This window comes from Clostridium sp. ATCC 25772 (genome assembly GCF_001573875.1).
GTDB lineage: Bacteria > Bacillota > Clostridia > Clostridiales > Clostridiaceae > Clostridium_J > Clostridium_J senegalense.
Window position 1 is genome coordinate 1 of the sequence record NZ_LFRG01000007.1, and the last position, 57,671, is coordinate 57,671.

General features: G+C 26.8%; 51 protein-coding genes (1 of these 51 running past the window's edge). 14 read left to right on the plus strand and 37 right to left on the minus strand.

The window, feature by feature from the left end; all coding sequences use genetic code 11:
- Window positions 1-79: 79 nt before the first annotated feature.
- Window positions 80-637 carry an MEDS domain-containing protein gene (locus tag AZI32_RS03360; protein WP_061994492.1) on the minus strand — a complete coding sequence of 186 codons (558 nt, stop codon included), beginning with the start codon at window positions 635-637 and terminating at the stop codon, window positions 80-82.
- Between the two features lie 755 nt (window positions 638-1,392).
- Between AZI32_RS03360 and asnB the strand changes: the two genes are divergently transcribed.
- Together asnB and AZI32_RS03370 are read left to right on the plus strand one after the other, a co-directional pair.
- The gene (asnB, locus tag AZI32_RS03365; RefSeq protein ID WP_061994493.1) at window positions 1,393-3,291 is read left to right on the plus strand and encodes an asparagine synthase (glutamine-hydrolyzing); all 1,899 of its coding nucleotides are present in this window, start codon (window positions 1,393-1,395) and stop codon (window positions 3,289-3,291) included.
- Between the two features lie 341 nt (window positions 3,292-3,632).
- Window positions 3,633-4,241 carry an ECF transporter S component gene (locus AZI32_RS03370; RefSeq protein ID WP_061994494.1) on the plus strand — a complete coding sequence of 203 codons (609 nt, stop codon included), beginning with the start codon at window positions 3,633-3,635 and terminating at the stop codon, window positions 4,239-4,241.
- Window positions 4,242-4,289: 48 nt separating this feature from the next.
- Here the strand turns inward: AZI32_RS03370 and AZI32_RS03375 are convergent, their stop codons facing one another.
- From AZI32_RS03375 to AZI32_RS03385, 3 genes are all read right to left on the minus strand, one after another.
- A complete protein-coding gene (locus AZI32_RS03375; RefSeq protein ID WP_061994561.1) occupies window positions 4,290-5,270 on the minus strand; it encodes a P1 family peptidase in 981 nt (326 codons plus the stop codon).
- 164 nt (window positions 5,271-5,434) lie between these two features.
- Entirely contained in the window at window positions 5,435-6,388 is a 954-nt protein-coding gene (locus tag AZI32_RS03380) for an SPFH domain-containing protein (RefSeq protein WP_061994495.1), read from the minus strand.
- Between the two features lie 3 nt (window positions 6,389-6,391).
- The gene (locus AZI32_RS03385; RefSeq protein WP_061994496.1) at window positions 6,392-6,817 is read right to left on the minus strand and encodes an NfeD family protein; all 426 of its coding nucleotides are present in this window, start codon (window positions 6,815-6,817) and stop codon (window positions 6,392-6,394) included.
- Window positions 6,818-7,160: 343 nt separating this feature from the next.
- Between AZI32_RS03385 and AZI32_RS03390 the strand changes: the two genes are divergently transcribed.
- The 3 genes from AZI32_RS03390 (at window position 7,161) to AZI32_RS03400 (ending at window position 12,336) form a co-directional block, all read left to right on the plus strand.
- On the plus strand, window positions 7,161-7,775 hold the full coding sequence (locus tag AZI32_RS03390) for a 3'-5' exonuclease (RefSeq protein WP_061994497.1): 615 nt from the start codon (window positions 7,161-7,163) through the stop codon (window positions 7,773-7,775).
- Window positions 7,776-7,802: 27 nt separating this feature from the next.
- A complete protein-coding gene (locus AZI32_RS03395; RefSeq protein ID WP_061994498.1) occupies window positions 7,803-8,966 on the plus strand; it encodes an amidohydrolase in 1,164 nt (387 codons plus the stop codon).
- Window positions 8,967-9,996: 1,030 nt separating this feature from the next.
- The gene (locus AZI32_RS03400; RefSeq protein ID WP_061994499.1) at window positions 9,997-12,336 is read left to right on the plus strand and encodes a transglycosylase domain-containing protein; all 2,340 of its coding nucleotides are present in this window, start codon (window positions 9,997-9,999) and stop codon (window positions 12,334-12,336) included.
- A gap of 689 nt (window positions 12,337-13,025) precedes the next feature.
- Here the strand turns inward: AZI32_RS03400 and AZI32_RS03405 are convergent.
- Window positions 13,026-14,357 (minus strand): amino acid permease, encoded by a 1,332-nt coding sequence (locus AZI32_RS03405; protein WP_061994500.1) that lies wholly within the window; start codon window positions 14,355-14,357, stop codon window positions 13,026-13,028.
- A gap of 893 nt (window positions 14,358-15,250) precedes the next feature.
- Between AZI32_RS03405 and AZI32_RS18735 the strand changes: the two genes are divergently transcribed.
- Entirely contained in the window at window positions 15,251-15,394 is a 144-nt protein-coding gene (locus AZI32_RS18735; protein ID WP_164474736.1) for a hypothetical protein, read from the plus strand.
- 234 nt (window positions 15,395-15,628) lie between these two features.
- A complete protein-coding gene (locus AZI32_RS03410; RefSeq protein WP_061994501.1) occupies window positions 15,629-16,495 on the plus strand; it encodes a DMT family transporter in 867 nt (288 codons plus the stop codon).
- Between the two features lie 62 nt (window positions 16,496-16,557).
- Here AZI32_RS03410 and AZI32_RS03415 read toward each other — a convergent pair whose 3' ends face one another.
- From AZI32_RS03415 to AZI32_RS03425, 3 genes are all read right to left on the minus strand, one after another.
- Complete coding sequence (locus AZI32_RS03415) at window positions 16,558-16,914, minus strand: NifB/NifX family molybdenum-iron cluster-binding protein (protein WP_061994502.1); 357 nt, start codon at window positions 16,912-16,914, stop codon at window positions 16,558-16,560.
- Window positions 16,915-17,122: 208 nt separating this feature from the next.
- Window positions 17,123-17,707 (minus strand): HutD family protein, encoded by a 585-nt coding sequence (locus AZI32_RS03420; RefSeq protein WP_061994503.1) that lies wholly within the window; start codon window positions 17,705-17,707, stop codon window positions 17,123-17,125.
- 158 nt (window positions 17,708-17,865) lie between these two features.
- A complete protein-coding gene (locus tag AZI32_RS03425; RefSeq protein ID WP_061994504.1) occupies window positions 17,866-19,560 on the minus strand; it encodes a M3 family oligoendopeptidase in 1,695 nt (564 codons plus the stop codon).
- A 334-nt stretch (window positions 19,561-19,894) separates the two neighbouring features.
- On the opposite strand from AZI32_RS03425, the gene AZI32_RS03430 reads away from it, so the two are divergent.
- Entirely contained in the window at window positions 19,895-20,443 is a 549-nt protein-coding gene (locus AZI32_RS03430) for a pyruvate kinase alpha/beta domain-containing protein (RefSeq protein ID WP_061994505.1), read from the plus strand.
- Between the two features lie 109 nt (window positions 20,444-20,552).
- Here AZI32_RS03430 and AZI32_RS03435 read toward each other — a convergent pair whose 3' ends face one another.
- Window positions 20,553-20,921 (minus strand): hypothetical protein, encoded by a 369-nt coding sequence (locus AZI32_RS03435; protein WP_061994506.1) that lies wholly within the window; start codon window positions 20,919-20,921, stop codon window positions 20,553-20,555.
- Window positions 20,922-21,186: 265 nt separating this feature from the next.
- On the opposite strand from AZI32_RS03435, the gene AZI32_RS18265 reads away from it, so the two are divergent.
- The gene (locus AZI32_RS18265) at window positions 21,187-21,354 is read left to right on the plus strand and encodes a hypothetical protein (protein ID WP_157450834.1); all 168 of its coding nucleotides are present in this window, start codon (window positions 21,187-21,189) and stop codon (window positions 21,352-21,354) included.
- Window positions 21,355-21,374: 20 nt separating this feature from the next.
- On the opposite strand, the gene AZI32_RS18270 is transcribed toward AZI32_RS18265, so the two are convergent.
- The 7 genes from AZI32_RS18270 to AZI32_RS03465 all read right to left on the minus strand — a co-directional run bounded on the left by AZI32_RS18270 (window position 21,375) and on the right by AZI32_RS03465 (window position 30,748).
- Complete coding sequence (locus AZI32_RS18270) at window positions 21,375-21,536, minus strand: hypothetical protein (protein WP_157450835.1); 162 nt, start codon at window positions 21,534-21,536, stop codon at window positions 21,375-21,377.
- A 143-nt stretch (window positions 21,537-21,679) separates the two neighbouring features.
- Complete coding sequence (locus AZI32_RS03440; RefSeq protein ID WP_061994507.1) at window positions 21,680-21,970, minus strand: CXXX repeat peptide modification system protein; 291 nt, start codon at window positions 21,968-21,970, stop codon at window positions 21,680-21,682.
- 4 nt (window positions 21,971-21,974) lie between these two features.
- The gene (locus AZI32_RS03445) at window positions 21,975-24,098 is read right to left on the minus strand and encodes a radical SAM peptide maturase, CXXX-repeat target family (RefSeq protein WP_061994508.1); all 2,124 of its coding nucleotides are present in this window, start codon (window positions 24,096-24,098) and stop codon (window positions 21,975-21,977) included.
- Window positions 24,099-24,172: 74 nt separating this feature from the next.
- Entirely contained in the window at window positions 24,173-25,936 is a 1,764-nt protein-coding gene (locus AZI32_RS03450) for an ABC transporter ATP-binding protein (RefSeq protein ID WP_061994509.1), read from the minus strand.
- Window positions 25,937-26,190: 254 nt separating this feature from the next.
- Window positions 26,191-27,849: an acyl-CoA dehydratase activase gene (locus tag AZI32_RS03455; protein ID WP_061994510.1), complete on the minus strand. Its 1,659-nt coding sequence runs from the start codon at window positions 27,847-27,849 to the stop codon at window positions 26,191-26,193.
- A gap of 1 nt (window position 27,850) precedes the next feature.
- Entirely contained in the window at window positions 27,851-29,122 is a 1,272-nt protein-coding gene (locus AZI32_RS03460; protein ID WP_061994511.1) for a 2-hydroxyacyl-CoA dehydratase family protein, read from the minus strand.
- A gap of 174 nt (window positions 29,123-29,296) precedes the next feature.
- Window positions 29,297-30,748 (minus strand): amino acid carrier protein, encoded by a 1,452-nt coding sequence (locus tag AZI32_RS03465; protein ID WP_061994512.1) that lies wholly within the window; start codon window positions 30,746-30,748, stop codon window positions 29,297-29,299.
- 725 nt (window positions 30,749-31,473) lie between these two features.
- On the opposite strand from AZI32_RS03465, the gene AZI32_RS03470 reads away from it, so the two are divergent.
- Window positions 31,474-33,363, plus strand: a complete 1,890-nt coding sequence (locus tag AZI32_RS03470) for a glutamine synthetase (RefSeq protein WP_061994513.1) — start codon at window positions 31,474-31,476, stop codon at window positions 33,361-33,363.
- Window positions 33,364-33,428: 65 nt separating this feature from the next.
- Here AZI32_RS03470 and ptsP read toward each other — a convergent pair whose 3' ends face one another.
- From ptsP to AZI32_RS03520, 10 genes are all read right to left on the minus strand, one after another.
- Entirely contained in the window at window positions 33,429-35,141 is a 1,713-nt protein-coding gene (gene ptsP, locus AZI32_RS03475) for a phosphoenolpyruvate--protein phosphotransferase (RefSeq protein ID WP_061994514.1), read from the minus strand.
- Between the two features lie 29 nt (window positions 35,142-35,170).
- Complete coding sequence (gene nagB / locus AZI32_RS03480; RefSeq protein WP_061994515.1) at window positions 35,171-35,896, minus strand: glucosamine-6-phosphate deaminase; 726 nt, start codon at window positions 35,894-35,896, stop codon at window positions 35,171-35,173.
- Window positions 35,897-35,974: 78 nt separating this feature from the next.
- Entirely contained in the window at window positions 35,975-37,051 is a 1,077-nt protein-coding gene (locus tag AZI32_RS03485) for a MupG family TIM beta-alpha barrel fold protein (protein ID WP_061994516.1), read from the minus strand.
- A 16-nt stretch (window positions 37,052-37,067) separates the two neighbouring features.
- Entirely contained in the window at window positions 37,068-37,373 is a 306-nt protein-coding gene (locus AZI32_RS03490; RefSeq protein ID WP_061994517.1) for a PTS lactose/cellobiose transporter subunit IIA, read from the minus strand.
- A 26-nt stretch (window positions 37,374-37,399) separates the two neighbouring features.
- On the minus strand, window positions 37,400-38,710 hold the full coding sequence (locus AZI32_RS03495; protein ID WP_061994518.1) for a 6-phospho-beta-glucosidase: 1,311 nt from the start codon (window positions 38,708-38,710) through the stop codon (window positions 37,400-37,402).
- A gap of 211 nt (window positions 38,711-38,921) precedes the next feature.
- Window positions 38,922-40,253: a PTS sugar transporter subunit IIC gene (locus AZI32_RS03500; RefSeq protein WP_061994519.1), complete on the minus strand. Its 1,332-nt coding sequence runs from the start codon at window positions 40,251-40,253 to the stop codon at window positions 38,922-38,924.
- Between the two features lie 20 nt (window positions 40,254-40,273).
- Window positions 40,274-40,585, minus strand: a complete 312-nt coding sequence (locus AZI32_RS03505; protein WP_061994520.1) for a PTS sugar transporter subunit IIB — start codon at window positions 40,583-40,585, stop codon at window positions 40,274-40,276.
- 18 nt (window positions 40,586-40,603) lie between these two features.
- A complete protein-coding gene (locus AZI32_RS03510) occupies window positions 40,604-41,512 on the minus strand; it encodes a BadF/BadG/BcrA/BcrD ATPase family protein (protein WP_061994521.1) in 909 nt (302 codons plus the stop codon).
- A gap of 121 nt (window positions 41,513-41,633) precedes the next feature.
- Window positions 41,634-41,885 (minus strand): HPr family phosphocarrier protein, encoded by a 252-nt coding sequence (locus AZI32_RS03515; protein ID WP_061994522.1) that lies wholly within the window; start codon window positions 41,883-41,885, stop codon window positions 41,634-41,636.
- Window positions 41,886-42,163: 278 nt separating this feature from the next.
- On the minus strand, window positions 42,164-44,800 hold the full coding sequence (locus AZI32_RS03520) for a sigma-54-dependent transcriptional regulator (RefSeq protein WP_061994523.1): 2,637 nt from the start codon (window positions 44,798-44,800) through the stop codon (window positions 42,164-42,166).
- A 343-nt stretch (window positions 44,801-45,143) separates the two neighbouring features.
- Between AZI32_RS03520 and AZI32_RS03525 the strand changes: the two genes are divergently transcribed.
- The 4 genes from AZI32_RS03525 (at window position 45,144) to brnQ (AZI32_RS03540) (ending at window position 49,488) form a co-directional block, all read left to right on the plus strand.
- On the plus strand, window positions 45,144-45,476 hold the full coding sequence (locus tag AZI32_RS03525) for a hypothetical protein (RefSeq protein WP_061994524.1): 333 nt from the start codon (window positions 45,144-45,146) through the stop codon (window positions 45,474-45,476).
- A gap of 37 nt (window positions 45,477-45,513) precedes the next feature.
- Complete coding sequence (locus AZI32_RS03530; protein ID WP_061994525.1) at window positions 45,514-45,804, plus strand: hypothetical protein; 291 nt, start codon at window positions 45,514-45,516, stop codon at window positions 45,802-45,804.
- A 554-nt stretch (window positions 45,805-46,358) separates the two neighbouring features.
- Window positions 46,359-47,678: a branched-chain amino acid transport system II carrier protein gene (brnQ, locus tag AZI32_RS03535; RefSeq protein ID WP_061994526.1), complete on the plus strand. Its 1,320-nt coding sequence runs from the start codon at window positions 46,359-46,361 to the stop codon at window positions 47,676-47,678.
- 505 nt (window positions 47,679-48,183) lie between these two features.
- Window positions 48,184-49,488 (plus strand): branched-chain amino acid transport system II carrier protein, encoded by a 1,305-nt coding sequence (gene brnQ, locus AZI32_RS03540; RefSeq protein ID WP_061994527.1) that lies wholly within the window; start codon window positions 48,184-48,186, stop codon window positions 49,486-49,488.
- A gap of 102 nt (window positions 49,489-49,590) precedes the next feature.
- On the opposite strand, the gene AZI32_RS03545 is transcribed toward brnQ (AZI32_RS03540), so the two are convergent.
- From AZI32_RS03545 to AZI32_RS03595, 11 genes are all read right to left on the minus strand, one after another.
- Window positions 49,591-50,361, minus strand: coding sequence for a sirohydrochlorin cobaltochelatase (locus tag AZI32_RS03545; RefSeq protein WP_061994528.1), 771 nt, complete (start codon window positions 50,359-50,361; stop codon window positions 49,591-49,593).
- Between the two features lie 23 nt (window positions 50,362-50,384).
- Entirely contained in the window at window positions 50,385-50,873 is a 489-nt protein-coding gene (locus AZI32_RS03550) for an ECF transporter S component (RefSeq protein WP_061994529.1), read from the minus strand.
- The gene (locus AZI32_RS03555; protein WP_061994530.1) at window positions 50,866-51,645 is read right to left on the minus strand and encodes a cobalt-precorrin-6A reductase; all 780 of its coding nucleotides are present in this window, start codon (window positions 51,643-51,645) and stop codon (window positions 50,866-50,868) included. Before AZI32_RS03555 ends, AZI32_RS03550 begins: the two co-directional genes overlap by 8 nt.
- Before the next feature lie 133 nt (window positions 51,646-51,778).
- Window positions 51,779-52,495, minus strand: coding sequence for a precorrin-3B C(17)-methyltransferase (gene cobJ, locus AZI32_RS03560; RefSeq protein WP_061994531.1), 717 nt, complete (start codon window positions 52,493-52,495; stop codon window positions 51,779-51,781).
- Complete coding sequence (gene cbiG, locus AZI32_RS03565; protein ID WP_061994532.1) at window positions 52,495-53,535, minus strand: cobalt-precorrin 5A hydrolase; 1,041 nt, start codon at window positions 53,533-53,535, stop codon at window positions 52,495-52,497. Before cbiG ends, cobJ begins: the two co-directional genes overlap by 1 nt.
- The gene (gene cobM, locus AZI32_RS03570) at window positions 53,477-54,253 is read right to left on the minus strand and encodes a precorrin-4 C(11)-methyltransferase (protein WP_061994533.1); all 777 of its coding nucleotides are present in this window, start codon (window positions 54,251-54,253) and stop codon (window positions 53,477-53,479) included. The genes cbiG and cobM overlap by 59 nt, the downstream gene beginning before the upstream one ends.
- A 41-nt stretch (window positions 54,254-54,294) precedes the next feature.
- Window positions 54,295-54,978, minus strand: coding sequence for a cobalt-factor II C(20)-methyltransferase (locus AZI32_RS03575; protein WP_157450836.1), 684 nt, complete (start codon window positions 54,976-54,978; stop codon window positions 54,295-54,297).
- Window positions 54,979-55,076: 98 nt separating this feature from the next.
- Entirely contained in the window at window positions 55,077-55,640 is a 564-nt protein-coding gene (cbiT, locus tag AZI32_RS03580) for a precorrin-6Y C5,15-methyltransferase (decarboxylating) subunit CbiT (protein WP_010296454.1), read from the minus strand.
- A 33-nt stretch (window positions 55,641-55,673) separates the two neighbouring features.
- On the minus strand, window positions 55,674-56,276 hold the full coding sequence (gene cbiE / locus AZI32_RS03585; protein WP_061994534.1) for a precorrin-6y C5,15-methyltransferase (decarboxylating) subunit CbiE: 603 nt from the start codon (window positions 56,274-56,276) through the stop codon (window positions 55,674-55,676).
- Window positions 56,277-56,279: 3 nt separating this feature from the next.
- Entirely contained in the window at window positions 56,280-57,377 is a 1,098-nt protein-coding gene (gene cbiD, locus AZI32_RS03590; protein WP_061994535.1) for a cobalt-precorrin-5B (C(1))-methyltransferase CbiD, read from the minus strand.
- 10 nt (window positions 57,378-57,387) lie between these two features.
- Window positions 57,388-57,671, minus strand: partial view of a precorrin-8X methylmutase gene (locus AZI32_RS03595; RefSeq protein WP_010296461.1) — the final stretch only. It continues 343 nt past the right edge of the window; only the last 284 of its 627 coding nucleotides appear in the window; its start codon lies off the right edge, out of view; its stop codon occupies window positions 57,388-57,390.

Below are 57,671 nucleotides of genomic sequence, written 5' to 3' on the forward strand. Positions count from 1 at the left end.
AGTTATTGATAAAACATTAATTTGAATTTTCTCATTTGATAAATGAATAAGTTTAAGATTTAATTTGGAACCCTATAAGTTAAGCCAAGCTTTTTTTAGTTATAAATTCTTTCATAGGTATTATGTCATTTACAAACATTCTATGTGAATGTTTTTCATAAGATACTTTTATAATTTCTTTATCTATAATCTTTCTTTCTTGTATATAATCTTCAAAATCATATAATACTAAAACTGTAATTGGCATATATTGTATCACATCATACAAATTTTCTATAAATTTAATGAATAAATTTTTACTACTATTTTCTATTATATACTTTGCATCTATTATTAATATAACGTCAGAGAATCCACAGTTTATTTTTTCATCTTTATATCTTTTCAAAAAATCTTCTAAAACATTTTTTTCCCCTTCAAAAACTATGTTTTTCATATTATCATTTTTAACCATAGTTTTTTCTGTGTCATTTAGAAATTCATTTAAAAGCTTAAATGTCTTATCTTCAACATTTAAATATACAAATACATTTTTTTCCATATTGTTTTTTATGTATTTATACATATTTATAAGCATGTGATCATTTCCACAATAATAGAAGGTTATGCTTTTTCCTATACCTTTTGATATATCCATATTATATTCCTCCTAAATGTATTTTTACATTCTCTACAATATATATATTCTCATATTTTTCCTTGTTTTTCCAATATTTTATTCCTTTATTTTTCTTATTTTTTAGACATTATAATAATAATAACAACAATTTTATAAAATTTCTGTATAAAACATAATTTTTTTTTACATTTTTAAACACATTCCAACTAACTTATACATTATTTCATCAGTCTAAAATTATATTTATAATATATTTTAGACTTTAACATCCTTTTATAACTTATGTTTATATTAATTATTAAATTTATAAAATAAATCTTATTCTTATTTGAGATTTTATGGTATACTTTAATAGGATAAAATTTATAAAATAAGATTTGGATTTAATAACTATAAAAATTGCTATATTTTTACAGCAATTAACCTATTTACCTATTTAATTTTTATTTACATAAATTTAATAATGAAATGGGCAAGCTAAATTTAAAACTATTTGTTAATATAAGACTTTCTATTTATTAAAGTTAAAAATTATAGCTTATAAAGCTTGTTATTTTTATGAAGGTAATTATTAGCTTACGCTTTATAATATTAAATAAGCTAACCTTTAACTAATTTACATTTTGAACTTAAGATTATATTTTGCAATATAACTTTTAGTATGTTGTTAATCTTTTAATTGGTTATATATTGACCAACTTTTTTTCTTAATATAAAATGTAAAAATAAGAATTAAGAATTTTTATAAAATTTTCCACTAAGGAGGACTTAACATGTGTGGATTTGTAACATTTTTTAGTAATAATCCTATGACTCTTGACAACAAGGCTAAACTTAGTCCAATGTCTGAAGCAATTATTCATAGGGGACCAACTCAAGATGGAGAATATTTTGATGAACATGTATACTTAGGATTTAGAAGACTTAGTATACTAGATTTAGAAAACGGAAAACAACCTTATAGCTATGGAAACGATGAGTATGAATTAATTTTTAATGGCGAGGTTTATAACTATAGAGAACTAAGAGAAGATTTAATAAAAGAAGGCTATAACTTTACAACTGATTCAGAAATCGAAGTAATAGCTACTTTATATAAACACGAAGGCGAAAGTTTTGTAAAAAAACTTAGAGGTATGTTTTCTATAATAATTTGGGATAAAGTAAAACAGGTATTTTTCGGAATTAGAGATCCATTTGGTATAAAACCTTTTTACTATATTGAAAATGAAAATGGACTATATGTTGCATCCGAACTAAAAAGCTTTTTTGCCAATCCTGAAACAACTTATAAGGATTTAGATACTAAGGCTATTCATGACTATTTAACATTTCAATTTGTACCTGAACCAAATACTATGCTTAAAGATGTAAAACTGTTAAAACCAGGTCATACAATAAAAAAAGAACTAGGCAAAAAATGTGAAATAAATCAATATTATAGCTTGCAATTCAATCCTATTTCTATGCCTAAAGATGACCGAATGAAAGAAATACGAAATGTTGTTGAAAAATCAGTAGAGCTTCATATGAATGCAGATGTTCCTGTTGCTACATTTTTATCTGGTGGTATAGACTCTACAGTTGTTACTGCACTTGCTAGCAAAATAGATCCAAACATTAAATCTTTTACTATTGGATTTGATAGAGAAGGCTACACAGAAATAGACTTAGCTAAAGAAACTGCTGATAAATTAGGAGTAGAAAATATAAGTAGAATTATTTCTGCTGAAGAATTTGCAAATGAAATTCCTAAAATCATTTGGCATATGGATGAACCTGTAGCTGACCCTGCAGCAATTCCTCTTTATTTTATTTCACAAGAAGCTCGTAAACATGTAACTGTTGTTTTATCTGGAGAAGGGGCAGACGAGGTGTTTGGTGGATACACTATATATCATGAGCCATTATCACTTCAAGGTTTTAAAAATGTTCCAAAGCCAGTAAAATCTATGTTAAAAGCTATTTCAAACAAAATGCCTGAAGGAATGAAAGGAAAAAGCTTCTTAGATAGAGGTTGTACTCCACTTTCTGAACGTTATGTTGGAAATGCTAAAATCTTTTTAGACGAAGAAAAAGCTTCAATTTTAAAAAATTATAATAGTGATTTTACTTATGCTAAAACTATGAAACCAATATATGATAAAATAAAGAATTATGATGAAGTTACACAAATGCAATATGTTGATTTCAATACTTGGCTTACAGGTGATATATTAGTTAAAGCTGATAGAATGAGTATGGCTCACTCTTTAGAATTAAGAGTTCCATTCTTAGATACAGAGGTTTTAAAAGTTGCTTCTAAATTAAATCTTGAAGAAAAAATTAATGGCAACGTAACTAAATATATGCTAAGAGAAGCTTATAAATCACAACTTCCAATGCTTGGAGCTATAGATAGAAAAAAACTTGGATATCCGGTACCAATTCGTGTATGGCTTAAAAAAGAGCTTTATGATTGGGCTGTAAATATAGTAAAACAAAGTAATGCTGAATTTATAAACAAAAAAGCTGTACTTGACTTAATCGAAGACCATAGAAAAGGACCTTTCGATAGAAGCAGAAAAATATGGACTATTCTTGTATTCTTAATATGGCACAGAATTTACATAGAAAACACAGCTTCATATGACTTTGCAAAAGAAATAGCTTTAGATAAGATAAACAAATAAATATATACTAGATTTTTAAAGACATTCAAGTGATTATGCTTTAATGTCTTTTTTATATTTATAAAACTTAATATGAATTTAAGTAATAAATATATAATTAATCTATACCTATATACTATAGAAAATATTATTTCAAATACGTTTAAATTTAACAAAATGTCTAAAGAAAATTCTTAATTCTCCATTTTATATTGATTTTTTATTGTGAAATGTTATAAAATACAATTGTCAGTATTCAAATTGAAACTGAACAATGTAGTAATATTTACTTTCATTGTGGCACATATATGTGCATAACACCAAATTATATCCTAAAAGGAATAAGAATGGGAGGATTTGTAATGGAGTCAACTTTTAAAAACACAAAGTCAAAGAAGTCTAAACTTACAGTTAGACAAATGGCTATTGTAGGAATGCTGTCTGGAGTTTCTATATTCTTAGGAGTAACAAAACTAGGATTTATACCACTTCCAGCTATGAATGCTACAATACTACATTTACCAGTAATAATCGGTGGAATTTTAGAGGGACCTTTAGTTGGTGGACTTATAGGGTTAATCTTTGGACTTTTTAGTATGTTCCAAGCAATAACAGCACCAACATTAACTTCTTTTATGTTTTTAAACCCTATAATAGCATTAATTCCAAGAATACTAATTGGCGTTGGAAGTTATTACATCTATAAAGTATTTAAAACTAAAAAAGATACTTTTAAACTTACAATAACTGCTTTTTTAGCTTCTATGATTAATACTATCGGTGTCTTAGGTCTTGGATACTTAATTTATGCAGATAAACTATCTAGCATTTGGGGACTTACAAGCAATAAAGCTGTAGGACTTGCTTGCTTAACAATAGGTGCAACTAATGGTATACCTGAAGCTATTGTAGCAGCGGTGATTGTAACACCTATAATAATATCAATGAAAAAAATAAAAAAATCAAGATAAATCTGAAAGAGCACTAAAATTTTAGTGCTCTTTATTAATATAATATATTTATAAATTTTTCTTTTTCAAAAATTCATTTCTGCTTAGTAATCCATAACTACTTTCTGCATTTTCTATGGCATTAATCACTGCCTTTTCCATAACTTTAGATGCTAACATTCCAACGGTGCTTACATCTGCTTTTACTATATTAGTAGCCATTGCAAATATTGTATCTCCATCATACATTGTATGAACAGGATATATGGTTTTTGCAAAACCATTATGTGCAATTGATGCAATTTTGTTAGTTTCACTTTTACTTAATATAGCATTTGTTACAATTAAACCTATAGTTGTATTACCATTAAACCTATTATTTTTATTTTCATATTCTTTTATTAATACATCCTCTGTATTTAAAAAGTTTAATTTTTTATAATCTAATACTCCTGCTAATATTTCTCCTGTTGACGGATCTATAACATCTCCAAAAGCATTTACAGCAACCATTGCCCCTATTTTCAAATCTCCAATTTGTATAGCATAAGATCCAAGACCGCTTTTCATTGAAAAATTCGGACCTAACACCTTCCCTATTGTAGCTCCACATCCAGCTCCTACATTTCCATTTAAGTCTCTTGTATTAGTTTCACTAAATACACATGCCTCATAACCCATTTTTTTATCTGGCCTAATTTTACTATCACCTATTGTTAAATCAAAAAGTACAGCACTACATACTATTGGTACTTTAGTAACACCAACGTCAAATCCTATATTTTTACTTTCTAAATATTCCATCACTCCACAGGATGCATCTAAACCGAAAGCACTTCCACCAGATAACACTACAGCATGTATTTTTTCGATCATCTCCGTAGGATTTAAAAGATCTGTTTCCCTAGTTCCTGGAGCTCCTCCTCTTACAGCAACACCACCAGTAGCTCCTTCTTCACATAAAACCACAGTACAACCAGTTCCACCTTTATGATTTTCACAATGGCCTACCTTAATTTTTTCTATATCTAAAAATTTAATTTCCTTCATAAAAACACCTCTCATAATTTTTTTAATTATAGTATAATTAAAAAGATATTCTACCATCAATTTTTTTATAATTTTAGTTATCATCTTTTAGAATTCCAAATCATACTATATTTATATAAAAAAGGCATGTGAACTCAATCACATACCTCTTTATATTTTAGTCTTTAATGATTTTTCATATCTTTTGACATATTTAATGTTTCTGCTATTGCAGCAATGCTTCCTAAAGAATTTAAAGAATCAACTGGTAATATCATTTTATTTGCTGGATTCTTTGATAATTCCTTAAGAGCTTCAACTTGTTTTAAGGCTATAACAGCTTCATTTGTGCCAGATTCAATTATTGCCTTATTTACTCTTTGAATAGCCTCTGCTTCCGCCTTAGCTATAATCTCTATTGCACTGGATTTACCCTCTGCTTCTAAGAGTTGAGATTCTCTAAGTCCTTCTGCATGTCTTATATTCGCTTCCTTCTCTGCTTCTGCTTGAAGTATTTTTGAACGCTTATCTCCTTCTGCCTTAGCTATAGAACTTTCTCTTTGTCCTTCTGCTGTAAGTATAGCTGCTCTTTTATCTCTTTCTGCTTTCATTTGTTTTTCCATTGCATTTTGTATTTCCTGAGGTGGAACTATGTTTTTTATTTCTACAGAAAGTACTTTTATACCATATGCATCTGTTATAGTGTCAACTATTGTTAAAAGCTTTGAGTTTATAGTATCTCTTCCTGCTAAAACTTCATCTAAACTCATATCACCTATAATATTTCTCATATTAGTAATTGTTGAGTACATAATTCCTGATGTGAAATCTTCAATATTATAAACAGCATCCTTAGCATTTAAAACATGATAAAATATTACATTATCTACAGAAATTTTTACATTATCCTTTGTTATAACATTTTGTGGTGGTATGTCTAATATTTGTTGTTTCATTGAAATTTTCTTTCTTACAAAGTCAGCAAATGGTATAGTAATATGCCATCCCGGTTCTAAAATCTTATAAAACTGTCCAAACCTTTCTAAAACATAAACATAACCTGTGTTTACTACTTTTATTGTTGAAAGTATTATACCTACAATCAATAAAAGTACAACTATTACTCCTATAATAGCCATAAATTATTCATCTCCCTTTTTTATAATTAATTTATTTCCATCTACAGATATAACTTTAAAAATTTCTCCTTTTAATATATGAGTTCCTACATTCTTCACATTCCAATATATTCCATTAACTTTCACTTGTTTTTCTTTAAATATATCTTCTTCCGCTACAAAAACTTTTCCAATATATTTACCCATCGTCAAAGACTCTTTTTTAAAGGTCTTTTTTATATATTTTCGAGAAATTTTAAGACCTATTACTATTGAAATTCCACCTAATATTATGGCTATTAGAAGTTGAATTTCAAAATCTACTATAAATCCTATTAAAAATGCTGGTATAAAGCCTAAAATTAACCATGAATAAGTGAAGTCACTACTTAAATAGTCAATAGCTATTACAACGATTGTTAACCCAATCCAAATCCAATTCAAATTCATATTTTTTTACACTCCCCCCTAAAATAATACAAATTAAATTTATTGCACAATTTAACAATAGTATTATTTATACTATATAATACACTATTTTCTACAATTTGCAATATAAATAACTATCTGAATATGTGTGATTGTATAAATTTTAACATAACCCCCTTAAAAATATTACATACAAACCCCATATTAAATATATATTTAAAAATCTTAAGATAATTACTAGTCATTTTTTCTAATATACATTATTATATAATATAGTATCTTTAGTTTAAACTTTATTTATAAAATATGAAATTAACTAATGATTACACTTAAACAAATCTTATTTTAGGAGGATTTTTTTTTAATGAAAATGATTTTTTTTGATACAGAAACTACAGGGATATCGCCTGGAAACATATGTGAACTTTCTTATATAATTGTAGATACTGATGTAAAACCACAAAAAACTTACGGTAAAAATTTTTTCTTTGCTGTGGAATATGTGGAACCATCAGCTAAAGAAATACATGGATTTTCTGAAGAAGATTTATATAAATTAAGTAATGGCTTATATTTTGAAGATCAATTTGAAGAAATTTCAGATGACTTTTTAAATGCAGATATATTAATAGGTCACAATGTAAACTTTGATATTAAGTTTATAACTCATGAATTAGAGTTTTGTGAAATAAATTATAAACCTAAAAATACATTCTGTACTATGAACTATTATAAAAACATATGTAAATGTTCTAATGGTAAAGGTGGAATTAAAAATCCAAAACTTGAGGAAGTTGTTAATTTTTTAGGTCTTAATTCGACAATAATAAAAAATAAAGCTAATGAATTATTTGATGGTAGTGGAAATTACCATGATGCTAGATTTGACACAGCTGCAACATATTTAGTTGTAACTGAAGGAATAAGAAAAGGTTTAATCCCTAAAGGTTATTTCACAAAAATGGTTAAAAATAATTAATATAATTTTATTGGGGGTATTGTTAATATGATAGTTATTATAAATGCTAGTATTCATACTATGACTGACTTAATTTTAGAAAATGGAATGATTATTATTAAAGATTATAAGATACAGGATTTAGGTTATAATTTACCAATTCCTGAAAATTCATTGGTAATTGATGCTAAAGGTGGTTTTTTAATGCCAGGGTTAATTGATGCACATTGTCATGTAGGTATGTGGGAAAATGGCATTGGATTTGAAGGTGCTGACGGTAATGAAGCTACTGATCCAGTAACACCTCAACTTAGAGCAATAGATGGTATAAATCCTTTAGATAAATGTTTTGAGGAAGCTTTATGCTCAGGTATTACTACCGTTTCAACTGGTCCTGGTAGTGCTAATGTTATAGGGGGACAATTTACAATAATGAAAACCTACGGAAAAACAATAGATGATATGGTTATTAAAGAGTGTTCTGCTATGAAAATTGCTTTTGGTGAAAATCCAAAAAGAGTCTATGGAAATCAAAAGAAATCCCCTTCAACGAGAATGGGTACTGCATCAATTCTTAGAGAAAATTTTAAAAAAGCTGAAATTTATGTTGAAAAACAAAAAAAAGCTATAGAAGGCATTGAAAAAGCTCCCGAATTTGATATGAAAATGGAAGCATTGGCCAAGGTAATAAAAGGCGAACTTCCTCTTAAAGCTCATGCCCATAGAGCAGATGATATATTATCAGCAATTAGAATTGCAAAAGAATTTGATTTAGATTTATCTTTAGAACATTGCACTGAAGGTCATTTGATTGTGGATTATTTAAAAAATGAGAATTTAAAAGGTATAATAGTTGGTCCAACTTTATCTGATAGATCAAAAGTAGAACTTCAAAATTTAACATTTAAAACTCCAACTTTATTAAACCATGCTGGAATAAAGATATCAATTATGACAGATCATCCAGTTATACCTCTTCAATATCTACCTATTTGTGCCGCTTTAGCTGCTAGAGAAGGTATGGACGATGAGGAAGCCTTACGCTCTATAACTATAAATCCAGCAAAAACTTTAGATATATCTCATAGGGTTGGTTCTATAGAAAAAAATAAAGATGCCGATATAGTTATTTATAATGGTCATCCTTTTGATTTAAGAAATAAAGTTAAATTTGTAATGATAAATGGTGAAATTATTAGAAACGAACTTTAATATATATTTCTTAATATTAATATAACTATAATTTTCATGTTAAAGTTATGAATTTAGAATATTTTTTCTATATTTCATAACTTTTTATTAACCCTATATATAATTATACAATGGATATTAATCAAAATATTGTTGTATTTTTTTCAATATCCATTGTATAATATTAAAGGTTTGTTGTATATGTTATTATTTGTATAAATTTTAATATAAATAATAAAAAAATTTTATTATGTTTTTATTATTTAATTAATTTCGTTACAATAATATAGGGAAACAAGCTCCAATTTAAATTTATTCAATAACCTTAAAATATTTTCGTACAAAATTCAGCATTGAATTCTAAATGATTCGGAGCATGTCTCACTATTTTAGGTATCCAAGTTTTGGAATGGATAATTTTAAAAGTCAACTTGGAACCCTATATAGTAAAATAAGCTCGAATTTAAATTTATTCAAAAACTTAAAAATATCTTCATTCTAAATTTAGTCTTAGGTTTAGATGCTTGCGAGCTTACATCACTGTTTTGTTATCTAAGTTTTAGAATTAATAATTTTTTAAGTTAAATTATAACCTAGACCATATGTTAATAATTCTGTTACAATAAATAAATTTTGAAGTTATTGTACATTTTTTGTAGCTTTGAGTGTTAAATAAATATAATTATTAACAGATGCAATTTTATAGTAATAATTAAGTAAAAGTGTTCAATTTACAATTTTATATGGATTAGCCTTATAATTTATAAACTTGAAATTATACAATTAAATAATATGTTAATAACTACTTTGCATATTAATAAAAATTGAAGTATAATCCATTTAAGGGTTTTCCACTATGCACTTTTAAATTAATTAAAAAATTTATTAAAATATAACTTATCTTTGTTTTATTGCTCATAAATAAAATATTTGTTAAATTTTAGTAATATTTTTTAATAATATTTATTATTATTATATTATCTTGATTACTTTTTATGGAAATATGTTATATTAAGATAATATTAAAACTTCTTTATGAAAGGAGCCCAATATGAAAGAAAAAACAACAGATAAACAAAAAAAGAAAACTCGTCGCAAAAAATCCAAAAGTAAGGGGATTTTAAAGGGTTTTTTTATATTTTTATTAGTTATTACTCTTGTAGGAATGCTTGTTTTAGCTTTTAATTATAAAAATCTAAAAAACTTTTATAATGATTCTGTAGAAAAAGCTAACTCTGTATCATATCAAACATTTTTAAGCAAAATGCCTACGGTAATTTATGATAAAGACGGACAAGTAATCCGAGAATTAGCTCAATATGATTACTCATATTTAGATTACAAAAACATACAGCCAAATATCGTTAACGCCTTTATTTCTATAGAAGATCCTAGATTTTGGAAACATAATGGTGTTGACTTTAAAGCATTATTTCGTGCTGGATTAGAACTTGTAAAAAACAAAGGAGAAATAACACAAGGTGGATCTACTATAACTCAACAACTTGTTAAAACTACAGTTCTCTCTCACGAGCAAACTTTTAAAAGAAAGTTTCAAGAGATAATAATTTCTCGTAAACTTGAAGAGAAATATAGCAAAGAACAAATTATTGAGTTCTATATCAATAATATATATTTTGGTAATGGGAATTATGGTATCGAATCCGCATCTAATTATTATTTTAACAAACCATCTAAAGATTTAGATTTAAGTGAACTTTGTTTTTTAGCAGCTATACCTAATAACCCTACTATGTTTGATCCTTTATCAAATATAGAAAACACTCTTGAGAGAAGAAACCTTATACTTGATAAAATGTTAAAAGCAAAAACAATTAATCAAGACGAACATGATAGTGCTAAATCCGAAGAGATTAATCTTAATGTTAAAGAACATGAGAATTATGAACCAGAGGGTTATACGATAACTTATGCACTAAATTGTACTATCGAACAACTTATGGCTAAATCAGGTTTTAAATTTAGGACAAGTTTTAAGGATGATAATGATAGAACATCTTATTTTGATAATTATGATAAGTTATATATGGAGCTTAATGCTTCAATAAGAAAAGGTGGATATAAAATTTACACTTCATTAGACCCTGGAAAACAAGAACTATTACAAAATAGTTTAGATAATAACTTATCTGGTTATTATGGCATTGATCCAGATACAGGACTTTATTCAATGCAAGGATCTGCTGTTACAATAGATAATACAACTGGAAATGTAGTTGCAATTGTAGGTGGTAGAAGTCAGGATGGAGTTGATAATACATTTAATAGAGCTTACTTAGCTCCTAGACAGCCCGGTTCAACAATTAAGCCACTTGTGGCATACACTCCTGCTTTTGAACGTGGATATACTGCTAATAGTACTTTAGAAGATAAGGCAATATCAAATGGTCCTGCTAATGCTTACAGTGGTTATAAAGGATATGTAAATCTTAGATATGCAACTGAAATTTCCATAAATACTATACCTTTTAATCTAGTTAATGAAATAGGTGTAGATACAGCATTATCTTATCTTCATAATATGAAATTTAAGTATATAATGCCGTCAGATACAACACCTATAGTTTCTATAGGAGGTTTTACTAAAGGTACAACAGCTGTAGAAATGGCTGGAGCATACTCAACACTAGCTAGAAATGGTCAATATATTGAGACTACATGTCTTGAAAAAATAGAGAACTATGAAAATGAAGTTTTGTATAAAAATTCTCATTCACAAATAGAGATATACTCAGAAGACGCTACCAAAGAAATGACCAGTATATTAAAAGGTGTTATATCTAAACCTCACGGTACAGGTTATGGAGCATCTTTAAAAAATGGTATGCCATCAGCTGGTAAAACAGGAACTACAGATGATGATAAAGATGCTTGGTTTTGTGGTTATACTCCTTACTACACTACTGTTGTTTATGTCGGAGCTGATATTCCTCAAACTATATATAAAGGTGGACAAGTATCGAAATCCATTTGGAAAGATTATATGGATGAGATCCATTCTGGCTTACCTTTAAAAGATTTTGATGGAAGTACACTTTCTGGTCCAGATTTAAATATTATACCAGATGATACACCTAAACCTGATGCAGAAAAAGAAACTGACAAAACTACAGATAAAGACAAGGACAAGGATAAAGATAAAGATAAAGATAAGGACAAGGACAAGGAAAATAAACCTGAGACTAACAACCCAGGAAACAATAATGGCAATAATAATGGAAATGGAAATACGAACCCCGGTGAGGGTGGTGGCGAAACAAAACCACCAGTGGATCCTGTAGATCCACCTGTAGATCCAGTAGACCCACCTGTAGATCCAGTGGATCCACCAGTAAATCCACCAGTGGATCCACCTAAAAACCCTACTTAATAGGAGAATATAATAAAAAGTGCTTAAATTTTAATAAATTTAAGCACTTTTTATTTTGAAACACATTATATATTTTATCATATACACTAAGCCTCTATATGCCATTCTTTCAAAGAAAAATATTTTTTAACGTCTTTAACCCTAGCAACTGGTTTTATTTTATATATGCATACATATAGCCTTTGTAGCATATACCAATTTTTTATTTTAACAAAATTTGTTCAAGTAAGCTAAACATAACATTTATTTTTATAAGACTTTTTAATTAAATATATTTTGCATTCCCTATACAAATAACTCTAAAATTAAATTTTATGTTTAAAACCCTATATTTAATGCCCTTAATATTATAATAATACTTGCTTGTTCTATAGGGAAACAAGCTCCAACTTAACTTTATTCAATAACCTTAAAATATTTTCATACAAGATGCAGTGTTAAATTCTAAGTGATTCTGAGCATGTCTCACTATTTTAGGTATCCAAGTTTTGGAATGGATAATTTTAAAAGTCAACTTGGAACCCTATATAACAATATATCTTTCTCTAACTAATTATTTATTATAAACTAAGTGATTTAATATATACTTTATATTAAATCACTTAAAGATTTTACAGAACTGTTTAAATAAAAAAAGGTTGTCTCAACCTTTTTAAGTTAAAAACAACCTTGTTATTTACAATCTATAATTAAGCAACATTCTTTCCAGAACCTGTTTCTTTTGTATTCTTTTTCTTTAAGTATAAGAATACTGGTAATCCTACTAATGTTAAAACTGTTCCTACAACAGCGTTAGTAAAGCTTGATGTTAAACAGCTTATTACTATATATATACCTCCAATTATACCTACTAATGGTATTATTGGGAATAAAGGCACTTTGTAACTTGCATTCATTTTTCTCTTTCTTACTAAGAATACTCCAAATACTCCCATTACGAAGAATACCCATAATACGAATACTATCATATCAGTTAATGCTTGGAATGATCCACTTGCAACATATACTAATGCTATTACACTTAGTAATATTATTGAATTTATTGGAGTACCAAATTTAGGATTAATTTGTTCTAAAACAGCACTAGCTGGTAATTTTCTTTCTTTAGCCATAGCTACTGGCATTCTTGATCCAGCCATCATGTTTCCATTTAGAGCTCCAAAAACAGAAATCAACATACCAAGTGAAATAATAACTCCACCAATTGAACCAAATAACACTGATGCTGTATCAGCTGCAACTGCACTTGAACCTATAACCTGATCCATCGGTAATGTTTTTATTATACCAACACTAAATAGTACGTACACAGCCATAACTATTGTCAATCCGCCAATTATAGCTTTTGGTAAGTTCTTTTCTGGCTCTTTTATTTCACCAGCTAAAGTACCAACACTTATCCAACCATCATAAGCCCATAAACATCCTATTAACGCAGCTCCAAATCCGCCTGCTGTAAATCCGTTAAATGAAATTGTAGAAAGTTCTCCACTTTTACCGTTGATAATACCAAATATTATAATAGCTGCTAATGGTAAAAGTTTTCCAACTGTTGCTATAACTTGAACTTTACCTACTAACTTAGTTGACACCATATGTACTAATGCCATAAAAATTATTAAACCAACTGCTAATAATTTTTGTTGTGTTGCGCTTAATCCACCTAATAATGGTGATGCAGTTTCTGCTAAAACAATTGCGCTAGCTGCAATTACTGCTGGGAAATATATAACAACTTGAACCCATCCATACAAGAATCCAACAACGTCGCCATATAATTCTGTTAAATAAGCGTAAAGCCCACCTTCTTTTGGTATTGCTGATGCTATTTCTGCAACAGTTAATCCTGCACAAATAGTTATAAGACCAGCAATTAACCATGCTAAGATACCTAACAATGGTGATCCAGCTTCTTTAAAAACTACAGATGCTTTAAAGAACACACCTGAACCGATAACTACCCCTACAACAATTGAGATAGCTTCTTTTAAGCCCATACTTCTTTTGTTTTCTTGTGACATTAATTTCTCTCCATTTCTGTAAAAGATTTTTGAATAATTTTTTGACTAATTTGATTAATTAGTTATTTTGAATTGCAATGTTATTGTACTCGAAAATTGTCGATGATGCAACACATTTTTCAAAAAAATAATGATTTTTTGTTATTTTTTTATCTAACTTTTTAATGAAATTATCAAAATATTTATTCTTTATCTGTAGCGTTCTTAACCCCATATTCTATTTTATAAATAACATCTTTCTTTAGTAATAAATTTCTTAATAATGAAAATTTTAAATTAAATTTAAATGTTTATTATATTTTTTTTACATATTTTTATTATTTTGAAATTTTAAAGTGAATATAAAAAAAATTTTAATTTTGTTTTTAGAACTTTATTCTATTTATTTTTTGTTTTTTCTTAGTTATTACTATTTTATATTGTTTCCATAAAAAATATAGCAAGGTATTTACCCCATTAAAGTAAATAAATTTTTAACATACATATTTTTGACGTTTTTTGAAATTATTACACTATTATTGTCTTTTATTATTCTTACATAATTACTATTAAAAATTTATTTTAATAGTAATTATGTATTTTTTATACTTTTATAATCAACTCAAAATACTTCCAATATACAATTGCAATGATATTATCTTTTCATATTATTTTTCTGAATATTTCTTTTCAAAATTTAAATTTTTAATTTTTATCTTCACATATAAATCTATATAATAATTTTATTATTTTTGTAAACAATAAGAGTACAAAATTAAACTATACATTTTTAAACTGAACTTCAATCACTATATAAAGATTATTAAAATATAATACAGAAAGGAGATTGTTAGTACTCTAAGATAAAAATTATAACTTTAATTTTATTTTAAAGCATTAACATGTGTTTTATTATGGATAATAATAAAAATAGAATGAAAGAGGATTGGAAAACTCAATCTGAACTTAGAAAAATGTATCCTAAAGATGGTGCTGATGTTGGTATAATAAATGGTCATAAAATATCAAATCCTAAAGGCAAAAAAACAAATCAATAAAATTAAATTAAAAAAGAATATCTTAACTAGTTAAGATATTCTTTTTTAATTTAATTCCTACATTTATATAACACTTAAATAACAAGCTTTTTACACCTATTGAAAATTTAAAATAATATATTTAAACTCTAATTCTATTAAATAGTTTTATACATTTTCACTTGAAATTTAATGATAAATTGTACATAATAGTATTGATTATTATTTTCATCTACAAAGAAAGGACATTTTAATATGTGTAATAGAAATAAAGGAATACTATTCATAATTTTATCTGCATTTGGTTTTGCAATGATGTCAGCTTTTGTTAAACTATCAGGCGACCTACCATCTTTTCAAAAAACTTTTTTCAGAAATTTAATTTCTTGTATAATATCTTTTTTTATAATCATAAAAAATAAGGAAAGTTTTTTTGGAAAAAAGGAAAACCAAAAAACTCTTTTATTAAGATCTGCATTTGGAACTATTGGAATAGTTTTAAACTTTTATGCAATTGATCATCTAATACTTTCAGATGCAAACATGCTTAACAAACTTAGTCCATTTTTTGTTATAATTTTTTCTGCTATATTTTTAAAGGAAAAAATTAAAACTAATCAAATACTAGCAGTTATTATTGCATTTTTAGGTGCACTATTTATTATAAGACCTGCATTAAGCATAGATTTGATTCCATATATTATAGGTATATTTTCAGCTATATCTGCTGCAGCCGCCTATACCTGTGTAAGATTCCTTGGTGGAAAAGAAAAATACTATACTGTAGTATTTTATTTTTCCTTCTTTTCTTTAATAGTACTTTTCCCCTTTTTAGTCTTAAGTTATAAACCTATGACAGTTATTCAACTTTTTTATTTATTGATGGCTGGTACTTTTGCAACTATAGGTCAATTCGGAATAACTCTTGCTTATAAATATGCACCTGCCAAAGAAATTTCTATATTTGATTATTCAAATATAGTATTTTCAGCTATAATTAGCATGATTGTATTTAATCAAACTCCAGATAAGTTCAGTTTGTTTGGTTATATAATAATATTTATATCATCATTTTATATGTTTCTATATAGTAAGAAGCTAGACAAATTAAATATTAAATAAAAAAACAGAGGTATACCTCTGTTTTTTCCCTTAAAAATAGCTACTATTCATATAATTTTATTTTAATGACTATGATTTTCACCATGATGATTGCATATAACTTTTTTATCTTTAAGGTTTCCTAATATAAAAGATGCTATAACATCATTTACATTGCCATTAACTCCTCTTATAACTTCTAATCCCTTTTCTTTTAAAGCATTATAGGCACCTTGTCCAATTCCACCTGTTATAACAACTGAAACTCCTTCATTTACAAGTAGTTCAGATAAGCCACCATGATTATGTTGCAAGTCTTTTGAAGATATTTCTTTACATTCTTTAATATTAGAACCATCTAAATCTGCTATAAAAAAACTTTCACTTTTACCAAAATGCTGATTTATATATTCTCCATTCTTAGGCATAGCAATTTTCATAAATTCTTCCCCCTAACTAAAATCGTATACATAATCTAATTTATAATACACACAATTTATATAATATCATGTTACTTTACTCTAACTCCAACTTCATTACACACTTTTTCAGTTTGTATTTTAATATATCCTACCAATTAACCGTATTATATATATTAACCGTATATTATCTAAACTTTTCTAAGAAATTCTTTTATATCTATCATCTCTACACTTCTATACTACAAACTAAAACTTTAACATTCTTTTTATTCTCTAGTAAAATTGTCAAATTCTCAGTTTTATCATTTTTTATTACTATGGCATTATATTTTTCTAATATTATGGAACTCTCATTGATTTTTATAACAACGTTATCATCTATGGTATAAAGTACAAATACTTGTGCTGTATTAGGTTTACTTATTAGAATATTCTCTTCATTTCCTTTTAAAACACTTATATCTCCACTAGCATCACCCATTAACATCAAATTAAAATCTGTGACTTTACCAAAACTTTTAATTTTTAATTCTCCTGAAAACCTATAAATCTCATATGGTTTTAAATTTATAGTAGCCCCATCTTCATGAAGTAATTTTAAATCATTATCTAATGTTGTTATTAATCTTTTTACATTTTTTAATTTCGTAAATGTAGATGTTTCTAGCTCGATAGTAGCTGAGCTTACCCTAAATTTAAAATTTCTTTCTTTATAATCCCCATTTTCAGGATAAATATATATTTCTTTAGTTTTACCACCGCTCCAATTAGATATGTTTTGTTTATGTGGTTTTATAATTTTAATATCCACTTCTATACCTCGCTTCTTAACTAAGCTATATTTATGATAGAACTAATTATATAATTAGTTCTATCTTTTTTAATAAAATTCTATATTTTTAAAATTTAAAAAAATTTATATAAAAACAAAATTCTTTCATATATAACTTAAGAAGTAATTTTTACTCCTTATAATTTAATATCATCTACTTTTTCTAGCCAATCTCCTATTTCTTCTATTATAGAACTTACGCAACCCTCTTCAAATGGAGATTTTAAATTAGCATACTTTACAAGATTTAAAAATGATTTAGTCCCCCCTATGTTACAAAGTCTTACATAATCTTTCCATGCGCTTTTTCTATCTTCTATCATTTTTTTCCAAAATTGAAGAGCACATATTTGTGCTAAAGTATAATCTATATAATAAAATGGCGTTTGGAATATATGACCCTGTTGCATCCACCAGCCACCTCTCTCTAAAAAATCACATTTTTCATAGTTTTTGTGTGGCAAATATTTTTTCTCTATATTTCGCCAAGCTTCTTTTCTTTCCCTTGGTGTTGCATTTGGATTTTCATATACATAATGTTGAAATTCATCTACTGTTATTCCATATGGTATAAATTTAATTGCTCCACCTAAATGAATAAATTTATATTTTTCTGTATCTTCTTTAAAAAACAATTCCATCCAAGGCCAAGTAAAAAACTCCATACTCATAGAATGTATTTCACAACTTTCATAAGTTGGAAAAGTACACTCTGGCATTTCAATCCATCTTGATTGATAAACTTGGAAAGCGTGACCTGCTTCATGTGTTAAAACATCTACATCACCAGAAGTACCATTAAAATTCGAAAAAATAAACGGTGCCTTATAATCTGGTATATAAGTACAGTATCCACCACTTTTTTTATGTTTTTTTGTAACAAGATTTAAAAGATTACCCTCTACCATAAAATCAAAAAATTCTTTTGTTTCATCTGAAAGCTCTGAGTACATTTTCATTCCATTGTGTATTATCCATTGTGGGTCCCCTTTTGGTGTTGCATTTCCACTTAAAAACTCAAATTTTTCATCAAAATATTCAAGTTTATTAATACCTAATCTCTTTCTTTGCCTTTCATAAAGCTTATTGGCAACAGGAACTATATAATCTAGTACTTGTTTTCTAAAAACTTTAACCATTTCTGGATTATAATCACTTCTCATCATTCTAATATATCCAAGTTCTACAAAATTTTTAAATCCCAATTTTTGGGCAATTTTATTTCTAACTTTAACTAACTTATCATATATGGCATCAAATTCTTCCTCGTGCTCTACAAAAAAATTATATTTTGATTTTCCAGCTCTTTCTCTAATATCTCTATCTTTTGAAATTAAGAATGGCCCCATAGATGACAAGTTTCTTTCTTCACCCTCAAAATTTATTTTACAAGATGCAATAAGCTTTGCATATTTTGAGCTTAATTTATTTTCAAGTTGTAAGTCTTCTATAATTTCACTCGAAAAAGCTTTTAATGAAAACTCTGCTAAATTTAAAAATTGAGTTCCAAATTCCTTTTCTAATTCTACTCTAAACTTAGAATTAACTATAGCTTCATAGAAACTTGAATTTATTTCTTCATATAACGGACCATAACTATCCCAATAATCTCGCTCTTCATCATAAAATTTATCCTTAGTATTAACATCATGTCTTATAGATGCTATAGTACTCATACTTTCCAAATTATTTCTCATTTTATTTATTTTTCTTACTATATTTAACTGATTGTCACTATTTTTTTCAATTTTAAATTTTTCTATTAAATTCAAAATATTATTTTTATACATTTCGTAATTAGGTCGTTCATATTTGTATTGTTCAAATTTCATAAAATTACCTCCAAACTTTACTTTTGATATAAACTGCTAAATCATTACTAAATAAACTTCTTTTATTATATAATACTCTAAATTTTATATAATTCAAATTTTATTTTATAAATTTTTTAAATATTTTATCAATTCAGTCAATTATTAAACCTATTCAAATGTACTTTATTCTAGAAGCTACAAAACCCTCTTTCAACTTATATATTGTAAATTTAAAATAAATTTTTTTAAATTTCATAGATAAATTTAAATTGGTGTTGTTTAACTATATTTTTAAGATTCATGTTAAAATGGTATTAATTTATTATTTATAGTATTTTAAGGAGGTATATTAATGTATTTTGAGAAAACAGGAAAAGAAAACACAATAAAAACACTAGAATTAGCTCTTGAAACTGCTCGAAACAGGAATATAAAACATATAGTTTTGGCATCAAGTAGTGGTGAGACCGCTTCTCTTCTTTCAAATGTAAAAGACATAAACATAATTTGTGTAACCCATGCTTATGGATTTAAAAATGGCGGAGAAAATGATATGTCTGACGATGTTAGAAAAAACTTAATCAAAAAAGGTGTAAAAGTTCTTTCTACTACACATGTTTTAAGTGGTGCTGAAAGAGGAATTTCTAAAAAATTTGGTGGCATATCTCCAGTTGAAATAATAGCATCTACTTTAAGAATGTTTGGTCAAGGAACAAAAGTTGCTGTAGAAGTTGCCATTATGGCTGCAGATAGTGGTTTAATCCCTTATGCAGAACCAATTATTTCTATAGGTGGTACTCATTATGGTGCAGATACTGCAATTATTATTAAACCAGACCATGCTAATAATATATTAGATACTAAAATAGAAGAAATAATTTGCAAACCTAGTTCTATCTAAATAATAAAGTATAAAAAATACAAGACATATGAAATAAAATAATGATCAAGTAATTTGATCATTATTTTATTTCATATGTCTAATCTATATTAAAAGTTATTTATAACCTTTAATCTTTTTTACTATTTTTTATTATTTCTTGTTTTAAAACTTCCAAATCATCTTTTGTGTATTCATAAAATTCAGATTTTTCTGTTTCCAGTATAATTTTTTCAGCTTCCTCATACTCTCCACTAACACAAAATTTTTTTGCTCTAATATATCCATTAGTTACATGCCATAATCCTTTTGCTATGTCTTTATCATCTTGTTTTTTCAATCTATTTGATGCTATAGCAAAAGATTCTAATGCTTCAACATAGTTATCCTCTTTTAAATATTTTTTCCCCTTATTTAAAGTTTCCATCCCTTCATCTGAAAAACACCCTGTTAAAAAAACACTTAAAAGAATGCATAAAGAAAGAAAAAAATTCTTCAAAGAACTCCCCCCTATCCATCTTTCTTAATATCTCATACTATAATTTTACAATATATATAATAAAAGTTAAAGCAAACTTTCTTTTAACTATTATTTCTAAAGTAACAATTCTATAGTAAATACATAAATTAAAGTATAGAAAGTGAAAGAAAATAATTGTTTTCTTTCACTAAAGCAACGAAATTGAATAAAAACTTTGAAATTTATTTCTAAATTGACTTATTCATATGTTTATACTTCAAGAAAAAAAAAGGGGGAACTATAAATGTCAATACCAGAAAATATATTATTAATAAGTAGAAAAGCAAGTGAAATTACAGATTTATTATATGAAAAAATGTGTGCTAAAACTGAAGAAGATAAAAATGAAATAGCTATAAAAATAGAAATAGCTAAAAAAGATTTAGAAACCATGAAGAATAAAAGAGGGTAAATTTACCCTCTTTACTTTTTTTACATCATTCCTGGCCCACGTCTACATTGGTCAGCACAATCCATATCACAATGTGCTTTGCATCCTCTACCACATTCATAGCTGCATGATTGCATACAATAAGATTGACAATCTGATCCTAACGGTTGATCTTTTTTATTTTCTTCAAATAAATAATTCATAAAAAATCCTCCTTTTAATTTGAATCTTTTTATATAAAAACTAATTTTACTTTTGTTTTTAATAATAAATTTGTCCAAAGTTACAAATTAAGTTTTACTACTTACCTGATCACCTCCTTTAATAAATATAAAGAATATTTAAGTTATTGCTTTTCTATTAAAAATACTTCATTCGTAATAAAGTCTATTGTCCAATTACTGTTTTTACATGATTCCCATTTATATTTATCTATTTTTTCACTCCACCATATATTATATTTAGAATTCGCTTTTTCCTTTTCTATATCTATTTTTTTTTGAAAACCTTTCTTTTCATAATCTGTTATTTTAAATGTATCTAAAGTTAAACTAAGTTCATTTAATCCCATTATTCTTTCATATATAATTAGAATTTCTCTTTTTTCATCTTCATTTATATTTCCTAATTTTATCATTTTGCTAAACTCCTTTTTTAGATATTTTCTCTAACGGATCTAAATAATTTATTTTAGGTATAAGATTACAATCCTTTAAAACCCCAAGACTAACAAGCTCATTTTGTATTTCTCTTGACATGTTTCTTTCTAAATGACTTATTGTGCACTGGATTTTAGATGGAATGTTATATTCATTAGTTAATTTTTTATTTAAGTATTTACAATTTCTACACTGATAGGCATCGCATTGCTGACATATTCCTGCAGTTTCAGATTTCATTAAATGATTATTTTTAATGTTTATCCCCTTTTCTAAATCACCAATAAAATTTTCTGGATTATCATAATAAAATGCTGGGCATATATATATTTTTCCATTTGGTGCTAATGCAAAAGTATCCTCTCCAGCTGTACAATTACACATATCTTCTCTATTCATTCTATCTGTTAATATATTCAACTTAGGCTCTAATCCATCTTTATATTGTATAATTATATTTTCTTTTAGCTTTTCTAATTCCATTTTGTATTTTTCTAACTCCACCTTACCCCATTCCTCTATATTTTCAAGTATTAAATTTATTCTTTTGTAATTTTCACATAATTCCGAAAACATATTGTTTATATTATCAATATTATCTTTATTTACAAGTAAAATAGCTATATCACCACAATCATTTTTCGCTTTAGAATTATTATCATATACTATTATGTTATATCCTTGATTTTTCTTTTCCTCGCTTCCAATAATAGATAATGCTTGCATATTACTTTTACTCTTACCTAAAATCACCGTATCAAAATCATTTTTTTTAGCAAATTTAAAAGCTTTATTTAATGTTTCATCACTTGTAAATTTATTTTCTGATTTTAAATTTCTATATCCACAATGTGGTGTTACATTATCTGACATCATTATTTGTAAATATTTTGGCTTTCTATAGTATGTTCTATTAGCTTTTTTACGTTCTGATTCTATTCCTGTAATATTTTCAAATTTTTCCCAAAAGTATTTATTCGCTCTTACATTAGCTTTATGCATTTTGCATATAAACGTAGCCCTTTGATAAACTGTATTAGTATCTGCACTATCATAATTAAACCCTGTACACCATGCACATCCACTAGCTACATCACAATCTACACACTCCTTAGGACTTTGTGATTCTAATGATAATACACTAAATGGTCTTAATTTATCATAATTTATACCACTATCAACATCACCTATGCATAATCCGGTTTTATTATTAAGTGTAAAATCTACAAATCTTATACAGGGATAATATTTTCCATCAGCACTTATAGCTAACATCTTTCCCGCACCACAAAAGTTAGATTTTTTAGCTTCTTTATCTATAGGAAACCCTATCTTAGGATCAAAAAATCTTACTGAATATTCATTCCAAAGCTTATTTTCAATAATATAATCGGCAAGTTCTTTAAGTTGAGCTTCAAAAATATCATCATCACCTTGTTCCCAAACATCTTCAAATATAACATTTGCAGACACTGTTTTAATTCCTAAATTCCAAAGACTTATCACACTATCTTTTATATACGGCAAATCATCATGGGCAAAAGTAGCCTTAGTTTCTGATTTTGGAAACTGTTTTAACCATAATGGAACTCTCTTTACAACCTCATCATAAGAACCAGTATCGTTTGGAAAAACTCTTTGCATATCGTGTTTTGTTTTGTTTCCATCTACACTTATTCCTATAGATATGTGATTTCTGTTTTTTTCTATATATCTTTGAACCTCTGAAGAGTCATATAATAAACCATTTGTGGAAATACTAAATCTATATGAATTAAACCATGGATGGTCTAATAAAAACATTTGTTGCTTTATATAATCTGAAATTTTGTCAATCAAGTTTATTTCCAAAAGAGGTTCCCCCCCTATAAAATCCCAAACTACTGAACTAGAATTAAAATTTTTTCTATCATTTAATATATAGTCTACGGCTTTTTTTGCAGTATCAAAAGACATTTTCTTGAAGTTGTTTTTTTTAGACATATAACAATATTTACATCTTAAATTGCAATCCTCAGTTACAGAAAAGGTTATAGTTTTTGCATTTCCATCAAACCCTCTCCATGCTTTTTCTAATTGACCCATCTTAATTGATGAATTCTCCATTTCCATCACTCCCCATTTTTTTATTTAACTGTTTTAATAACAACTATGCTTACTACTTTAAACTACGTATTATATTAAGTAATTGCATTAATATTTTTTATTTCATCATCGTAAAGTTTTTTATAATAAATATTTTCATTTATTAGCTGTTTATGATTACCACATCCAACAACCCTTCCATTACTTAAAACAATTATTTCATCACAATCTATGATTGTTGATAATCTATGAGCTACAATTATTATTGTTCTATTTTCACTTAGTACATCTATAGTTTTTTTTATAAATTGTTGTGATTGATTATCTAATGATGACGTAGCCTCATCAAATAATAAAATTTTTGACTTTTTTATAATTGCTCTTGCTATAGCCAACCTTTGTTTTTGTCCGCCTGATAAATTAACTCCATTTTCTCCAACTATAGAATCATATTGATTGGGTAAACTCATTATAAAGTCATGAATATACGCCAATTTACAAGCATTGTATATTTCATCTTCTGTACAATTTAAAATTCCTATTTTTATATTTTCTTTTATAGACATATTAAATAGAAAGGGCTCCTGCCTAACTATTGAAATATTAGTTGTTATTGAATCTTCATCTAATTCTTTAATACTTATCCCATCTATCTTTATATCTCCATTATCATAATCATACAATCTTAAAATTAAACTTAATATAGTGCTTTTTCCAGAACCACTTTTACCTACAATTGCTAGTTTTTTATTAGGTTCAGTCTTAAACGTAATATTATCTATAACAGTATTTATATCATCATAGCTAAAGATGACATTTTCAAAATTTATATTTCCTTCTACAGTATTTAATTTCACTTGTCCAAATTTCTGTATTTTATAATTAAAGTTATCCATCAAACTAAATATTCTTTCTAAAGAAGCTAGCCCTTGTTGAATTTTAGAGTTCATCCTCGTTACATTCATAAGCGCTGCTGAAAATTGTTTAGAATAAGCTATAAAGGCTATAAATAGTTCTAATGATAATTTATTTTTTAAAACAAACCAACTCCCAATTCCAATTACTGCCATTGATGTTCCTATATTAATCGCTAATGATATATTTTGTGATTTAGCGTTTAACTTTGCCATTTCAATGTCTTTAACTTTTATTTTTTCAGTAATATTATTAAATTGAGTTAAATTATATTTTTTTAATCCTAATGCTCTTATTTCTCTAATTCCCGAAAAAGACTGATTTATATTAGATATATATACATCTCCTATTTTTTTTAGTTCTCTGCTTTTATTTTTTAATTTTTTTCCAAAATATAAAAAAATATAATATGAAATAGGAAAAGCTACCATAACTATTATTCCTAACGTTATATTAATACTAAATACAATAACTCCTATAATTAATCCATTTAAAACATCAATTATTACACCGATAAAATCACCAGTTATTATATTTGTTAATGTAAAACAATCATTTTGCAATCTCGATATAAACTCACCTATAGGAATCTCATCAAAAGCTTTTATAGGAAAGTTAATTATTTTTTTATACATATCATTTTGTAAGTTTTTAACTATATTTGAATTTATATATGTTTCTTGAACTAATTGAAAATAACTTACCACTAGCTGTACACAAGATGTAACTATTAAAATACTAATATATTTAAATATATTTTTACCTTCATTTTTAGCTATTGCGGATATTATAAGACCATACATATATGGACTTATAAGTCCTAATAATATTATTGCTACAATAGACAAAAATAATATTATTAATGAATTTCTATATGGGTTTGAATAAACAAATGCTTTTTTCAATAAGTTAATATCATTTTTATCTAAATTTTTTAGCTTCATATGATCTCCTTTCCATGCTTTTGTTTATCTTCTTTGTCAGCTATTTTTACTATATGAGAGTTTTTTTTATTTTATAACTTTTACTTTTCACAAAATTTTTACATAAAATAAGTTAGATTCATAAACTTTTAAATTTTTTAATATCACTGTTAGTCATATACAATTAAGCAATATTATACTTCCCCCTAATTGTTAACAGGATTTCACAATAATAAAAAGGCATTATTTCATGTAAGAAATAATGCCTTTTTATTTTAATTTAATACTCTTTCTAACCCAATTAAAGCAGCACCTATAGCTCCGCATATTTGTGCTTCTTTAGGTACTATTAATTTACTGTTTAATTTTTCTTCTATAGCCAAAACTACACCATAATTTTTAGAAACTCCTCCAGTTATCATAAATAAATCATTTAATCCAATCCTTTTTACAAGTGATAATACTTTACAGGCCACAGATTTATTTATACTATGCACTATATCCTCTATATTTTCATTTTGAGCTATTAACGCTATAACCTCCGATTCAGCAAACACACTACACATACTAGAAATTGTAAGTTCTTTATTCCATTTAACTCCCACTTCACTCATATAATTCAAATCCAAATCTAGAGTTCTTGCCATTAATTCCAAAAATCGTCCTGTTCCTGCAGCACATTTATCATTCATTACAAATTCTTCTACATCTCCATTACTATTTATTCTTATAGCCTTGCTATCTTGCCCTCCTATATCAATTACAGTTCTTATATTTTTGTTTAAAAAATTTGCACCCTTTCCATGACAAGTTATCTCAGTTACTTTTTCATCTGCAAATGGAACTGAGATTCTCCCATATCCAGTAGCCACAATAAAACTTAATTGGCTTTTTTTTAAGTTTGCATTTTTCAAAACATCTTCTAGTGCCATATTAATACTGTTTAAGGATTTTGCCCCTGTTTTTAAAATAGTTTCTCCTAAAATTTCTTTCTTCTCATTTAATATAACTGCATTTGTAGATGTTGATCCACTATCTATTCCACATACATAAATATCACTTTTTATTTTTTTCTCACTAACTTCTTCTTTTTTAATGTGCATACTTTCCATCAATCCCTCAATCCTCGTTGATATTTGTCCATGACAACTTTTAGTATAGTCTGTTTCTATTTTAACTATAGGAACATTAACTTTTTCTTTAATATCAACATATTCAAAATTATAATAGTCGCAAAATTTAACTGTATTATATATAATCCCTTTAATATTAGGTTCCTTTAAAAGATTTTTTCTTTTTTCTATATCCTCCATTCTCATACAAGGATTTTTATTTAAAATTTCTTTGCTATATAAATAAATTATTTCATCTAATTTGCTTATATTTTTAATCTTTAAATAAAAATTTTCCGTCTGTGAACATGTACAATTTCTTACATTTAAAGATGAAATTTTTTTTATATAGTTTTCATCTTCTTTACTCAATCTATTTCCTAATATAGTTACACATGAATCATCTTCATCTTTTGCTTTAACTTCTTTGAACTGATTTTTAAATTTTTCAATATTAAAATCCTTCTTAGAAAAATCCTCATATGCTTTTATAAACTTTAACAGTTCATCTTTAAATAAATTTATAGAATACTCATTTATTTTTTTAGGTAAATCTATAATGTAACAAAACTCTACTTTTTTATCCTTATCTAATATATCTTTTGTTCTTCTTAATGAATCACAACAATTCATAAAAACTATTTCTTTTATCTTAAGTAATTTTACATTTTCCATTATAGCTTTAGAATAACTACATAAATTATTATGACCTACTGTATGTGCTGTTTCAAAATCATTCACAGAAGAATTTAATTCCGTGCAATGCATATCAAAACCTTCAAATATTTCTTTAGGTGTATATTTACAAACATATCCTATCATTTTATTTTTTCACCGCCTTTACTATATCTAGAAAAGCCTCAACTCTTGTTCTTATCTGTTCTTCTTGAGAATTACGTTTGTCTATACCATCTCCATCTAAAATTAGTGTTTTAATATTATTTTCCTCAAGTTTAGACTTTAATAAATTAGCTCCACCTAAAGATTGCTTACATCCCATATGACAAAAATTTATAACTCCATCTATATCTAATTTGTTACAAAAGTCTAATATATTACCAGCTCTTCTTTCATATGCACCGTTAAACTTATTTAAAATCAATTTTTTTGCAATTGATTCGTAAGGTTTATTGCTATCTAATTTTATAATATTATTAAAGTTAAAATCACATATTACAAGTTGGTTACTTAAATTAAAGTTAAATATATCTTTTAATGGTTTTGAGTAAATCGGAATTAAATGTGTCCAAAGAATTCTGTTTCCACTACATTTTTCACATCTAAATTTTATATCATCCACAAGCATTTTATAATATTTTAGTGATTTTGAATGTCCTAAAAAAACATGTGTTACAAATATTCTATACATCTCTAATGTTAATGTATTTGGATAATACTTCATTTTAAGTTCTTTTAAAAATTCATCATAATATTCTAAACATTTATTTTCTCTAACAATAACTTCTTTAAGTTTTTCCTCATTTAATTTACGTTTAAAATTATCTTCTAAAAAAGTAACTAGCTCTTTCAATTGAATGATTACGTATTCTATACTTTCATTTGAATAATTATAAGGTACATCTATAATATATTTAGGAATATCATAACTTTTAGATATCCTCCTAAAAGTATTTATATTAGCATCACAAGCAATAGTTGTAGTTATAGCACATTTGGGCTTTTTTAAAACCTTAGACTCACTAGCTCCTAAAAAGGTCTTATGATATGAACAATAACTTTCGCTTAGCCCTGTATTTTCTATAAATTCAATAAACCCTCTTTCACAATCTGCACCTGAAATATATGATGAAATTCCCTCTATAAACATAGGTGTTATATTCATAGCATGTAGGAATTCACATGGTGTAAATATATTTACTATGGCAGAATTATCATTATCATTCATAGCTTGCAAGATAAAGTCCATTGATATCTTTGTTAAATATTTTTGAGATGGTAAAAAACTTTTCTCTTTAAATTTACTTAAAATATTTCCTTCTACCCAATATCCTAATTTAAGAACATCAAAGCTTTTTCTCGGGTTATTTTCTATATTATCGCAAACTAAATTGCTGTAAGTTTCAAATAAATTCATAATATCCCCTCATAAATAAAATAATAATATATATATATTATTCTTTACACTTAACCTTTCCCCTTCTTGATATAAAATTTTTTACACTTAATAATTTCTAAATTCCATACTACTTCTACTCTAATTTTTCATAACAAAAAGGCAATTTTAAAATTGCCTTTTACTTTTCTAATTTTATTTTTCTTTTTTTCTGTCTTCATAGAACGGCTTAAAATCTGGATCTACTTTTCCTATACCTAAATATCTAGCCTTATAATCCTTTAATAATTCAAAGAATCTCTTACTTAAAATCAATATTACTATAACATTTATAAATGTAGGTATAGCAGATGTAAAATCACCAAATAACCATACTATTTGTCCTGGCAATCCTTTCACTACCGCCATCACAACCATTAAAAATCCTGGTATTGGATAACAATATTTATAAAATTTTAATATAGCTTTTTTCGCTTTTACATTATCCTTACTTGCGTGTCTTAAAAGAATTTCATAATATGTGTACCATCCTGTTGTAGTTGTTATTCCAAACAAAAATACCCCTATACTTAAAATCACTCTGCCTAAGTATCCCATTCCAGATTCAAAAGCTGAAAGTGTTAACGTAGCACTTGTTGCACCGGAACACCAATTTCCAGTTATTATTATTATCAATGCCGTTATAGTACATACTATCCCTGTATCAACAAAGACTTCAAAAGCGCCCCAAAAGCCTTGTCTTATCGGATGATCTGTTTTTGCTGTTGAATGTATCATAGGAGATGTTCCCCATCCAGCTTCATTGCTGTAAACCGATCTTGACATACCTATTTTTAAAACCTGCATAAAAGCAGCCCCTGCAAATCCACCTACAGCTGCAGTGCCTGTAAATGCACCTTCAAATATTAATGCTATTGTTTCTGGTAAAAACGTTATATTTTTAAAAATTATAAATAACCCTGAAACTATATAAAATAAACACATAAATGGAATTGTTTTACTAGCTATTTTCCCAAGTCCTGGTATACCACCATTAATCATTATATAAACTAAAATTGCATAAATAAATGCCACTAATATCATACTAACATCAAAAGTACTTGATATAGCCTCAGATACTGTATAATTCTGAAGTGTTATAAAAAATGTTGATAATATTCCTCCACCAAATAATATTGCAGGAACAATCCATAACTTGAGTTTTTTTTCTTCTCCTAGACCTTTTTCCATATAAAAAGATGGACCTCCATAAGGATTCCCCTCTTCATCAATAGTTCTATAATGAACAGCTAATGTAACCTCTACCATTTTTATCATAGTACCTAAAAGTGCAGCTACCCACAGCCAAAATACAGCACCTGGTCCACCTACAGCTATTGCTGTAGCTACACCACCAATATTACCTACTCCTACACTTCCTCCTATGGCTATGCTTATTGCTTCAAATGGTGATAGAATTCCCTTCTCACCTTTACTTGTTTTGTCTTTTTTAATTAATTTTCCAAAAGTTTCTTTCATTATGTGTTTAAAAAACCTAATTTGAAAAAAACCTGAAGCTACAGTAAAAAATAGCCCTGTACCTAGAATTGTTACTATTAAAGGAGTTCCCCACAATAAGCTTACAGCCTTTTGAATAAATTCCTCCATTTAATCCCCACCTTTGCACTATTCAACCATAAAATTATTAGACATTATACTAATTATCATCTTTAAACTCTATAATAAGAATAATTCTAGTAACTAAATTGTTCTTATTATGAAGTTATATTAATTTTACAGCTTAATAAATCTATATTCCGAAAATTGTGATTTTATTTAAAACATTTTTTATATTTTATAAAACTTTATTAAAATATATTAATAATTTTAAATAGCGAATATTTTTATAGATTTAGTTGTTTTCCTTCGATTTTTTCTTTGTTTTTAATGCATTTTTATATGATTGTTTTTATTTTAAATATTTCATTTTTCACTCATTTCTAGAAGATGAAAAAGTTTTAAATTGAAATAAATAGACCAATGAGAAATTTTACTTTTTTTTCATTCATTTTATATGTTTTTTTAATTAAAATAAATATTTTTCCCTTTTTGTATTTACTTTTTATATTTCGTGTTTTATAATTATTAAAAATATTGTAAAGGCTAATTTCCTATTTATTTCAAATTTTACTTTTGAGAATATAGTCCAAGCACTTAAATTAAATATCAATTATACAATTTAAATTTTAAATATTGTTTATATTTAAATAATATTTAATTATCAGAACATTTTTCTATGTTCTCTTTTTTATAAATAAATTTTGAGTAAATAATATAATTTATTTTTTATTAGCAATTAACAATTTTATTAATTTTAATACGGAGGTTTTTTTATGAAAAATAATTTAATTTATACAATACCAAAGGAAATGCACAGCAAACAAAACATCAAAAATATTCTTTTGGCTCACCCAGAAATAAAATTTGTTTCTTTATGTGGAATTGATTTACTTTTTAATGATATAGATGAAAAAATACCTGTAAATTTATTTTTAAATGATTTAGACAAATTTCTAGATGGAATCGCTGTAAAAACTGATGGTTCTTCAGTTAATCTGCCTGGCATAGCTACTCTTAACAACGCACAAGTAGATATAAAAGTTGATTTAAATTGCAGTTGGTACATAGACTATAATTATGAACATATTGATGAAATTACAAATCTTCCTGTAGGAACACTAACAATACCATCTCTTCTATTCCATGAAGGTGTTGCTGTTGACTCAAGAAGCGTTTTAAAAAGCACTTTAAAACATTTTAAAAATTCTTTAATAAGTTTATTTGAAACTTCTAATGTTCTTGATTGTTTTGGAATAAAATTTTATGATATAGCAGATGTAAACATTACATTGGCTACAGAATTAGAGTTTTGGGTTAAAACACCAAATGAACTTGCAGATGTTGAAGAACTTTGTACTTCTGAAGTTCTGAAAGAACAATATTGGAAAAGAACTAAAGGTTCTGTAAGAACATCACTTGAAAAATCTCTTTTACTTCTTGAGAAATATGGACTTAACCCTGAAATGGGACATAAAGAAGTTGGCGGTGTAAAAGCTCAACTTACAACCACAGGATCTTTAACTCACATAATGGAACAATTAGAGATTGATTGGACCTATAGTGATGCTATAAGTTGTTGTGATAATGATCTTTTAGTTAGAAATTTAGTAAAAGAAACTTTCAGAAAAAATGGATTAGATGTTACATTTATGGCAAAACCAATTGATAATATTGCTGGTAGTGGTAAGCATCTTCATATTGGTGTACTATTACATTTAAAAAATGGAGAAAAAATAAACTTATTCCATAGTAATAAAGATTTTATGAGTGTCCTTGGTTATGGAGCTTTAATGGGAATTTTAAAAAATTATGATATAATAAATCCATTTGTATCTAACTCTATTGATTCTATAAAAAGATTACAACCTGGATTTGAAGCCCCTGTTTGTACATGTACTTCATTAGGTTTAAACAAAGATATGCCATCTAGAAATAGAACGGTTCTTTTAGCTCTTATTCGAGAGGAAGACAATCCTTATAGCACAAGATTTGAACTAAGATCTCCATGCCCTCACACTAATAGTTATTTAACTACAAGTGCATCAATTTTATCTATGTTAGATGGATTAACATATGTTATTAAAAATAATAAAACTACTGAGGATTTATTGATGGAAATTTCAAAAGAATATGGTGAAGAGGCATCTTATTTAGAAAATAACCGTAAATATAGAAGTGAAAATAACATCTTTACAGATTACTCAAAAGAAGAACTTGAAAAATACTTTGGCAAAGCACCAAAAACAGTATTGGAAAACTTAAAATCTTTTGATAATAAAAGTAAAGTTTCAACAATTAATTGTGGTACTATACTAAATGATAAAATTATTAATAGTTATAGAATGGGTGTTACAGAAAGATACTTAAATGAGCTTACTGGACGACTAATTCCTCAATATATAAAGGTAGTACGTAACTGTAAAAAACTAAATCATAATGAAGATTCTAAGATTGATGTTACTAATTGGGAAAATATTCAAAGCTTAAGAAATTACATTATGAAAGATAATGATGAAAATTCCTCATTATTTACTAAAATTAAAACTTCAATTAATGATTATGATTTAGATGAGGTTTCTAATTTACAAATAGAATTAGATGAAAAAATTTCACTTTTAAAAAGTTTATATAATAAATACAAACAAAATTTAATTGAACTATAAAGAAATTTATTTTAAATATTATAATAGGGAAGCAAAAATAGCATGCTATTTTTGCTTCCCTATAGTTATTTCTTATTTTGATTTTCATTTTTAAATTCTTCTAAAATTATTTCTATTTCCTCATCTGTCTCTAATGACAATACTTTTTTACAAAGCTTTTCACATTGATATATATCATATCTGGACATGTATCGTTTAACTCTACATACATATGATGGGTTTACACTAAATTCATCCAGTCCCATTGCCATAAATATTGGTATTAAATTAATATCTCTAGCAGCCTCACCGCACATACCAACATATATTCCATTCTTATGTCCATTTTCTATAACCATTTTTATGAGTCTCAAAACTGCTAAATTGTAATTACTATACAAGTCTGAAACATTATTGTTTAACCTATCTACTGCAACAGTATATTGAATTAAATCATTAGTACCTATACTAAAGAAATCAACCTCTTTTGCTAAAATATCAGAAATTATTGCTGCTGATGGTACTTCTATCATAATTCCTATTTCTATATCTTCATCATATTTTATTTTTTCGTAATCTAACTCTTTTTTACACTCCTGAAGTAAATTTTTAGCCTCTCTTATTTCCTTTAAAGATGAAATCATAGGAAACATTATCTTTACTTTTCCAAAATTACTAGCCCTTAAAATTGCTCTTAATTGGGTTTTAAAGAATTTTTTTTCTTTTAAACAATATCTTGTAGCTCTAAGTCCTAAAAACGGATTTTCCTCTTTAGGTATATTAAGATACGAAATTTCTTTATCTCCCCCTACATCCAATGTTCTGATAATAACAGGTTTTTCTTTCATTTGTACAGCTATATCTTTATATATTTCAAATTGAATATCTTCTGTAGGTGCATTTTTTCTATCCATATATATGAATTCGCTTCGTAAAAGCCCTATTCCTTCACCATTATTCTTTATTATTTCATCTAATTGAGTAGGAACTTGAAGGTTACACGCTACTTGAAATCTTTTCATATCTTTAGATAAAGGTATTTTATCTAAAAAATCTTTATCTAAATTTTCTTCAATCTGCATTATTTTTTTCTTTTCATTAAAACTTTCTATATCATATTGAGTTGGATTTATTATAAATTGTCCATTACCTCCATCCATAGCTATAATAGACTGATTATCTACCATACTTAAAATATTTTTTGCCCCAACAATAGCAGGTATACCTAACATTCTTGCTACTATAGCAACATGAGAAGTTTTCCCACCAATCTCTGTTATAAATCCTATTACTTTATTTTTATCAATCTTTACTGTTTCAGATGGTGTTAAATCATGAGCTACAAGAACAAATTTACCTTCAATTTTTTCATAGTTTAATTCTTCTTTTTTTAACAACTTATTTGTAGCTCTATTAATTATATCTATAAGGTCAATACTTCGTTCTTTAAAGTATTCATTATCAAATGAATTAAAAAGCTCAACAAAAAACTGTTTTCCTTTTTCTAATGCCCATTCGCTATTTATTTTATCTGTTTTTATTTTTTCTTCAACAAATCGTAAAAACTCTTCATCTTTAAGCATACATATATGTGCATCAAAAATTTCCATCTCTTCTTTAGCTAATTTTTCATTTAATATTAGATTTTCTATATCTTTTATGCTGTCTTCCACAGCAGACTTAAACCTTAATATTTCAGCACTTATATCTTCTATACTATATCTAGGTATTTCTTCTTTTACATCTTTTATTAAAACTTTACTAATTTCAATACCGTTAGATACTCCTATACCCTCCATAATATCACCACCTAATAATTATGAGCATTTTATAAAAATTTTGCACCTTTTTTATCCACTATAACAGTAACATTTGGATGTAATTGAAGTACAGATGCAGGAACACTCTCTGTTACATTTCCATATACAGTTTCATATATAGCTTTACTTTTATCTTCACCTGACACTAAAAGTAATATCTCTTTAGCATTCATTATAGTTTTTATTCCCATAGTAATAGCTTTTTTAGGCACTTCTTCTATATTTCTAAAAAATCTAGCATTAGCTCTTCTTGTATCTTCATCTAGTGATACAACATGAGTTGTAGATCCAAATTTACAATGAGGTTCATTGAATCCAATATGTCCATTTCTTCCTATTCCTAAAATCTGAATATCTACTCCTCCACAACTTTCAATTTTACTTTCATAGCTCTCACATTCTTTTTCTAAACTTTCTGCTAATCCGCTTGGAATATTGATATTTTCTTTTTTTATATCAATGCTACTAAAAAGATTCTTATTCATAAAATAATGATAGCTATTAACATTTTCATAGTCTAAATCATAATACTCATCTAAGTTAAAAGTTATGGCTTCATTAAAACTAATGATTTTTTCGTTGTATAATCTAATAAGCTCTTTATATGTTCCTATAGGAGTTGACCCAGTAGCCAACCCAAGAATTGATTTAGGCTTTAAAATCAATTTGCTAGCTATTATCTTAGCTGCCTTTTCACTTAACTCATTATAATCTTCTGTTGTAATAATTTTCATATTTTCCAACCTTTCTGTCACTTTGTTTTGCCTCTTCTAATTTAATGCCCATTGAAAATTCACCTATCTAGCATATAATTAGCTTTCTTCAAATTTAAATTTTTGCCATGGCCTTATATAATCTAAAAGGTATATTTCCTCTTCTGCTATTCTACCAACTACACTAGTTTTGCCGCTATTTTCCATATTTTTCAATGCAATTTGAAGTTCGCCACTATATCTTTTATAAAGAGAACTCTCTATTAATATATCTCCTTTTTTTATTTCTCTAATATTTAAAGGCTCAAAGTACTCATTTCTATATTTAACTCTACTTTGAGTAGATCTTATCATATATTCTGAAACATCTCCTCTATTAAAATGTTCTTCATCTAATAGGATTTTCCTTTGAATATAAGATATATTTTCATATAAATTTACTTTTAAACTTACCAAATTTCTATTTAAGTTAGATAACTTTTTAAGTTCTTCCTCTGTTGCAAAGCAATTTCCTATTATTACATCATCTATAAATTCAGTATTAAATAAATCTTTTGCTTGAACTTCTATTGGCAAAAACCTATGTTCTTCTAGCGTACAAAGCCCCTCATTTACAGGCCATGGTCCAAATTCTCCATTTTGAGAAGTTACAAAAGCTGCTGTCCTTACTCCATTTTCCTTAAAAACCTTTGAACAATTAATAAAATATTTTCTTGAAAGACCTGTATATTTATGAGGGTAAAAATTATGGCATCCTATTATGTTTTCTTTATTAGGTTGAAAAGCTAAAATATTTTCTATCTGCTTTGTTCCATTACTCATATTAATTTCTATTTTTAAATTTTCTTTATTAAAACTCATTAAGGATTCTTCAACACCACCGAACCCTTCATCTAATCTTATACCAGTTAAATTCAATTCATGTAGTTGTTCTAGATTTTTATAGTGTATACCCATCTTTTTCAGTGCATCCCTATTTACATCTGCAATAACTTCCATACCAAGTTTTGTTGCTACCTTAGTTATTTCTTTAAATTGAAGTATATGACTATCATCTGTCGATATAAGACATGTAAAAACCCTTGAAAATCCACAACTAGATGCTAATTCTAAATACTCTCTATATCTATCTAAGGTTGCATTTCCAGGATATACAGATATCCCTAAACGTCTCATTTAATCCACCCTCCCATTATTTCAAGTAAATTTTTTCATATAAATCAATAAATTCTTCAGCCATATCTTTAACAGTTATTGCATTCATTAAATGATCTTGAGCATGAACCATAAGTAAGGATACTTCTATTCTATTATTTTGAGCTTCACTTTGTATAAGTTTTGTTTGCTGAACATGAGCTTTTGTTAAACTTTCTTCTGCATTTTCCAATGCTTCTTTAGCCTTTTCAAATTCACCTTCTTTAGCATAGCTTATAGCTTCCATTGAAAAACTTTTTGCTTCTCCACCACAGGATATTAAATTTATTATAATTTCTTCCATAACAGTCCTCCTAATTTTGAATAATATTATATATTAAATCCTTGTAAATATTTCTTATTTTCTAAAAATATGTCTTCTAATACAGCTTTAGACTTTTCTATAGAACCTACTAAAGGATTATTTATAAGTGCAAGCAGTGCACAATAATAATCTTTTTCCACTGCAGCTTTTATAGTAAACCTTTCATAATCTTTTATAGATATTATTAATCCCTTTATTTTTTCATCTAATTCTCCAACATCTAAAGGTATTGCACCATCCTTATTTATTATTGAATTCACTTCTATAACAGAGTCCTTTGGTAGTTCCTTAATAGCCCCATTATTTTTTACATTTACTGTATGAATTTCATTCTTATCATTATATATAGCATTTATAAGTGAAATAGCTACAGTAGAATAATATGCACCACCTCTATATTCTAATTCTTTAGGTTTTTCTTTTGTATTTTCCATCATATATATATCAAACAACTTATTTTCAATCTCCATAACCTGTATAGCCCTAGTACTTTTATTTTTCTTGAAATTACTTAATTCTTCTTCTAACATTCTATCTTTCATATAAAAATATCTATGATAAGGACATGGCACCATCCCCATCGCTCTTAAAAAACTTTCATCCCATTTTAAATCTGGTATATTGCTTATATTTATACTTTTACCGCTACATAAAATTTCAACTACTTTTTTTGTTATATCCTCATTGTCTAAATATACTTTTTTGCCAAAAACCAAGTGATTAAGCCCTACAAAATCTATATTTAATCTTTCATTTTCAACTTCAAGTATTTTGCTAATATTGATTTTCATATTATATGGAACATTACAAAGCCCAATAACTTTGACCTTTGTATATTGCATAATTGCTTCAGTTATAATTCCAGCGGGGTTTGTAAAATTAATCAACCAACTATTTGGAGCCACCTGTTCAATATCCTTACATATATCTAGCATAATTGGTATCGTTCTCAGTGCATTGGCAAATCCACCTGCACCTGTTGTTTCTTGACCTATTAAATTATTTTTCAATGATATTAATTCATCTTTTTCTCTAGCCCTTAGTCCTCCAACTCTTATTTGACTAATTATAAAATCTGAATTTTTTATTCCATCCTTCCTATTACAGGTTGTCCAAACTTTTATACTTATATTGCTTTTTTTTAACATTCTTTTTGTAAGGTTAAATATTATATCCAATTTTTTTCTACCTGTTTCTATGTCAATCAAAACTATTTCTGTTATTGGTAATTCATCTATATTATTAATAATTCCTTCTATAAGTTCTGGTGTATAACTACTACCTGCTCCTATTATTGACATTTTTATGCCCTTCATTCTCTCACCTCCATCTAATTCTTAACTAACTATAGTTGTACTTATTTTTATCAACTGATACCAAAAATTTGATGAATAAACTTAAATTTTTATCTTTATCAAGAAAAAATCTTTATGAAAATAAAAAATTATATTAGCTAATATAATATTAAAATTTTTTTTAATTTGGAGTATAAAGCAATAAGAACCTTACACTCCAAATTAATAATATTTAAATTTCTAATTTTTTGTCTTTAGAATTTTCAATTTTTGCAGTATTGGTTAAAGATTTTTTTGCATCTATTCTTTCTGCCATTATTATAAATGGATAATATATTAATAAACCAATTGTTAAATTTATTATTTGAAGTAATACACCCATTAAAGATCCACCAGTAACAAGCCATCCACTGATAATTGGTGGTGTTATCCAAGGAACCATAGCTACTGTTGGTGGTACTATTCCACTTGCTATAGCTAAATAACTAATAATAGTTAAAACTAACGGTGCTAATATAAATGGTACTAAGAATATAGGATTTAAAACTATTGGCAATCCATAAATTATAGGTTCATTTATATTAAATATGCCTGGTGCTGCTGATATATTAGCCATACTTTGATAAGCTTTGTTTTTGCTTTTTCTTCTATAAGAAGCTATAAAAATTGCACCTATTAAGCAAATAGTTACACCTGATCCACCCATATATACAAAACAATCAAAGAAAGGTTTTGTAACTATATTAGGTATAGCTGCACCTGCTTGGAAAGCTTTTATATTTGCATCAAGTGCTGGAAGATATATCGCTTGCATAACTGGCTCTAATATATTGGAACCATGAAGTCCAAAGAACCATGCGATATGATTAAATAATACAATAGCTATTGCTGACCCTAAAGTATTTGCTACTCCTGCAAGAGGTTTTTGAAGCACATCATAAATTAATGCTTGAATATCAGTAATACCAACTAAACCTAGTAATACTTTTATCATTGATATAACTGCAACTGTAATCATCACTGGGAATAAAGCTGCAAATGATTTAGAAACTGCTGGTGGTACTCCATCTGGCATTTTTATTATTAATTTTTCAGATTTAGAGAACTTAACAAATATTTCTGTAACTACTAAAGCTACTATAATTGCTACAAATAAACCAGTTCCGCCAGCCCATTTAAATGGTATACCGGAACCATCTTCTGTTGGATTAGTTAACATTATTAAAGAGCCTAAAGCCATTACTGCAGCAATTACTCCATCTGCATCATAAGATTTAGCTAAATGATAACTTATTGTTATTACTACTAATAAAGACATTATTGCAAAAGATGCAGTCCATATATTTCCTCCAAACACAGTCCATGTTTCGCCAAATACACTAGCCATAAATTTTTGATATACTGGTATAGGTAATCCATTTATTAAAACTGCAAAAGCTCCAGCAATTACCAACGGCATTATAGATACAAATCCATCCCTTATTGCTACTAAGTGTCTTTGCGAGCCTAACTTACCTGCAATAGGTACAAAATATTTTTCCATTTTATTTAAAAAACTGTTCATAGTGAACCTCCTATTTCAACCTATTTACTATTATTTATTAATTCCATAGCTTTTTTTAATACTTTTTCACCATTCATGGTGCCATACATCATACTATCGATTACATCCACTGGTATTCCTTTTGGCTCCATAGTTTTTCTAATTTTATTTAAAAGATATCTTACCTGTGGTCCTAATAAAACAACGTCTACATCCATATGATTTTTAAGGTCTATTTCCCCTACAGCAAATATCTTAACATTAATATTATCTTTTGCCGCAGCCTTTTCCATTTTTTCTACTAATAAACTAGTAGACATTCCAGCACAACATACCAGCATGATTTTTTTCATATTTCTCCCCCCCAAATTTTAACTATTTTCAAGTGCTAATATTAAAGCTCCGTATGCCCCATCGTTATAAGAATCATGAATTACTATTTGAGGCAACTCTTTTTTTATTCTTTTTTCTAATAATTCTCTTATTAAAGGTGATTTTAATAAAACACTACCACTAAAACTTAAAGGAAAGTTATTACAATTCATTTTTTCAGAAAGAGTTTTAACCATAATAAATAAATCTTCTACAGCTTTATCTATTATTTCTTTTGCCACATCATCTTCTAGATAAGAATTAATTACAATAACTGCAATTTCTGCTATGTTATTTTTATTAGTTTTAGGATTATATATATAAGAAATAAGTTCATCATGGGACTTTATCTGTAATTTTGTACTAACCTTTTCCCAAAGTATAGTTTGTTTACGCCTTCCATCATAACTCTCCATTATTTTAGATAATGCATCTTTTCCAATTGCAAATCCACTTCCTAAATCGTCTATAAAATGTCCCCATCCACCTACTCTAATAGGATTGTTATCTAAATCTATTCCATAAGCTACTGATCCTGTTCCGCTAATTAAAATTGCACCCTTTTTCCCACCATTTGCACCAACCAAAGTTGTAACTGAATCATTATAAATTAAAATTTTATTTTTATATCCTAAGGAATAGAAAATGTTTTTTAAAATTTCTTTATCTTTTTCAAAGTCCACTCCTGCACCACCTAGACATAGTGATTTAATTTCTTTTAGTGACACTTTATCCCTTGAAAAAAAGTATTTAAACATACTCCAAAATTCATCCTTTGTTTTTTCAATTCCTACTCCTTTATAATTAGTAGGTCCCATTCTCGCTGTATCAACAATTGTTCCATCATCTTTACTAAGTATTGCAACGGTTTTTGTTCCTCCACCATCGATTCCTAGATAATAACTCATACCACCCTCCCTTTATTTTAAATTTTAATATTTTATAGCAAATAAACTCTGAATTATTTTTAAATATTTTAAATTTTCAAAATATTCAAAGCCTAGTTTACCCAGTTTAAAATAAAATTTTTTAATTATAAAATAGTTCTTTTAAAGAATCATATGCTTCTAATTCATCTTCACCTTCTATAATAAATGAAATAGTTTCTCCCATAGATGCACCTATACTTAATATTCCAATTATACTTTTACAATTAGCTTTCACTCCATTTTTTTCTATATCTATATTAGATTTAAAGTTTTGAGCCACTTTCACTAAATTAGTTGCCGGTCTAGCATGAAGCCCAACTTTATCTTTTATAACAATATCTAATTTTTTCATTATTTTCTCCTTTCATTTATCAAAACAAACTTTTATTTACACTTATATATAAAGCAATATGCATGCCAACTTTTAAATTAGAAATATTATCCATACCCCTTTTATTGTGCTAATAACTAAATAAAAACTGTGTAATTAGTGTGTATTTTTACCCGCACACTATATTACACAGTTTTTATTGTGTAATATTTTTAAAAAAACATTACACTTAAAGTTAATTTTTCTCCCTAAATCCATTATATTAATTATTCTAAACTCTTTCTATTTTAATATATTAATTAAGTTGTTGATAATGAAAAAGGACTTTCTTTGCTATTGCACAAAAACATTTTACAAATATATGCTAATTCATTCATTCCAATTTTTATCTCATAAATTTCTTCTAATGGTTTTATAGCTTCTTCTATAAGTACTAATTCTCTACTATATTGTTTTTTAAACTCATCAATCAATTCAAATTTAGTTTCATTATAACCTTTTATTAATTTATCAACCAAAAAACATATATGAAGAACAATCCCTAACTCTACTTCCTTCATGATTTCTATTGATAAATCACATTTTATTTTATCAATAACACTTTTTACAATATTTAAAAGTTGATGACAATCTTTAACTACCAAATGTTCTTTTAATGTTTCACTAATATTGTTATAAATATTTTCTTCTTTTAAGCGAGTCTCTAACTTTTTAATACCCTCTTTTTGCAATATTTCAATAGCAGATATAAACAATATATCCTTAATGTAAATAGGTATTGTTCCTACAATAGCAATTATATTATAATTTTCTTTATAATAATCTATAGCAGTTAAAAACTCTATTCTATTTATTATATTCATTGAAATTATATCTACGTTTTTATCTATATGGATCTTATCTTTAATGATTCTTTTTAATCTTTCTGCTGCACCATCGCCAGTAAAACATGCTGTTATTATAATGTTTTCTTTATTTAAATTTATTTTAGTATCCATGTTGTTATCATAAATTGTTTTATTTACAATGGCTTTATAAATACTATCTAAAGACTCACAAAAGATAGCTTTTCTGCATGTTTCTATAACTGTTGATGTAGTAACACCATCTATAGATTTTACAATTATGCCTGTTTCCTCATATATCATATCTGCAAAATTTACTAAGGGACCCATATCAACTAACAATAATGTTCCTTTGTCATTTGCTATTTTTTCCACGATTCCCTTTACAATACTATATATTCTCTCACCTTCCATATTTAATGGCATATCTATAGGTATTATGTGATTTACTCCTATTAGTTCATTTACAACATTTGCCATACTTGTAGCAGTACTTTCTCCATGCAATACTAAAACTATATTTACCTTTTCATCTGCAGCTTGCTCTAAATATAAATAGTTCTTAACTAAAAATAATGTAATATATCCTATTTCATCTAATGGTAATTGAATTTTAAAATTACATTCTATTTTTTTAGTAATTTCCATAGCAACTAAAAATTCATTATTATAATTAGCCCTTATAAAATCTAATTTAGGATTGTAGATTTTCTTGCCTTTATTTATTCTTTTTATTGTTTCATTAATATGCAATGCAAATGCAACATATATATTTTCACCATAATTTCTTTTTAATTTTTTTTCTGCAAAATTTAGGATATAATCTACTAAATTTAATATTTCTTCACCTACTATTTTTTTTACACTGCTTTTCTCTGCCTCTTTAGGAACTTGTCCAACATAGCTTTTAAAGTGACTTTCTATACCTATATTTATTATTTCATTTATTTCATCTTCATCAAGTCCTTTGTTTTTCAATTCAATAAATTTTCTTTCTATTCCATCATAGAAATCTATATCATCTTCTATTTTTATATAATTTTCAATAGTCTCTTCATCATTTTCTTTATAATAAAAACTAATAACATCCCCTTTAATTTTCAAAACGTCATATACTTTTTTTATATAATTATTAGTATCTAACAATTCTTTTTTTACTTCACTTGAAACATCTTCTTGAGTTATCAATACATATTTCTTTTTATTTAGTTTATAATTTAAAAAACTTTTTGCACATGCTAACTGTATATCGCTTTTTAATTGCCCTATATTACTTAAACACTGATAACTTAAAAATGCAGCTAATGCCTTATGAGTTATATAAATATTTTTATTAATTCGCTTTGATTCCTCTTTTATAAATAACTCTATAAGCTTATATCTCTCATTTACCCCTCTATTTTTTAACGTTGGTAAAGTAATAGTCATAGGTATTCTTCGCACAAAAGTTTTAAGTAGATTAGAGCTTGGGTCTTCTGTGGTAGCTGCTATAATTTGAACTGATGCTTTAATAACTTTTTCTGTTTCTCCTAAAGGTCTAAAATAACCTTTATCCATAAATGTAAAAAGTAATTCTTGACCTTGTGGTGGTAATCTATGAACTTCATCTAAGAATATTATTCCTTCATCTGCTTTTTTAAGTAATCCGTCTCTATCATTATTAGCTCCAGTATATGCTCCTTTTTTCACTCCAAAAACGTTACTTATAAGTAACTGAGGATTATCTGCGTAATCAGCACAATTAAATGTTATAAATGGTGACTTATTATTAAACCTCTTACTTTCAATCCCATAAGTATACATAAGTTCTGCAAAATAAGATTTTCCTACACCAGTTTCTCCTAATATTAAAGTATGCAGTCCATTAGGTGGATATATAATTGCTGCTTTAGCCTGTTGTAACGATAATTTCAAACTGCCAGTTGCTCCTATTATTTCATCGATAGAAGAATTTTTACTTTCTACATTATAATTATAAGTTTTCTTCAATTCATCTTTAAACTTAAACAAAACAGGTCTTCCATGAATTTTTTCAAGTTTACCTTCTTCTACTAATTCATTCAAATATCTACTAACATTCGCCCTATTCATTTTTAAACTATTACTTATATCTATTGCCGATACTCCTACATTATTTTTCTTATAATTATTAACTACTGTGTTTAGTACAATCTCCTTTACCCCAAAATAACTCCCCCTATCTACTTTAATATTAAATATAAAAATAATATTTGAGTAATTATTCTATATAATCTAACTCTAGTTTAACATTTTTTAGTAGTCTTTTTCAAATATTTACCATGGCATTGATTATCTAATCTATTTTTATAATCAATCTTTTATTTTAAAATATTAGTTATAAAAGTTTTATTAACCAAATATGGTATTTAATAATAAACTAATTATGAGAATAGTTTATTATGGAGGTTAAGGTATGCTTTGTATTTTTGGTGGTTTACTTTTTATTTTTATAGGAATTATATTTTGCCTGTATCCTTCAAAAGAAGAAATTTCTAAATCAAACATTTCTAAATTCACTGAAAATAGCTTTCCATATGTAAAAGAAAAAACCTATGGCAAGTTTTTAATATATTTAGGCTTACTTCTTATAATTTTTGGAGGTTTTTTATTTTACTATATAAATAATAAGTTTGTTATATATATAGAATTTGTGATTTTCATAATGGGAATAATATTAGCTATTTTATTTTGGGATAAATATTTAAAAATGCTTATAAAAAATTTAAATAACAATAATCAAAAATAATAGTATTCAATTTTAAATACTATGTTAGGAGGTTTTTATGCTTTCCATAGTTCTTTCTATTATCTGTTTTTTTCTTGGCATAATTTTTATTATACAGAGTCCTAAAAAAGAATCTAACTATATAAAGTCTAATAAAAATCATGTTTATGAAGAAATTCAAAGATATTGTGGAAAACATCTAATCTATCTATCCTTATTTTTAGGATTAGTTGGATTGTTTTTTTATTTTTACAGAAATCCATACTTTTTTATTTATGAATTAACATTAATCGGTATATCTATACTGTTTTTTATAGTTTCTCTAAAAAAGTATATATCTAAATTGTAAAACAAATAGGGATTACCCCCTATTTGTTTTTAATTTAATTTCATAGTCTTTACATATACAACTTAAATAATCATAGTTTTTTAAGTATAGGATTTAAAAGTTAACAATTTCTTTAACAAATAGCCTTTTAATACCAATAAATTGTTTATTTATTCTATTTATTTTTAAGATTATTTATATTATTTTTTTTAAATTATGAAATTTTGTTTTTAACTGTACTTTAAAACAAATTAAATTTTTCTTTTAATTCATCATGTTATTCTTAATTCTACAGCTTTGTGTAGAATTATATAAATAATTATTGTATTGTGAATTTTTTATATAAAATTTTATTTTTTGTCACTTTATGTTAAAATTTTAATCTATTTTACAAATTTGCAGTTATTTTTTTGAGTTATGAATATTATATTAATACAACGTTTTCTTTTTTTTGCATTTTCATATTACAGTTGTATGACAATTTTTAATTATTAAAATTCGTGATATAATAAGCAAAAACAAATACGGATAGCCTTGCTATACTGTAATATAAATTTTATGAGGTGAGAGTTAATATGAAAAAAGTATCCCCAAAAGATTTTATAGTTATAGGTTTTGCACTCTTTGCAATGTTCTTTGGAGCAGGAAATTTAATATTTCCACCATACATAGGTAAATTAGCAGGAGACCAAACCCCACTTGCAATTATCGGGTTTTTAATTACAGGAGTAGGACTTCCTTTAAGTGGTATTATAGCTTGTGCTAAAATAAATGGATCTTTTACAGATATGTCTAGAAGAGTTGGAAAAATATTTTCTATTATAGCTACAACAGCATTGGTTTTAGCTATAGGTCCAATGCTTGCTATACCAAGAACTGCGGCTACTACTTACGAATTAGCAATACATCCTATTTTCCCATCTGTAAGTCCTGTTATAGGCGTTATAATTTACTTTGGTATTTGTTTAGCCTTTGTACTAAGACCATCAGGAATAATTGACAATATTGGTAAAATCTTAACTCCGATACTTTTAGTAATGTTAGGAATAATAATAGTTAAAGGCGTACTTGTACCATTAGGACCAGTAGTAGAAACTAATTATCAAGGGGCTTTCTCAAATTCATTACTTGAAGGATATCAAACAATGGATGCTATGGCCTCAGTAATATTTGCTTCTATAGTTTTAACTTCTGTAAAAGCAAAAGGATATACAGATAAAAAAGATATAATAAACGCTACTATTAAATCTGGTCTTGTGGCAGTTGTTGGTTTAACTTTTGTTTACGGTGGACTTATGATTTTAGGTAGCCAAGTATCTACAATAATAACTGACGATATTGGAAGATCAGCTTTAGTTGTTGAAATAGTAGGAAGACATCTTGGTTCTTTAGGTACTGTTGTATTAGGACTTTCAGTTGGACTAGCATGCCTTACTACTGCAATAGGTCTTATATCTACTGGTGCAGAATACTTTAGTGGCTTAACTAAAGGAAAAGTATCTTATAATATTTTTGCTATTATAATAAGTACAGTTAGTGCTTTACTTGGAACTGGTGGAGTTGAAAAAATAGTACAATTTGCTGGTCCTGTATTACAAATATTGTACCCAATAGTAATAGTATTAATAATAATTACTTTAGCTGGAAAATTTGTTTCAAATAATAATACTGTAAAAATTACTATTTATACTACACTTATAATAAGTATATTAGATACAGTAAATGGATTAACAAATGGAAGTATAACTTCCTTGAATAAATTAGTATCAACAATACCACTTGCTAGCTTAGGGTTTGCTTGGGTAATTCCAACATTTATAGCTTTTATAATAAGTATGATGCTATTTAAAAATAAATCTTTAAATAATGAGTCTGAAACTTTAGAAATTAATTAACAATTTAAAATAAAAAAAGCTATTACATAACTTATAAAAGTTATGTAATAGCTTTTTTCCGTATAAGAAATTTAGTTCATATAAAAATATATTTATTTTAATTTTAGCCTTTATTTCCATGTTAATGTTAAGAAAATTTTTTAGTTTTCTCTCTCATTTAAAATTAAAGTAACGTATCAATTGATTTTGCTATTATAATTATATTTTTACTATTTTTGTAAATTTTTTATTAAATGCCACACTTTATTATTTAGTTTATATATACTATGTTAAAGGCATATTTTAAGTTTAAAAAATATCTGTACAGCAAAATCGTTAAATAATTATAGTGAAATAAGCTGGAATTTTAGGAAAGCTTCATTCTAAATTTATTATAGAATTTAATGTATTTTTCAGCATATACTTACTCTTTTATGAATCAAAATATTTTAGTTATAGGTTAAGGAGTAATTTAAAATTTCTACAGTAACTTATTATATGTAGTATTCTTTAGAGGTGAGTTTTCATGAAAAAAATATTTAAACAAGACTTTATAGTTATTGGCTTTGCTCTTTTTGCAATGTTTTTCGGTGCAGGAAATTTAATATTTCCTCCTTACATTGGAAATTTGGTTGGTAATAAAGTTCCTTTAGCTATTATTGGATTTTTAATTACAGGAGTAGGACTTCCTTTAAGTGGTATTATAGCTTGTGCTAAAATTAATGGTTCCTTTAGTGATATTTCAAGTAGATGCGGTAAAGTATTTTCCATCATAACCACTACTGCATTAGTTTTATCTATAGGCCCAATGCTAGCAATTCCAAGAACTGGAGCTACTACTTATGAGTTAGCAGTTAAACCTATATTCCCATCTGTAAATTCATATGTAGTTCTTATAGTTTATTTTTCTATCTCTTTAGCCTTCGTATTGAAACCGTCTAAGATAGTAGATAATATAGGAAAATTTTTAACACCTTTACTTTTGCTTATTCTAGCTATAATAATTATTAAAGGTTTAATATTTCCAATAGGATCAATAGTTAATACTAATTTTAAAAATACACTTTCTTATTCCCTACTTGAAGGTTATCAAACAATGGATGGCATGGGCTCGGTAATAATGGCCTCTATTGTCCTAACTGGAGTAAGATTAAAGGGATACACTAAAAAAGAAGATATAATGAAAGTTACAATAAAATCAGCACTAGTTGCAATAATAGGTTTGGGTTTGGTCTATGGTGGGCTTATGATTTTAGGCAGCCAATCCTCTACCATAATATCTAAAGACATAGGCCGTTCTGCATTAATTATTGAAATAGTTAATAAAGATTTAGGTTCTTTAGGATCTATATTTCTTGCATTAGCTGTTGCCCTTGCTTGTCTTACTACATCAATTGGACTTACATCTACTGCAGCACAATATTTTAATAAACTATCTAAGGATAAAATTTCCTATAATACATTTTCAATTCTAATAAGTATTACCAGTATTTTTCTTGGAAGTGGCGGAGTGGAAAAAATAGTTAATTTTGCTATACCTATACTTCAAATACTATATCCAATAGTTATAATACTTATATTAATAACTTTAGCTGGAAAATATGTTTCAAATAATAAAACTGTTAAAATTACTGTGTATACTTGCTTAGTAATGAGCATATTAGACACTATAAATAAGTTAACAAATCATAGCATTACTTTTATAAATAACTTTATAAAAATAATACCACTTTCTAACGTAGGTTTTTCTTGGATAATTCCATCACTAATTGCTTTTGTTATAGGTATGTTTCTATTTAAAAAAGATTTATCAAGTAAAATTAATATATAATCTATAAAAAAAATCCTACACTGAAAATTATTTTTATTCATAAGAAAAAGCTATTTAAATATTCACACTTTATATTTAAATAGCTTTCTCTTATGAAATTAATTATTTTATTAAATTTTTTATTTTTTTTATATATATTTTTTGAAAATTTTTATTTTCCCCTAATCCCTTCAAATAAGTATTTACTTTAAATCCTTCCTTTTCTAATATGGATTTCCATGAGTCTTCATCATCCGATGCCATATCATTTTTTGCATGATCTCCTGCTACAAGCATTAATGGCATTAATGTAACTTCTTTCAATTCTTTTGCTTTTAAATCATCAATTACATCTTCTATTAATGGATATCCTTCTACTGTAGCAAATAAAAGTCTATCAAGTCCCATTTTTTTTGCTACATACTCAAATTGGAAGTATGCAGAGTTTGCTTTATGTACAGTTCCATGAGCCATTAATAATACTGATTGATTTTCTGGAATTTGAGCTTTTAGTGCTTTTACTGCTTCAAAGTAATCTTCATTATTATATAAAAGTGGTGTTCCAAGTTCTAACTTTTCAAAGCATTCTTTATAAATATTCATACCACTTTTTATTTTATCATACTCTTCACCATATATTATATGTAATGGTTGTACATAGACTTCTTTAAAATTATCTTCTTTTAATTTGTCCAATGCTTCCTTTACCGTATCTATTTCAATATTATCTCTATCTTTTAATTTCTTTATTATCATATTTGAAGTGAATGCTCGTCTTACTTCAAATTCTTTAAAAGTATCTTTTATTTTATTCTCTGTTTCTTCTATGCAACTTTTTAATTGACATTGAAAGCTTGTACCAAAACTTACTACTAAAATTGCCTTTTTATTCATAAAGCTTAACCTCTCTTTTCTGTTTATATAAAATATTTTTTAGGTAGTACTTTTTCTAATATTAAAGCTAATAATATATTTCCTAACGCCGCTACTGCTAAAGGTGGTATCATTGCTAGAATTCCTTTTCCTGCTACAGGAATTAACATCACTGTTGATATTGGTGCATTTAATACAACCCCAACTAGAATAACCACAATATCTCTAAACTTTAAATTTCCTTTTGAAAACCATTTGTAAGTATAACCAACACCTATCATTGTTATTGCCATATTTATAGCAACAATTAAATGTACTATAATTGTTAGTGGAAATCCACTAGTAGCTGCAGTTATTAAATGTCCTATAAAACCTATTACTGCACCATATATAGGTCCTAATATCATAGATGCTAAAAAAGCTGGCATAGAATCAAAAGCTATTGTTGTTCCTGGCAATTTTATATTAGCCCCTATAAAACTTAAAGCTATAAATAACGCCATTGTAACTAATTTTCTTGTTTTATTATTCATTATAATTTCCTCTTTCTTTTGTTAAGTATTGTACAAGTTTTTCCTCATTGTCGAATACTACATCATACTTTATATTTTTTCGACCAATAACTACTCCAAGTATACCTCTTTCTTTAATAGCCTCTAGCTTTTCCATTGTTCCACCATTTACACCACTGTCCTTTAAAAGCATAACCTTTATATGAAATTCATCTATAAAGCTTAAATTTAATTCTTTAGAAAAAGGTCCCTTCATAGCTATTATATCCTCTACTTTAACTTTTAACCCTTCACATTCTTGAAGAACTTTTAAAGTAGGAAGTACTCTATGAATTATTCTGTTTTCTAAATGTAAATTTAATATTTTCTCAATATTTCTACTACCTGTTGTATTTAATATTGTACCTTTTATACCTTTTAAAATACTATATAATTCCTCGTAACTTTCAACTTCAATTATATTTTCTACATCACCATAGCTTTTTATAATTGACTTTCTTTCAAATCTTATATAATCAATTTTTAACTCATCGCAAACTTCCATTGCATTTTTTGTTATTTCTAAAGCATAAGGATGAGATGCATCTACAAGTTTTGTTACATTGTTTTTTAATAATATTTCTTTTAATTCTTCCTTTTTTAATGGTTTATCATTTAAAATCTTAAATTTTCCACTTGAAAGTATAGTAGCACCATAGCTACTTGCAACTGATATAAATAAATCATCCGTGTATTTATTAAGTTTTTCTACTATAATCTTTCCTTCACTAGTTCCTAAAATAAGACCTATCATTTACAACACCACTCTTTCTAAATTATTCAACTCATAATGATGATACTCACTACTGGTTTTTCTCCTAGTAGTATTAAAGATATCTTTTAGTAAAGATTCAATGCATAAATTGAAATGTCATTTTAGAATCCTATTAAACGTTATATCCTCTAGGAGTTATAAATTTATCTCCTTTATAGAAACTTTTTGTGTTTCCTATTATTACAATTGACATCATATCAACCTTTTCATCTGTAAAATTTCCTAATGTATATAGATTAACTTCTTGGCCTTCTCTTAGTGCATGTTTTACAACAGCTATTGGAGTATTTTCTCCTCTAAATTCTTTTATTGTTTCTATAGCTTCTTTTAAATAATGTGGTCTTCCATTACTTTTAGGATTATAAAGAGATATTATAAAATCTCCTTCTGCTGCAAGCTTTATTCTTTTTTTAATTAAATCATATGGTGTTAATAAATCACTTAAACTTATATTACAGTTATCGTGCATAAGTGGAGCTCCAATTATAGATGCTGCTGAACTTGATGCTGTAACTCCTGGAATTACCTCAACTTCTTGATTTTCTTGAAGTTGTAATATAAGTCCTGCCATTCCATATATTCCTGAATCTCCAGTACTTATAACTGCAACAGTTTTATTTTTTGCAAGCTCTAATGCTTTTTTGCATCTGTCCTCTTCTCCACGCATTCCAGTTGCAAAAACTTCTTTATCTTTCAAAAGTGGTTTTATCATTTCTAAGTATTTAGTATACCCTACAACTATATCTACATCTTCAATTACTTGTTTTGCTTTTAAAGTCATATATTCAAGACCACCTGGCCCAATTCCTACTACATATAATTTTCCCATTAATTTCCCTCCAATTTTTCTCCTATAGAAAGTGTCATTCCTTCTAATTTCAATTTTTCTATTAAAACTCTTGCATTACTTAATTCTACAGCAGGTGCAGATACCGCACCTACCCCTATAGTTTTCCTCACAAATTCACTTGTTTCATATTTATTTTCTACTTTTTTTATATCTTCTATTGAGAATATATTTAACTTACAATTTAACCTTTCTTTCAAAGAAAGTATAGCCTTTTCCTTTGCTTTAATTTCTACCGTACTTATTTCTTTTATACTTCTTATATCAATATTAAGCTTTTCTAATTCTTTCAAAACATTCGCTTCCATATTTTTTACATCATAATCTTTTCTACAACCAATTCCTAAAACTATATCCTTTCTTATAAGTTTTAAAGTTTTTATATTCTCATTTATTCTCATTTTATTCGTTACATATACCATAGCTGAAACTTCGTTTAAATTATTATAATACCCTTTTGGAGCATGTAAAAAATTTTTATCATCATAAAATCCAACTTTTTTTCCTTCAACTAAAAATGCCGCTATATCCTTACACTTTTTCAAACTATCTATTACTAAATTATTTTCCATTGCAAATACATCTGGTGCTATTATATTTAAATTATCTGTTGCTGTTGTTATTACTGCTTCACATTTTAATATATTAGCAACTTTTTCTGTAAGATTATTAGCACCACCTAAATGTCCACTTAAAAGACTTATTGCATATTTACAAGAATTATCAACTACAACTATCGCTGGATCTATATCCTTTGATTTTATAAATGGAGCTATTCCTCTTACTGCAATTCCAGTAGAACTTATAAATATTATATTATTATATTTTCCCATAGCTTCTTTACATGTGTTTTGAAGTCCACTTTTCTTTAATTTTTCTTTTAAACATATGTCTACTTTATAATTTAAAATTTCTAGCTTTTCTTTTAATAATGTTGATGTTGCATCTCCATTTTTAGTTGCACTAATTATTAGTGTTTTCATCTTTTGCAACTCTATATTCATGTGAAAAAGTTTTATCATAAAGAAGACTCTTATCATAGTCACAATCTATGAAATCTCCAACTAAAATTTGTGCTGTTTTTGTTATTTTAGCTTCTTTTACCTTCTCCGCTATATCATCTAATGTTCCTGTAACATACTTTTCATCACCCCAAGTTGCCCTTTGAATAACAGCTACTGGTACATTTCTTCCATAACCTCTTCTTAATTTTTCAACAACCTTTTCAATCATTCCTACAGATAAAAATAATGCCATTGATGCTCCAATTCCAGCAAGTCTTTCTAAATCTTCTTTTTCTGGAACAGGTGTTCTTCCTTCCATTCTTGTAAGTATTACAGTTTGTGAAACACTTGGAAGTGTAAACTCTTTTTTTATTGCAGCAGCAGCTGCTGTAAATGAACTTACCCCTGGAACTACTTCATATTTTATATTTAATTTATCAAGTTCATCCATTTGCTCTTTTATCGCTCCATATATTGCAGGATCTCCAGTGTGAAGTCTTACAACTTTTTTATCTTCACTATGTGATTTTTTCACTACATCTATAACCTCTTCTAATGTCATAGAAGCAGAATTATGTATTTCAACAGTTTCTTTACAATATTCAAAGTGATCTTTACTAACTAACGAACCAGCAAATATTATTACATCTGCCTCTTCTATTATCTTTCTACCTTTAACCGTTATTAAATCTGCATCCCCAGGACCTGCTCCTATAAAGTAAAGTTTATTTTCCATTTTCTTACCTCCAAAATTACTATTAATCCTTTTTCCTATTTCTAAAATTCACTATCTCTATGTGCTATTATAAGTGACATATAATCTTTATTATTTAAGATTTCTTCTCTTGTATTTAAAATCTTTTCCCCTTCTCTATATGCTCTTTGAACACAAACATAATCAAATCCTTTTTCATCTAAATAATTCAATACATTTTCTTCTTGATTATAGAATTTCATTATAACAACATATTTTTCATCTTTTATGCAATCTATTCTGCATCCTGGAACTATTAATAATGGCTCATCACCTATTACAAGTATTTTATCTGCAACTGTTGCACTAGCACAAAATGATGTTATTCCAGGTATTGTTTCTGTTTTATAATCTTGCTCTTTTATGTATTTTAATAAATATATGTAAGTACTATAAACGAAAGCATCTCCTATAGTCAAAAACGCAACATCTTTTCCATCTTTTAAATATTTTTCTATAGTTTTAAATGCATCAAAAACCTTTTTTTCCTTATCTGGTTTTCCCATTGGGAAATGACTTATAACAACTTCTTGATTTTCTTTTATAAAATTTTTACAAGTCTCATATGCTATGCTTACCCCACCATTCATAGCACTTGGAGCTATTATCACATCACATTTTTCTATAGTTCTTATTGCTTTTAATGTTAAAAGTTCCTCTCCGCCTGGTCCAACACCTATTCCATATAAAGTTCCTAATTTACTCATTTCCCATTCTCCTTTAATTACATTTTTTAATGATTTAATTTTATCCAACAAGTACTATCTCAAATCACTTATTTATTTCATATGCTTCATTTGTTTTTTTACTGCTTTTCCCCTACAACTATAAATATTGGGTTATTTGCCATAAGCATCATAGATTTCCCCTTAGCTTTGGCTACAGTTATTTGAGATATATCAACTTTATAATTTAAATTTTTCAAAGTCTCTACAGCCTTATATAAATTAGCTACTGTTATAAAATTTAATACTATTTTTTTATTTGGTTTAAGCATATTGCCATAAAGTTCTATAATTTTATCTATATTTCCACCACTTCCACCTATAAAAATACCATCGAAAGTTCCATCTATATAATCTAAAGCCTCTAATGCTTCTTTCTCTATTAATATCATATTTTCAACATTAAATTTCTTAATATTCTCTTTAGTTGTTTCTATAGCATCTTTATTCATTTCCACGGAAATAACTTGTCCCTTATTGCAAATTTTGCTCATTTGTACAGAAACTGAACCAGTACCTGCTCCTATATCTAAAATTCTATAATTTTCTTCAAGTTCCAATTTACTAACACTTAAAACTCTTACTTCCTCTTTTGTCATCGGACAATTGCCACGAATAAACTCTTCATCTTTTATAAATTTCATTATTATTCACCACCATATATCCCTATAATAATTTTAAATTTTCTCTATATATATAATGGAAATTCCATTAAATTCTACATTTATGAATTCTTTTGGTTCACCTTGAAAGATCTGCTCATCTTCATATGATAAATTTTCACCTATATATACCTTACTTTCAAAATTATTTTCATATAGTAATTTACATAACTTTTTAGGTGAATTATTTTTATCTGTAAGAAATATTCCTGATCCTTTTTCTTCTATAGTTGTTAGAAATTCTTCTTCTCTACCATGTAGACTTCCTAAATGAACCCCATTCCAACATTTGCAAAGTTTGGACATAAAGTACTGAAACGAACTTATTCCTGGTATGACTCTTATTTCTCCATTAAAATTTTTCTTTATATAGTTTGTTATTCCATAAAAGCAAGGATCTCCTGATGCAATTATTGATATTTCTTTTTCTTTATTTTTATCAATATATTCTAGTATGGAATTTAAACTATTTAATGGCATTTTTTCTTTTTTTATATGATCAATACTTTCAATAGCTCTACTAAACCCTAATATAACATCACATTTTTCCATAGTTTGGGTTGCTACTGGTAATATATAATCTTTATTTCCTGGTCCAAGACCAACTATATAAACCATACTCTACTCCCTACTTTCTTTTAAGGAACTAAATAATACTCCTCTTTTCATAGAATACATTATTGCATCTACTTTAACCTCACCATATGTATACATTTCCATTCTTTTTATAACTTTATTTCCTATACTTTCATATAGATTTTCAAAACCATCACCTAAAAGTTCAACAGCACCTTCTGTGGTTTTTTCATTATATACATTAGTTACTAATTCTTTATCATAGCCCATAAGAGCAAGTTCTAAAGCTAAAGTCTCTAACCTTACATCACATACCCTACTATGTGTATTAAATGCACCACTAGCGATTTTGCATAACTTACCTATATGCCCTACTATTGTTACTTTCTTAATTTTTTTAGCTACAACAGTTTCTAAAGCCTTCCCAACATAGTTAGACATAATAACCATATCCTTAGTGCTTAAATTAAACTTTTTAGCAAAATCTTCCCCCATATTACCAAACAATAATATAAGTTCACTGCTTCCACTTTCAACCTTTTGATTTATCTCTAACTTTACTGATTCAATAAGGGCATCTTCCGACATAGGCATTACTATTCCTGTAGTTCCTAGAACAGATATCCCTCCAACTATATTCAATCTTGGATTAAAAGTTTTCTTTGCTATTTCTTCTCCTTTAGGTATAAATATAGTTATCTCAACTCCAACATTTTCTGGAAGTACCGCTTTTACTTCTTTTTCTATCATAGTTCTTGGTACAGGGTTTATTGCAGGTTCTCCTTTTTTTATATAAAGCCCTTCTCCCATTACCTTTCCTACACCTTTTCCGCCTTTTAGTTTATATCCATGTTCTTTTTTAGTTGCTCTTGCAAAAATTTTAATTCCATTGGTAACATCTATATCATCTCCACCGTCTTTGATGACAGAACACTCAACAAAATCATTTCCAAATTTTACATCATGGATGTCTAATGAAAGCTTAATTCCCTTTGGAGTTATTATTTCTATATTCTCAATAATTTGTCTTTCTATATCATAAAGCATCTTAGTTGCTGCTTTAGCTGCCGCTGTAGCACAAGATCCGGTAGTATATCCACACCTTAACTTTTTACCATTTGCTTCTACGTATAAATCTAACATAATATTCCTTCTATCTTTCAACCATCATATACATTATTGCATTCATAATTGAAGCGGCTACTGCACTTCCACCTTTTCTTCCTCTAATAGTTATATAAGGTATATCATATTTTTCTAAAAGTTCTTTACTTTCTTTAGCTCCTACAAATCCAACTGGTGCACCTACAACAAACTTTGGTTTTACTTTTCCTGCATCAACAAGTTCTAAAAGTTTAAATATAGCTGTTGGTGCATTTCCAAAGACAAAGAATTCTACCCCTTCTTCTACAGCTTTCTCTACACCTGCCATTGAAC

Excerpts from the sequence above, each read along its gene's own strand:
- AZI32_RS03360 (WP_061994492.1), bottom strand. The coding sequence starts at position 637 with ATGGATATATCAAAAGGTATAGGAAAAAGCATAACCTTCTATTATTGT.
- asnB (WP_061994493.1), top strand. The coding sequence starts at position 1,393 with ATGTGTGGATTTGTAACATTTTTTAGTAATAATCCTATGACTCTTGAC.
- AZI32_RS03370 (WP_061994494.1), top strand. The coding sequence starts at position 3,633 with ATGGAGTCAACTTTTAAAAACACAAAGTCAAAGAAGTCTAAACTTACA.
- AZI32_RS03375 (WP_061994561.1), bottom strand. The coding sequence starts at position 5,270 with ATGAAGGAAATTAAATTTTTAGATATAGAAAAAATTAAGGTAGGCCAT.
- AZI32_RS03380 (WP_061994495.1), bottom strand. The coding sequence starts at position 6,388 with ATGGCTATTATAGGAGTAATAGTTGTACTTTTATTGATTGTAGGTATA.
- AZI32_RS03385 (WP_061994496.1), bottom strand. The coding sequence starts at position 6,817 with ATGAATTTGAATTGGATTTGGATTGGGTTAACAATCGTTGTAATAGCT.
- AZI32_RS03390 (WP_061994497.1), top strand. The coding sequence starts at position 7,161 with ATGAAAATGATTTTTTTTGATACAGAAACTACAGGGATATCGCCTGGA.
- AZI32_RS03395 (WP_061994498.1), top strand. The coding sequence starts at position 7,803 with ATGATAGTTATTATAAATGCTAGTATTCATACTATGACTGACTTAATT.
- AZI32_RS03400 (WP_061994499.1), top strand. The coding sequence starts at position 9,997 with ATGAAAGAAAAAACAACAGATAAACAAAAAAAGAAAACTCGTCGCAAA.
- AZI32_RS03405 (WP_061994500.1), bottom strand. The coding sequence starts at position 14,357 with ATGTCACAAGAAAACAAAAGAAGTATGGGCTTAAAAGAAGCTATCTCA.
- AZI32_RS18735 (WP_164474736.1), top strand. The coding sequence starts at position 15,251 with ATGGATAATAATAAAAATAGAATGAAAGAGGATTGGAAAACTCAATCT.
- AZI32_RS03410 (WP_061994501.1), top strand. The coding sequence starts at position 15,629 with ATGTGTAATAGAAATAAAGGAATACTATTCATAATTTTATCTGCATTT.
- AZI32_RS03415 (WP_061994502.1), bottom strand. The coding sequence starts at position 16,914 with ATGAAAATTGCTATGCCTAAGAATGGAGAATATATAAATCAGCATTTT.
- AZI32_RS03425 (WP_061994504.1), bottom strand. The coding sequence starts at position 19,560 with ATGAAATTTGAACAATACAAATATGAACGACCTAATTACGAAATGTAT.
- AZI32_RS03430 (WP_061994505.1), top strand. The coding sequence starts at position 19,895 with ATGTATTTTGAGAAAACAGGAAAAGAAAACACAATAAAAACACTAGAA.
- AZI32_RS18265 (WP_157450834.1), top strand. The coding sequence starts at position 21,187 with ATGTCAATACCAGAAAATATATTATTAATAAGTAGAAAAGCAAGTGAA.
- AZI32_RS18270 (WP_157450835.1), bottom strand. The coding sequence starts at position 21,536 with ATGAATTATTTATTTGAAGAAAATAAAAAAGATCAACCGTTAGGATCA.
- AZI32_RS03440 (WP_061994507.1), bottom strand. The coding sequence starts at position 21,970 with ATGATAAAATTAGGAAATATAAATGAAGATGAAAAAAGAGAAATTCTA.
- AZI32_RS03445 (WP_061994508.1), bottom strand. The coding sequence starts at position 24,098 with ATGGAGAATTCATCAATTAAGATGGGTCAATTAGAAAAAGCATGGAGA.
- AZI32_RS03450 (WP_061994509.1), bottom strand. The coding sequence starts at position 25,936 with ATGAAGCTAAAAAATTTAGATAAAAATGATATTAACTTATTGAAAAAA.
- AZI32_RS03455 (WP_061994510.1), bottom strand. The coding sequence starts at position 27,849 with ATGATAGGATATGTTTGTAAATATACACCTAAAGAAATATTTGAAGGT.
- AZI32_RS03460 (WP_061994511.1), bottom strand. The coding sequence starts at position 29,122 with ATGAATTTATTTGAAACTTACAGCAATTTAGTTTGCGATAATATAGAA.
- AZI32_RS03465 (WP_061994512.1), bottom strand. The coding sequence starts at position 30,748 with ATGGAGGAATTTATTCAAAAGGCTGTAAGCTTATTGTGGGGAACTCCT.
- AZI32_RS03470 (WP_061994513.1), top strand. The coding sequence starts at position 31,474 with ATGAAAAATAATTTAATTTATACAATACCAAAGGAAATGCACAGCAAA.
- ptsP (WP_061994514.1), bottom strand. The coding sequence starts at position 35,141 with ATGGAGGGTATAGGAGTATCTAACGGTATTGAAATTAGTAAAGTTTTA.
- nagB (WP_061994515.1), bottom strand. The coding sequence starts at position 35,896 with ATGAAAATTATTACAACAGAAGATTATAATGAGTTAAGTGAAAAGGCA.
- AZI32_RS03485 (WP_061994516.1), bottom strand. The coding sequence starts at position 37,051 with ATGAGACGTTTAGGGATATCTGTATATCCTGGAAATGCAACCTTAGAT.
- AZI32_RS03490 (WP_061994517.1), bottom strand. The coding sequence starts at position 37,373 with ATGGAAGAAATTATAATAAATTTAATATCCTGTGGTGGAGAAGCAAAA.
- AZI32_RS03495 (WP_061994518.1), bottom strand. The coding sequence starts at position 38,710 with ATGAAGGGCATAAAAATGTCAATAATAGGAGCAGGTAGTAGTTATACA.
- AZI32_RS03500 (WP_061994519.1), bottom strand. The coding sequence starts at position 40,253 with ATGAACAGTTTTTTAAATAAAATGGAAAAATATTTTGTACCTATTGCA.
- AZI32_RS03505 (WP_061994520.1), bottom strand. The coding sequence starts at position 40,585 with ATGAAAAAAATCATGCTGGTATGTTGTGCTGGAATGTCTACTAGTTTA.
- AZI32_RS03510 (WP_061994521.1), bottom strand. The coding sequence starts at position 41,512 with ATGAGTTATTATCTAGGAATCGATGGTGGAGGAACAAAAACCGTTGCA.
- AZI32_RS03515 (WP_061994522.1), bottom strand. The coding sequence starts at position 41,885 with ATGAAAAAATTAGATATTGTTATAAAAGATAAAGTTGGGCTTCATGCT.
- AZI32_RS03520 (WP_061994523.1), bottom strand. The coding sequence starts at position 44,800 with ATGAATAGGGCGAATGTTAGTAGATATTTGAATGAATTAGTAGAAGAA.
- AZI32_RS03525 (WP_061994524.1), top strand. The coding sequence starts at position 45,144 with ATGCTTTGTATTTTTGGTGGTTTACTTTTTATTTTTATAGGAATTATA.
- AZI32_RS03530 (WP_061994525.1), top strand. The coding sequence starts at position 45,514 with ATGCTTTCCATAGTTCTTTCTATTATCTGTTTTTTTCTTGGCATAATT.
- brnQ (WP_061994526.1), top strand. The coding sequence starts at position 46,359 with ATGAAAAAAGTATCCCCAAAAGATTTTATAGTTATAGGTTTTGCACTC.
- brnQ (WP_061994527.1), top strand. The coding sequence starts at position 48,184 with ATGAAAAAAATATTTAAACAAGACTTTATAGTTATTGGCTTTGCTCTT.
- AZI32_RS03545 (WP_061994528.1), bottom strand. The coding sequence starts at position 50,361 with ATGAATAAAAAGGCAATTTTAGTAGTAAGTTTTGGTACAAGCTTTCAA.
- AZI32_RS03550 (WP_061994529.1), bottom strand. The coding sequence starts at position 50,873 with ATGAATAATAAAACAAGAAAATTAGTTACAATGGCGTTATTTATAGCT.
- AZI32_RS03555 (WP_061994530.1), bottom strand. The coding sequence starts at position 51,645 with ATGATAGGTCTTATTTTAGGAACTAGTGAAGGAAAGATTATAGTAGAA.
- cobJ (WP_061994531.1), bottom strand. The coding sequence starts at position 52,495 with ATGGGAAAATTATATGTAGTAGGAATTGGGCCAGGTGGTCTTGAATAT.
- cbiG (WP_061994532.1), bottom strand. The coding sequence starts at position 53,535 with ATGATAAAACTTTTTCACATGAATATAGAGTTGCAAAAGATGAAAACA.
- cobM (WP_061994533.1), bottom strand. The coding sequence starts at position 54,253 with ATGGAAAATAAACTTTACTTTATAGGAGCAGGTCCTGGGGATGCAGAT.
- AZI32_RS03575 (WP_157450836.1), bottom strand. The coding sequence starts at position 54,978 with ATGAGTAAATTAGGAACTTTATATGGAATAGGTGTTGGACCAGGCGGA.
- cbiT (WP_010296454.1), bottom strand. The coding sequence starts at position 55,640 with ATGAAATTTATAAAAGATGAAGAGTTTATTCGTGGCAATTGTCCGATG.
- cbiE (WP_061994534.1), bottom strand. The coding sequence starts at position 56,276 with ATGGTTTATATAGTTGGTCTTGGACCAGGAAATAAAGATTATATATTA.
- cbiD (WP_061994535.1), bottom strand. The coding sequence starts at position 57,377 with ATGTTAGATTTATACGTAGAAGCAAATGGTAAAAAGTTAAGGTGTGGA.